The organism is Mycolicibacterium sp. SMGY-1XX, from assembly GCF_059132455.1.
Genome location: NZ_CP101139.1, coordinates 4,647,597 through 4,703,854, shown reverse-complemented (window position 1 = coordinate 4,703,854; position 56,258 = coordinate 4,647,597). Strand labels below are relative to the sequence as shown.

Genomic DNA, 56,258 nt, shown 5'->3' with positions numbered 1-56,258 from the left:
AGTCACCGAGGCGGTTCGGGAAGCCGAACGAGAACAACTGGCCCTGCTGCACGACACCGCCGCCTCCACGCTGTTGATGGTGGGCCAGGGTGCGGCGATGCCGCCGGCTCGACTTGCCGCACAGGCGAACCGGGATCTGGAGCTGCTGCGTGACGGACCCTGGGTGCCACCGCCCCAGCGCCTCGAGCTGGTGTCTGCGCTGCATCAGGCCGCCCAGCATCTGGACACCCCGGTGGTCATCGAGGGCACACCCGAGGTCTGGCTGCGCGGCGACCTCGCCACCGCAGTGGTATCCGCCGCTCGTGAGGCGATGAACAACGTCGACCGGCATGCCCGGGCGACCGCCCTCACCATCACCGTCGACCCCGACCTGGTGACCCTCCGCGACAACGGAATCGGCTTCGATGTGCACCAACCACGCACCGGACACGGCATCGCCGATTCGATTGTCGGACGGATGAAACGCGCCGGCGGCAGCGCCGCCATTTCCTCCACCCCGGGAGCGGGCACCGTCACCCGGCTGTCGTGGTCCACCGAGCAGACCGCCGCTGCGGCCGCAGAGCCCGCCGATCCGGATCGGCTCATCGACCGGGTGCGCTTGCGCTACGGATTGGCGCTGACGGCATACACGATCGCCAACCTCGTCGCATCGGCGCCCTACGTGCTGGAGCACTCGGCACACCAGAGCCTCGAGATCTGCCTGTTTCTGGCCGCGGCCGCCGCTGCGCTGGCCGCGCTGCCCGGGCTGCTCTGGAAGCGGTGGGAGATGTTGTGGCCGGCTACCGTGACACTACTGATCGTCGTGGTGCTGCAATCATTGATCGTCGACGTCAACGGCATTGGCGAGCAGGCACACTGGGTGCAGAACGCCATCGGCTGGTGCGTGCTGCCCACCGCGCTGGCTCTTCCCACTCGCGCCGGTGCGTCCATCCTGGTGTTCTACTGGACGGTCGGCGCCGCGGTGCAACTGGCGCGCAGCCCCGACGCCGAGGCGTTGGTGAACGTGGGGTTGGGGACAGCGAGCATCCTGGCGGTGCAGCTGTTCGCCCTGGTGTTCAACGGCCTGATGCGGGAGGCGGCGCTGGACGCGCACGCTGAAACCCAGGCGCATCAACGTCTTCGGCGCCGTGAACGGGTGGCCCAGGCGCTACGCGCCGAGTATCAACGTCGGTACGCCAAACTGGTCGACAACGTGGTGCCGTTGCTACGGCAACTCAGTGCGACCGGGGAGGTGGACGAGCGGCTGCAGCGACGGGCCCGCGCCGAATCACGCCGATTACGGGCACTTTTCGATCAGGCGGCCGCTTTCGACAACCCGTTGATGCAGAATTTGCGGCCACTGATCGACAACGCCGAAGCACGCAACGTCGACGTGGTGGTGGAGGTTGCCGGCGATCTGCCTGATCTCGATGCCGGTGTCATCGCTGCGCTGACGACACCGCTGGCGGTGGTCCTGGAGCAGGACATGACCTCCGTGCGGCTGGTGGTGACCGCCGAGCCCGACGAGGTGACCGTCAGCGTGGTGTGTCACGGCACCGGTGCCGACGCGCTCTCGGGGTTCACCGATGCGGTGGACGTGGTCAGCGACGGCCCCACGCTGTGGGTCCTGATCCGGCACCGATTCAAAACGGAGGCCGCCGATGCCACCACCTGAACCGCCCGCTGACAGGTGGGGCATTCAGCGGGGAAGACGTTGAGGCGCTATCCCAGCAGCGCCCAGCCGACTCCGAACACCGTCAGCAACGACACCAATGTGAGCGGCACCCCGAACCGGAAGAACGTCGCGGTGCTGTAGCCGCCGGGCTTCATCACCATCAGGTTCGACTGGTGGCTGAACGGATTGAGGAACGTGAACGAGATGCACGTGCCGATCAACGTCAACAACAGCACCGGGTCCAGCCCCGCGGAGGCGGCCACCGTCAGCGCCACCGGCGTCAGGATCGCGGCGGCCGCGGCATTGGTCACGATGTTGGTCAGCAGCGTGGTGCCGAGCGCGATCACCAACACCACCAGCGCGGTGCTGCCACTGGACAGGTGCATGACGGCGGCGGCGATATGGTCGCCGAGACCGCTCTCCACCACGATGGTGCCCAGCCCGATGGAACCGGCGATGATCGCCAGGATGTTCCAGTTGAGGGCACGCACCGCGGAACGCGGCGTCAGCACCTGCGTCACCACCATCAGCACCGCGCCGGTGGCAGCGATCAACTCGATGGGCGCCAGTTCGAGTGCCGCCGCGCCGATGACGGCCAGCAGGATGGCCAGCGCAGTCCAGGTCTTGTTGGTCTGAGGGGCCTTTCCCGCCACCTTCTGCCAGAGCCCCACCAGCGGGTGGTCGGCCAGGACATCGCTGGATCGTGTTGTCACCAGGCACATCTCGCCGGCGTGGGCGGGGGTGTCACGCAGCAGCTCGGTGGTCTGGGCGGCAATCACCTGGATGTCGTCATGCTCTTCGAGTTCCCGGATGGTGGCCTGCTCCTCGGTGGCGATGGACACCGCGAACAGGTCCTGGCGGGACTGGCCGAAGCGCGGACTGCCCCACAGCATCCGCACACCGGCCTCGGTGGCGCGGTAGACGAGGACATCACCGTCTTCGATGGGTTGATCGTGGTCGACGTGCGCGCCCCAACGTTGGATCTCGATGAGCTCGAAATCGGGTGTGGTGTGAACGCCCATCCTGGCCGCGGTGTTGCCGATCAGGTTGGCCCGCCCCGACACCGGAATCTCAGCGCGCCAAGACAATTCCCGCTCGGAATCTGCCGAGCGTCCCCGCAACATGATCGGAGCGGTGACCAACAGCACCAGCCACCCCACGATTGCCACCGGCACCGCGATCGGCACCCAGGAGAACATGGACAACTCCACCCCGGCGGGTGCGGCCAGGCCGGCGATGAGCAGGTTGGAGCTGGTGCCGATGAGCGTTGCCGAACCGGCCAGTGTGGTGGCATGTGCGATGGGCAGCAGCACAGTGCGTGCCGGTACACCGGACTGCTGCTCGAGCTCCTTGGCGGCCGGGATCAGCATGGCCACGATGGGGGTGGTGTTGATCAGGGCCGAAACGAAGCCCACCGGCGGGATCAGCCGGGCCAGCGCCTGCGTCGATGTCGACACCCCGTTGAGCAGCCGGTACATCACCCGGGACACCACGCCGGTATAGAGGACGCCCTTGGCGATCACCAGCATGGCCGCGATGGTGATGACGCCGCCGTTGCTCAGGCCCGCGAAAAGCTCGGCGGGCGTGGCGATGCCCACCAGCCCGGCCGTCACCAGCGCACACAACAACGCCAGCACCGCCGGCACGGTACCCATCGTCATCACCACGAGCGTGATGATCACGATCACCGCCGCAACAATTGCCATGGGGAAGAATTATGTTGCGTCCTCGTGCAGGTAACGACCAACCACGTCGGCCTGTCGGCGCAGTTGTTGCGCCGCAGCCCGTTGAGCCACGGCGTCGTAACCGTCGGCGTCGGCCAGGTAGTCCCGCACATGCCCGGCCAGGATGTCACGCACGTCGGTGGCCGTGAGCACCCGTCGTGGAACCTCGGTGTCGGTGAGGCCTGTGGTATCGACACTTTCGGCGTTGTCGATGGCGGCGATCGCGGTGCGCAGCGCCGCAACGGCATCGGTGTCACGGCTCTTCATGGCAGACATGAGGTCGGTGCGGAGTGCGTCGCGCAGAGTGTGGGCATCGAAACTCACGGCGCTCCCTCTGAAACCAGGGCGCTGATCATTGCGAGGATGCCGGCGGCGTCGTCGGGGTGGCCCACGATGATCACCTTCAGGCTGCGCTGGGATTCGTCGTAGGCGGTGTGCACAGTCAGGTGCCGGCGACCCGCGGGATCGCTGTTGGCCGATGCCACCACAAGGGTGGACACCCGGTCCATCAGTGCCCGGCCGATGTCGCTGATCTGCACGATGGTGGTGACCTCCACCCGGGGCGCGGGTTCAGGCTCGGTGTCCCCGGTGAAGGCGCGCAGGTCCTGTTCAGAGATGCGGTACTGCTTGCCGATTCGGACCGCAGGCAGCCGTCCGTCGCGCACATAGCCGCGGACGGTGCGCACGTGCAGGCCGAGTAACTCGGCTACCTCGTCGGGGGAGTACACGAGAGTGAACATACCCTATCGCTCCCTGAGGCGGCACCGATAGGGAATGATGCGTAATGGCCAATGGGCGGCTGCGGCCACGGCGTACCTGCTACCCGGTAGTCGGGATTGGGGATAGCAATGCAGACCAGTGTCCCCTGATCGGACGAACATTGTCTCCAACAGCGACCGTGAGAAGCCGGGCAGAGGAGCAACGATGACGCACCATCTCGACTCGAAGGATCGCCGGCTGGCCCCGGTGACCTCCCTCAACAGTGACACCGCGCTGAAAGCGCGTTTCGAGCGCGACGCGGTTCCGTTGGTGGACCAACTCTACGGAGGTGCGCTGCGCATGACCCGCAGCCATGCCGACGCCGAGGATCTGTTGCAGGAGACCATGATCAACGCTCTGGTCGGGTTCCACCGCTTCCGTGAAGGCACTCACCTGCTGGCATGGCTGTATCGGATCATGACCAACACCTACATCAGTGGCTACCGCAAGAAGCGAGTGCGGCCGGCGGAGTATGCGACCGACGAGATCACCGACTGGCAGCTGGCTTCGGAGGCCGATCATTCGTCGACCGGCCTGCGTTCCGCTGAAGTCGAAGCGCTGGAGGCCCTGCCCGACAACGAGATTGCCGCAGCTCTGCAGGTGCTGCCGGGGGACTTCCGGATGGCGGTGTACTACGCCGACGTGGAGGGATTCACCTACCGGGAGATCGCCCAGATCATGGGCACACCGGTCGGCACGGTGATGTCGCGGCTGCACCGCGGCCGGCGTCAACTCCGGGAGCTGCTGGCTGAGGTCGCCCGTGACCGTGGTTATCTTCGCGGCCCGCTGGTGGCTTCCGAAGCCCTGGCGTCCTGACATCGGAGGAGGGGCACCATGTCTGCATATCGCCTCGTCGGCCGCTCGGGATTGCGGATCTTCCCGCTGTCGCTCGGCACGATGACATTCGGAACGGGGTGGGGCTGGGGCGCCGACGGCGACGAATCCCGCCGGATCTTCGACGTCTACGTCGAGCGGGGCGGGAACCTGATCGACACGGCCGTCAACTACACCGACGGCGAGTCCGAGCGACTGGTCGGGAAACTGATTGCGCCGCACCGGGACCGGTTGGTTCTGTCGACGAAGTACACCATGTCGCGGCGGGCCGGTGACCCCAACGCGGGAGGCAATCACCGGCTCAACATGATCCGCTCGGTCGAGACCAGCCTGCGTCAGCTCGACACCGACCGTATCGACCTGCTGTATGTACACGCCTGGGACTTCACCACCTCGCCGGAGGAAGTGATGCGCGGCCTCGATGACCTGGTTCGCAGCGGCAAAGTGGTGTACGTGGGTGTCTCGGACACCCCGGCCTGGCGCATCGCCCAGATGCAGACGCTGGCGCTGCTGCGCGGCTGGGAGCCGCTGGTGGCGTTGCAGATCGAGTACAGCCTGGTGCAACGCTCGGTCGAGCACGAGTTGATCCCGATGGGTATCGAACTGGGCCTCGGTGTCATGCCCTGGTCGCCGCTGGGTGGGGGAGTGCTCACCGGTAAGTACGGCCGGGCCGACCTGGACCAGCAGGGCTCGCCTCCGGCCGCCGGCAGCCGCACCGGCGTCATCGCGGCCAGCGGAAACATGACCCAGCGCGCACTCGACATCGCCGACGTGGTGGGTACCGTCGCGCACGAGATCGGCGTCACCCCAGCGCAAGTGGCGCTGGCCTGGGTGCTGCACAAGCCCGGTGTGGTGTCACCGGTCATCGGTGCCCGCACCTTCACCCAGGCCGAACAGAATCTCGACGCACTGCACATCGTCCTCGACGACGAGCAAATCAGCCGCCTGGATGCGGCCAGTGATCCCGGCGCGATCTTCCCCACGGTGTTCCTGCGCAAGCCGATGACACATCAGCTCGTTTTCGGCGGCGTCGAGGTCGACACCAGCCGTCCGCAGGCAAAATCGCCCATCCCGCAGGCTGTCTGAACCCGGGCCGGATACCGTTGCCGTCATGGCGACTGACATCACCGTGCGGGGCAGCTTCTCGGCGTTCCAGCCACCCGAGCGCGGGACGGTGCACGCGACCATCTCCTATGAGGGCCCGCAGATGCAACCGGTCTACGAGCGGGTGGCACGTGACCTCGAGACGGTGCGCGATTCGGTGGCCGGGCTGCTCGACGGGCCCGTCACATGGTGGTCAGCCGGACAGCTACGCACCTCGTCGACCCGGCCGTGGAACAGTGACGGTAAGCAGCTGCCGCTGGTGCACCGCGCCAGCGTCACCGTGGACGTGAAGTTCCGCGACTTTCTCGAATTGTCGCGCTGGGTCGGCCAACACATCGCCGGCGCCGAGGGCTTTCGAGTGTCCAGCGTGGAGTGGGCGCTGACCGAAGTGCGCCGCGACGAGCTGCGCCGGGAGGCGCGTCGCCGCGCCGTGCTGGATGCCGCCGACAGGGCTCAGCAGTATTCCGACGCCCTCGGCCTCGGTGCCGTGCGCCCCGTTGCCATCGCTGATGCCGGCATGCTGGGCGCGCACCTGCGTCCGGACACCGGCGGCGGCGCTCCGTTCGCCCGCGCGGCGGCCCTGCGAGCCGGTGGTGGCGCCGAAGTGGAGTTCGTACCGGAGGACATCGAGGTGTCAGCCGCGGTGGATGCGCGCTTCGTCGTCGGGGCTGTCTGACCGACACGCGTGCCCAGCAGTGGCGGTTTGGTGTTTGCTGCAGTATCTTCCAGGGCGTCAATACATGGACTCATGCAGAGGTTCTTTCTGCCGGAGGAAGGATCATCGTGGTGCGTGCTGGTTTGGTTCCACTGTTTGCGGTGGCGATGTTGATGGCGGGGTGCGGCGCCTCCGACGACGCGGCCGCACCGTCGGGTGAATCGGAGTCGGCCACCGCGACCACCGAAAACGCCGCAGCTGCGGAGGAATTCGCTGACCAGGGCGAGATGATCGCCACCTACGAGGATGCGACGACACCCGAGGCGATCCGCGGCCGCCAGATCTACCAAGACGGCAAGATGCTCGAGGACATGGCCGCCGGTGCCAGCGAGCTGTTGAAGCTGCCCTACGACATCCCGCTGGTGGGCCAGCAGTGCGACGAACCCAATGCCTGGTGGAGCCCGTCGGAGCAGAAGATGACCATGTGCTACGAGTATGTCGACTTCGCCGAGAGCATGTTCCTGGACGCCGGTGACTCCGATACCGACGCGCTCGACTCCGCGGTGAATGCCACCTACGCGACCTTCTTCCACGAGATGGGGCACATGGTCATCGACATCTATGACCTGCCGACCACCGGCCGGGAAGAGGATGTGGCCGATCAGCTCTCGGCCTTCATGCTGTTGATGCCCGGTGACGACGATCAGCTCGATCCCGAATCGGTGGCGATCCTGCGCGACAACGCCCGGTTCTTCGAAGCCTTCTCCGCCTACGGCGAACTGGACGAATCGGCATTCGCCGATGAGCACTCGCTCGACCAGACCCGCATGTACAACCTGCTGTGCTGGGCCTACGGCGCTGACCCCGACATGAACAGCGACCTGGTGGAGAACGATCTGTTGCCCGAAGAACGGGCCGGCCGGTGCGCAGATGAGTTCGATCGCATGAGTTACGCCTGGGCCAGCCTGCTGGGGCCCTACGTCAAGGAGTGACCGTACGGCGCTTGGTGAATTCAACAGGGTGAATCGGCCCCGGCGATCCCGCCGGGGGCGCACGTCAGCGATTCACGAGACGAGTAGTGCCGTACCCGAGCCGTTGTCACGGGAATGCGCGAAAGTGGTCATATGCCAATGCGCTGGCTTCGGGGCACCGTCATCATGCCACTGTGTGCGCCGTGCGCTACCGCGATGATGGTGATCGATGTGCGCGACACGTCACTGGTCGACGGGGTGTCTCCGGTGATCGCGGTCAGCAGTTTCCCGGACACCGTGGTGATGCCCGGCCACCGCCATCACTTCGCGATGGAGGCACCGGAAGTGCCGCCGACGCATTGCCTTTCGCTCGGCTGCCACATCGACCTCAGCGGTGAAGGGGTGCTGACCCGCGGCGATCTGCTGTGCGCCGAGCCGGTACCGGTGGCCCCGGTGGGCGACGTCGACACCCTGGTGGTCCAAGTGGTCACCGTCTGACAGTCACACCGTGGCCGGCACCTTCGCCGCGCTCATCTCCTGCCGCAGGGCGGTGAAGTCGGAGATGGTCTTGGTGGCCACGGTGGCGACGGGCCGCGCATTGCGACCGGTGGCCTCCTTCTTCGACACCATCACCACACTGTCGATGTAGGGCTGAATGGTGGTGGCGTTCTGCACCGTGGCGACGATGACCAACTGGAAACCGAACTTCCGGAACGCCTGCAGTGCCTGCTGGGCGAACTGCGGGTCGGACTTCGAGAACGCCTCGTCGAGCATGAGCTGGGCGAAAACCGGTTTGTTGGCATCGTCTTCTCTGGCGTCTCCCGGCGCCGCGAGGTTGAAGCTCAAGGCGCCCGCCAGGCAGAACGCCATCAGCTTCTCCTGCTCACCGCCGGAGTTGTCACCCGCGTTGCTGTGCGTGCGGATCAATTCTTCGCTGCGCACATCCCATTCGGCGCAGTCGAAGGTGAACCGGTTACGCACATCGAGCGCGTCACGGGTCCACACCCTGTCCTCGGGCGCCGTCGAGGCCAACCGGTTGCGCAGCCGCAGGATATCGGCGTACTGGTCCAGAATCGCCTGCTTGTCACCCAATCCGACCTCGGCGATCCGGCGGGAGATGGCGCGGACGATCTCGGTCAGCTCGGACACCGCCGTCAGGGTGCGTGGGGTGGCGCGCAGCGTCAACCGGGTGCCGCGATTGAATTCGACCGACCCCAAACCGGTGTTGACCCGTGCGATCTGATCGCTGATCCGGCGGGCCTCCTGCTCGGCCACCCGGTGCAGAGTCAGGATCGCATCCGGTGCCTGCTCGGTGACCAGACGCATCATCAGTTCGTACGCCTCGGGCAGCTCCCGCTCGTCGATGTGCCGGCACAACGCCACGTAATCGTGCACCCGCTCATCGAACACATCGCTGTCATTGGGAATCGCGTCGGGGAACGCGGTGTCGAAAGTGTTCAGGATGCGGGCGAGTTCGTCGTAGGAACGCCTGCGGCTCTCGCGCAGCTGCTCCCGTTCACGCCGGATGGTGTTGAACACCGCCTCGCGGTGCGGCTCGGGATTGAGCAGCTCCAGCGGCACCGGCACATCATTGGCGTACCGGTGCAGCAGTTCGGTCAACGGTTCCGACACGAACGCGGGCGCCAGGCGCTCGGACAGCTCCAACAACCGGGTCCGCCTACCGTCGAGATCGTCGCGACGGGTCTGGATGGCACCCCGGCGCGTCATCAACGTCTGGATCTCCGACCAGCATTCCTCTGCGCGGGCCGACAGCGCCTCGATATCGGGATGGTCGGCCAGCAGGATCTCGAACTGCTCACGCAACCGGTCCGCGTGTTTGTCGGCGGTCTCGGTGTCGATGTGGTTCCACTGCGGGAACTGCTCGCAGATGGCCTTGCACGCCGCGGCCCGGTCACGCATGCGCTGACGCTGAGCGGCGATGTCATCAGCAGCACGCCGGGCCTGCTGATACGCGTCCTCCGCGGCAGCGAGGTCGACGGTCAGCGCGTCGATCTTGGCGCGCACGTCGCCCTGGTAGATGTACTCGGCCTGCTTGAGCGGGCGCCGGTCATCCTTGATCGCCAGGCGGTCGGAGTCCTTGTACAGACCGGTGTCGGTGACCGCACGGCGGAAGCGGGAGAACACATCCGGGGTGTCGACGCACACGTGGTCGCCGGCGGCGGCCACCACGTCGGCGGCCTCGGCGGCGCACGGGTGCGTCGGATCGACCACGAACAGCTTGCCGGCCAACGTGTTCGGCTCGGCGTCCACCGGTGCCTTGCCGACCAGGCTGGCGCGCACATGGTGCAGTTGCAATCGGCCCCGCATGTTCGTCTCGTTGACGAAGCGCAGCACGGCGGCATAATGCGAGTCGGGTACCAGCAGACGCAGCCCGACGCCGCGCAACACCTTCTCCACCGCGACGCGCCAGCGGCTGTGCTCGGGGCGCAGATCCATCAGCTCGGCGATGTAGGGAAGCTCGCCGGGATCGATTCCGACTGCGGCGCAGATGTGTTCACGCATGGTGGTCGCCGACTCGGGTAGTGCGGAGCCGACGTGCTCCACCCGCTTGAGCTCCTTGGCGGCGTCATCGCGCGCCATCCGCGCGACCTTCTGCGTGTACTCGGCGTCGGTGGATGCTTCACGGCCGCGGTCGAGTTTGGCCAGCAGTTCCGTGGCCTGCGTGGTGAGCTCTTCGCGCAGATTCCAGAACTCGTCTGCGCTGTCGGGGATGTCGAGATTCTGGGCGGTGACCAGCGCTTCGTAGGCCGCACGGCGGCGTGAGACCTCCTCGGCCTGCGCCTCGGCCGCGGCCACCTGCGACTGCAGCGGCCCGATACTGGCGCTGGATCCGCTGATCTGGGCGTTGAGCGAATCTGCCTCGGCCTTGGCCAGATTGAGTGAGCGCGTGACATCTTCGTACTCGTTGCCGAGCTGGTCGATGGTGTTGTCCAGCGACTCGATCTGCGCGGGGCACTGGGCCAGCCGGACGTGATCGGTGTAGGCGCGCACCATCGGCTGGTCGACGAGGTCGATGATGCCCAGATCGGAGGACTCCGAGGCGTAGCGCTGCTGGATCTTCTCGATATCGCCGAGGATCTTGCGTTTGCGCTGCGCGACGGCCAGCAGTTCACGTGCTTCGACCAGCGGGTCGATCTGCTTGAGTGCCTCGGGCAGCCGGGACAGGCTCTCCGGTTCGTCGAGCATGAACTCACGGACGAACTGTTCGAGCCCGCCAACGCTTTTCAGTGACTTGGCCTTGCCGAGCAGCTGCTGGGCCGCGTCGGAGGCGCGGATGCCGATGGTGGCGTACAGCTGGGCCAGGTACTGCGACTCCACTTTGGTGGAGAACCGCCAGTTGTCGTCCTTGAAGACGCCGGTGTCGAATCTGCCTGAGGCCCAGCGGTTACAGACATCTTCGATGTCGCGGTCGCCGTCGGCGAGCACGAACCGGCTCGACGAATCCGAGCGCGACTCGCCGGTGAGCCACTTGAGCACCAGGCCGGTGACCGTGCGGCCGGTGTTGCTGGAGTACGTGACGGCGATGGCCGACCAGGCGGTGCCGTCGCCGCGCAGGTACATCACCTTGCTGGTGCCGCCGTCGCTGCGCTGACCCCAGGCGCCCCGGACGTACTTGTCGACGGTGCGCCGGCCCGCGCTGGAGCCGGCGGCGGAGTTGTCGCCCGAGGCGTTGAAGTTTCGGCGGTTGAACGGCAGGAAGCCCAGCGAGATCGCGTCCAGCAGTGAGGATTTGCCGCTGCCCGAGGCGCCGGCGATCAGCGCGCCGCCCGCGCTGAACGGGATGGAGTGATACCCGTCGAACACACCCCAGTTGATGACCTGCAGGCGGGACAGATGGAACTGCTCAGGCATCCAGCGCTACTTCCTCTGTTTGGGGGGTGCCGCCACCCAGCAGCAGTTCGAACTGCTGCTGCAACTCGGTGATCACCGAGGCCGTCATGATGGCCGTGATGACGGGGCTGACGGTGTAGCTGTCCTCGTCGTCGCGGCTGCGCCGCAGGATCTCCAGCCCGGTCAGGCGCGCGATGGCGGCGTCGATGCGGGCGGTGAAGGTCACGGTGTCGCGGTCGACGTCGTTGAGCACCCCGGAGAACAGCCCGTGCACTTCATCACGGCTGATCAGCACGCTGCTGTCCCCGGAGGCGCGCATCATCTGGGCCAAGTGCAGCGCCAGGATGGAGTCGTAGGTGCCCAGCGGTTCGCGGCGCAAGAGCTTGGCGCCCTTGGCGGATTCGTAACGGGCCTGCTCGACGAACGCGACTCCGTCGTCTCCACCGGCACCTTGCACCAGGCGCAGCAGCAGATCCAGTTCGGACAACCGCACCGTGAGATCTCTGCGGTACTCCACCACCCAGCTGTAGAGGTCGCGGTCGGCTTCGGCGCTGATGTACCGGCGGGTCAGAAGCTGTTGCAGCGCCCAGCATGCCCGGTCCGGCAGTTCGCTGACGTCACCTTCGAACCGGGGCCGTTTCTGGTGGGGGGTGCGGGTGTTCTGGTCGACGTGGGGGAGGGCGGAAAACCCCTCGTAGTCGGGAGTGGACTGCTCGGTCACTGGGCGGCTCCCTGCAGGCTGGAGATCGGTTCGGTGAACATCAGGCGGGGGACTTCCATCTCGCGGTCGCGGCCGTCGAGGGATTGGAAGCGCACTTTCTCAACAGGGTGAGTCGATGCTGTGGTGTTGGTGTCCGGTTGTTTGAGCGCCCACGACCAGAGCACGATGACGTGTCCGAGGTAAGCCGAATCCAGCATCTCGACCGCATCGGGCAGCGACAGCGGTCCTGACGCGATGGCGGCGTTGATCATCTCCGACATCGCCGGCGCGTCGACCTGGGTGGTCAGTGCGGCGAAGCTGGCCAGGTCGACCTCGCCCTCGGCGGCTTGCGCGGGTTTGGGATTCGACAGGTCGCCGATCCGGAAGCTCAGTGCGCCAACGGAACTGATGGCGTGCCGGGCGAGCGGGAGTTCGATGTCGAGCCGCGAGTCCGTCAACGAGGACTTGAGCAGATTGCGGGCGGCGCCGATCGCCTCGTTGAGCTGACGGGCGACGCCCCGGCTCTGCTCGAGGGTGCCGTAGGCGGTGAACCGTTTGACGCGCTGCGCGCAGCGCTGCTGGATGCGTTCCACCTCGTCGATCTGATGTCCGACGAGTTCGAAGAAGCCGGCCATGACCTTGCGCAGCTGCGGGTCCAGCGCCGGGAGTGCCTCGGCGACCGCGGCGACGTCGGCTTCGAATTCGGCGCGCTGGTCGGGATCGTTGATCATCCGCAGGAACGCCCGGTGTGAGTCGCGGCCCTGCGAGTCCCAGGCTTGCTGGTAGTCGGCGTACATGCGCCGCTGCCGGTCCCGGTATGCGACATTGCTGTCGATCGGTTCATCGAGTGCGGCGGTGGCCTGTTCGATCATCGTGCCGTACTGGCCGATGTCGGTGATCAGCCGCTCCATCTGCAGGGCGATGGCGCGGGCCTCGTCGTAGGAGTCGGTGAGGTCGGGTTCCGGGCGGTCGCTGTCGAGGCCCCGTTCCAGGGCGTCGAGCTCCTGGCGCAGGGCGTCGATCTCGGCCTCGATGCTCTTGCGCACCCGTGCGGGATCGTTGCCCACCCGCAGCGCCACCTGCTTGAGCCGCGCGGCGATGCCGTTGATGGACCCGCCGGTGGCGATGGTGTCCTGCCGGCGCATGCCGCGAAGGAAGTCCAGCGCGCGGCGTGCTTCCTGGGTGAGGTAGCAGAGATTGCGCTCGTGACCGGATCGGGTGTCGGCAATGCGATGCAACCAACCCTGGCTGGCCCAGGATTTGATGAGGCTCAGCCCGGACTGACCGTCCGATTCCTGAAGACTGTTGAGGTCCTGTTCCAAGGCGACGACGAGCTCGGTTTCCGGAACCACGCCGCTGCTGAGGTGGCGGTCCATCAGTGTGGCGTAGATGCCGAGGTTGTTGGTGGCGAGCAGGCGGACGGTGGGCGAGCTCTGGATGTCGCGGTTGAGGTCGAGCAGGTCGACAGCCGACAGCTCAGCGTTGACGTCCACCTGTGTGCACCTCCGGGCGTCCTGAGCGGTCATGGAACCGTCCAAGATAGGCGACTTCGCGGCGGCGATGCTCCGCTGGGGCGGCGTGTTGGGGACAAGTCTCGGTGTGTTGGCGCTGGGCTCGGAACAGGCGTTACTGGCGTCACTCGAGGCCCAGCAGCCCCACTGGTAGCCGGGTACGCGGGGTCGCCGGTGCCCGGCTCTGCGCGACTCTTCAGCGACGTTGGAAACGCCAGGGCGGCGGTGTCCGGGGGCGCCGGTATGGCTTTGCCCTGTAAGCGCCGAAGCGGGAATAACTAGGCGCATGAGCGGCAACCACAGACGCCGTGACCTGTTGTACAGACTAAATACTGCCAACCAACGTTCAATTCCTGCCAACGGAAATCAACCGGCTGAACTGCGGGTTTCAACCATCAGATCGGACAGAACCCCTCCTGAACCGATTGACCCGCGACTCACACGAGCCACGATGCGACCACAACGAATCAACGAGAGAAGCAGGATCATGAAGAAGCTCGGATTTGCCACCATCGCCGCCACCGCCCTGACCGCAGGCGCCCTCGGACTGGCCGCCCCGGCACTGGCTGCCCCCACCGGTGCAGGCAATGCGCAGGACACCATCTCCTCGCTGCAGGACCAGGGTTACAAGGTGGTGGTCAACCGCCAGTCCACCGCTCCGCTGAGTGAAGCCACCGTCGTCTCCGTCGGCGAGGGCCCGGCCTTCACCCACAGTGTGTCCGGCGCCAACAGCGACGACGACAAGCTGTACGGCCCGGTGACCACGCGGACCGTCTACGTCAACGTGAAGTAAGCCGAGATCGGTCGAAGAGGCGCCTCCGCGGAGGCGCCTCTTTTGTCGACCGATGAGCGGTCAGCGCTTGCGGTTGTTGGAGATGATCTCGATGCCGGAGGTCGGGGCATTCTTGTCCCGCTTGTCGGCGCGCTTTTCCTTCAAGGACTTTCCCGACTTCTTGGACATGCTCGAGCGGGGAGATTTGTCTGACATCGCCGACCCCTTGATTGGGGGCCTGGGTGGTCCCGATCTCCCGAGCATACGCGCAGCGCGGGTTGATGCGGTTCCAGTGAGCGGATGACGTTCACCCGCAGCCGATCCTCCTGTGCGGCCCATCGAACGATCCAGTCCCGAAAACCCCGGCGCCAGTCGGGAATTCACTCCAGTCCGTTGGCGAGCACCATCGACTCGCCCGTCATGACCCGCCCGTGCGCGGACACGAGGTACAGCACGGCGTTGGCGACGTCCTCGGGTTCCAGCAGTCCGGGCCGCGGCCTGCCCTTGGCGAACATCTCCTCGACATCCGCGCGGCTCGGGTGGTCCAGATCGGGGCGGATCATCCGGTAGGTCCCCGGGTTGTGGATCATCGGCGTGCTGACACCGGCGGGCAGCACCGCGTTGACCGTGATGCCGTGGTCGGCCACCTCCCAGGCGACCGACTTCACCAGCGCGACCACCCCGGCCTTGGCGGCGGCATAGTGCCCGGAGTTGCGGGCCCCGGTGTTGGCGACGATCGACGACGTGGCCACCAGAGCGCCCGCCTGCCGTTCGATCATGTGAGGCAGCACCGCCCGGAAGGTGTTGAAGACACCGGTGAGGTTGACGTCGATCATCGTCTGCCAGCGCCGCGCGGACATCTCGGCAACGGGTGCGCTGCTGGCGATACCCGCATTCGCGATGGCGATGTCGAGATGGCCGAACTGGTCGACCGCCCGGTTCGCGAGGTCGACCAGCGCGTCGAGGTCACGGACGTCGGCGACGACGGCCAGACAGCGACGGCCCAGCGCTGTGACGGCCTGCTCGGTCTGCGCGAGATCAGCTGGGGTGGGGAGGTCGTAATCCACCTCGGCGACGGGCGCGGCCAGATCGCACAGCACGATATCGGCGCCCTCCCGCGCAAGCGTGAGTGCGTGCGCCCGGCCCTGCCCGCGGGCACCGCCGGTGATCAATGCGACCTTGCCTTCGAGTGCACCCATCTCGTCTCCTTTCCTTATTGATGGGTAGACCCGTCTGTGGTGCGGAACTCATCGTCACCGTTGCTGGTCAACGTCGCGCGCGGTAGCCCGCCGCAGCGGCCGCCGCGCACTTCCTGCCAGTGAGCGGTCAATTGCTGCCAGTGGAATTAAACCGCTGAACTGCTGGTTTACACCATCAGAGCACCACGAACCGCGAGCCACAGACCCTCTCTGGGACCCACGATTCGAACCCCAGCGAATCAAGAGAGAAGAACCATCATGACCAAGTTTGGATTTGCCACCGCCATTGCCACCGCCGCCACCGCCGCGTTCTTGGGGCTGGCCGCGCCCGCGCTGGCCGCCCCCACCGGCGCCGGCAACGCCCAGGACACCATCTCCTCACTGCAGGACCAGGGGTACAAGGTGATCGTCAACCGGCTGTCCAACGCCCCGCTGAGCGAAGCCAGCGTCGTCTCCGTCGGTGAAGGCGCCACCTTCAGCCACACCAACCCCAACAACGGCAACGAAGGCGGGTACGGCCCCAACGCCGACAACCAGTTCGCCCCGCAGAACACCAAGACCGTCTACGTCAACGTCCGCTAGAGCAGTCCACCGAAGAAGGCACCCCGAGTGGGGTGCCTTTTTTGGTGTGCACCGCGCAGGATGTCGCCGACGTCACCTCCGCGCACGCCTGTGAGGTCTTCGAACCACGATGGCCCATGTCGCGAAGGTCGCACGCACTGACCCCGACAGTTACTGCGGGCCAGCATGTTTCGCAACCGGCGATAAGGTGAACCGATGTCCAGCGCAACCCCTGTGACCCCGGAGCGGCGCAGGCGACCCAAAGATCGCAAGGCGCAGATCGCCCGGACCTCGGCCGAAGCGTTCAGCGAGCTGGGGTATCACGGCGTCAGCATGGAGGACATCGCCGGCCGGGTGGGCGTGACGGCGGCGTCGCTGTACCGGCATTACGCGGGCAAGTACGACCTGTTCAGGGCGGCGGTCCTGGGGATGGGCGAACAACTCCTCGAGGTCACCACCTTTCTGGACGACGAATCCGCCGACGCCGAGGCGAACTGGGAGCGCGCCGTCACGACGCTGACCGACTCGGCCGTCAAGAACCGCAACAGCGGCGGTCTGTACCGCTGGGAACACCGCTACCTGGAGCGCGTCGACCAGGACGTGCTCGACGCACAGCTGAGACTGGTCAACCGGCGACTGCAACGGCCGCTGTCGGTGCTGCGCCCCGAACTGACGGGCCGGCACCGGACCATCCTGGCGGCGGCGGTGCTCAGCGCCGTCGGCAGCATCACCGACCACCATGCGAGGCTGGCGACCGACCGGATCCACGCGACGCTGGCGCGGATCGCCCGCGACCTCCGTGACACCCACCTGCCCACACCGCCGCCGCCGGCCGGCGCACCCCGGCGCCGCACCGTCGGGGCCGCCGCAGGGGAGTACGAGCAGATTTTGCATGCCGCCCTGCTGCTGTTCAACGAACGCGGCTACCGGGAGACCGGCGTCGATGACATCGCCGCCGCGGTCGACATGTCGGCGCCGAGTATCTACCGCTTCTTCCCGAGCAAGGGGGCGATTCTGGCGGCGGTGTTCCGCCGGGGCGCGGACCGGGTGTCCGGCGACGTCGCCGACGTCCTGGCCACCGCCGCCGACCCGCGAGAAGCCGTCGCCGGCCTGGTGGACACCTATGTGCGGCGCTCGATCGCCAACCCGGAACTGGCCTACGTCTACTACGCCGAGCGCGCCAGCGTGCCCGCCGAGGACCGGGTGGTGATCCACAACATGCAGCGCGCCACCGTGGAGGCCTGGTCCAGCCAGGTCGCCGCGGCCAGGCCTGAATTCGCCCCCGACGAAGCACGTTTCGCCGTCCAGGCGGGTTTTGCGCTGACGGTCGACGTCGGGCGGGTGCTGCAGCGTGACGACACGGCCTCGGCCCGGGCGATCATCCGGCATCTGATGCTGACCGTCCTACTGGGCGATGCCACGCTGGGCGGCCGCTGACCGGGTGAGCCCAGTTGGTGGTCTATGAATGAGCGATGTCCACTGACCTGTCCGCCACCGGTGTCGTGCTGCTCCATCCCGCCCCGGCGGAGCGGGTGCAATCCTGGCTCGAGCGGGTGCAGGAGGCGGCATCGGCGTTTCCGGGTTTCGAAGCGATCCGGCTGGCCCGCCGCGGCGGCAATCTGGCCAGCGCTGCGGCCATCACCTTCGACACCACCGAACATCTGAACGCGTGGCTGGACTCGGCGGCGCATGAGACGGCATTCAGTGACGCGAATGATCAAGGTGTGCTTGGCAAATCGTCGGTGCTGCTGGTGGGTGACGCATACCGCCTGCCGCCGGGCACCGCGGTGTTCCGCCACGATGTGATCCCCGGCCGGACCGGCGAGTTCATGGCCGCCGAGCAGGAGATCGCCGCGGCCACCGCGAGCCTACCCGGGTTCGACTTCCTGATCCTGTTGCCACCGTTACCGGGCCGCAACCAGTGGATGTCGATCCTGAGCTTTCACACCGATGACCAGCTGTCGACATGGCTGGCCTCCGACGAACGGGCGCAGCGCGTGCCGCATCTGCGGGCACACCTGACGAAGGACTTCACCGTCGACGCGCCGTTCGGTTCGATCCTGCGCGTGCAGGACGGACGCCCGCGGGTCACGCCGAAATGGCGGACGGCGATGTTGATCGTGCTGGTGCTCTATCCCACCGCGATGACTGTGACCCGGTTCATCGCACCGCTCTGGGTGCAACTCGGCGCACACCCGTGGCTGTCGACCTGGCTGACCCAGGTGGTGTGCGTCGCCGCGATGACGTATGCCCTGATGCCGTTCGCCACGCGGGCGTTCGCTCGTTGGCTCGACCCGGTGGCGGGGTCGTCGCTGCGGGTTTCGGTGGCCGGTGCGCTGGTGGTGTTCGCCGTGTACGGCGTGTGGTTGACGCTGTTCGCGACGGTGCCGGGGCTGCAGCTGCCGATCCACCCGTGATGTGGCGCGCGTCACGCGTGAATTTTGCTCTCGCGGAATTAAATTGGTTAACGGCGGGTTAACTCCATTGACCGGGATGGCGCCAGCGCCGGCCGATCGACGATGTGAGTAAACAGAGAGAAGCACGATACAAATGAACAAGTTCGGAATCGCCACCCTTGCCGCCACCGCCGCGACCGCCGGATTCCTCGGCCTTGCCGCCCCGGCCCTGGCCGCGCCTAGCGCCACCACCAACGCGCAGGCCACCATCTCCTCGCTCGAAGCGCAGGGTTACCACGTCGTGGTCAACCGTCTGTCCGAGCGTTCACTGGAGGAGGCCAACGTGGTCTCCGTGGGGAAGGGCGCGACCTTCACCCACACCGTGAGCGGCGCCAACAATGACGACGACAAACAGTTCGGCCCCGTCAGCACGACGACCGTCTACGTCGACGTCCGCTGATCTGAAGCCCGAGTCAAGGGGGCGTCCCAGCCGGGGCGCCCCCTTTTTCGCGTTTCTAGAGCTGCACACCCCGGGTCAAGGCGCCGTCGACCAACAGATTGGTGCCGGTGATGAAACTGGCCGCCGGGCTGGACAGGAACACCACGCCGTTGGCGACTTCCTGCGGGGTGGCCATCCGGCCGGTCGGGTTGAGTCCCAGTGCGGTGGCGAACAATTCGGGGTTGTTCTCCTCGATCGAGGGCCACACCCCGCCCGGGAAGTAGGTGTTGCCGGGGCTGACCGTGTTCGCACGCACCCCTTTGCCGGCCAGTTGGTAGGCCAACCCCTGCGTGTAGTGGATGATGGCGGCTTTGAAGGTGCCGTAGGGCCCGGCCGCGAAATCGATCTCGCGGCCCGACACGCTGGAGATGGTGACGATGGACCCGGCGCCGGACTCCAGCAGGTACGGCAGCGCCGCATCGACCAGGCCGACGGTGCCCATCAGGTCGACCTCGAAGCTGGCGCGCCAGTTCTCCGGGTTCTCCGGGATCGCCAGCGCGCTGACGTTGGCCACCACACCATCGATACCGCCGAGTGCCTCCGCGCTCGCAGTGACCCATGCCGAAAGTGCCTCGGTGTCACCGACATCCACCGCGGTGCCCAGCGCCGACGGTACTTCCAGACTCTCGTCCACCGTGCGTGCGCAGTAAGCCACCGCCGCGCCTTCTGCCAGAAGTCCCTCGACGATCGCGCGGCCGATGCCGCGGGTGCCGCCGGTGACCAGGAAACGCTTACCCGCCAATCCGAGATCCATGATGCCCTTCTTCAGTAGTTGATGCTGCCCAGTGCTGCTGCGGCCGAACGAAGTTCAGCATGGATGCCGCCGTACGCCGGGGCGGGCGGCAGCAGTCGCTTGTCGATTTTGGTGACGGCGCTGTAGTTGGTGTCGACCACATTGGCGATCGGCACCTGCGAGATCTGCGTCAGGAGTTGGTAGGCGTCGAGCCGATCCAAGCCGTAGAGCTCGCCCAGCCACGTGATCATTTCCACCTGGCCGGCCCGCCACGCCTCTTCCAGGGGTCGTCCCGAACCGATGCACATCAGATGGGTGTCGGTCTCCAACCGCGGCCAGGCCGGGCCGGCGCCCTTGATCAGTTCGACGATGGCAGTGACGTGCATGGCGCCTTCGACCGCGGTGCCGCATGACTCGCCCTCGCCCTGTCGGTAGTGCCCGTCGCCGAGGGAGAACAGCGCGCCGGGCACGTTGACTCCGAGGTAGCAGGTGGCGCCCGCCGCCATCTCCGGGGTGTCCATGTTGCCGCCGAAGGAGTCGGGGACCAGCGAGCTGCGCACTTCACGGCGCCCCGGTGCCACGCCGACAGTGCCGAGCATGGGGTTGGCCGGCAGGGTGATGTTGAAATCGCTGGCCTGTGCTGCGAACGCGAGAGAGTCTGTGGCCGAATCGTATTCGTAGATCCAGGTGCGTTCCGGCAGCGCCGGCTGCAGTGTGGGACTGGCCGGGACGCTGGTCAGCCCGCCGAAGAACGGGATCAACGTCGAAGCGCCCCAGGTGCGGGCCGGCGTCAGATCCACCAGGTGCACCGCCAGGGTGTCGCCGGGTTCGGCGCCCTCGATGTAGAACGGGCCGGTCTGGGGGTTGAGGTCCTCGGTGTCCAACGCCACGCTGGCGACGTCATCCCGGCTGGTGATCCGTCCGCCGTAGGCGTCCTCGGTCCACAACGTCAGCACGGTCCCCGGTTTGATGCGCAACACCGGTTGCGCACCGCCGAAGGTATAGGCCAACTGGTCAACGGTGGGGATGAAGGTGACGTGCTCCATGGCTCCATCCTGGTGGGTGGGGCCTTTTGTCGCAGGGTTAGTCGCAGTGTTGTCGGCGATCCGGGTGTGTGGCTACCCGATCCTCCTTATGCTGAGCGAGTGCACAACATGGACCTGGTGCAGCCCGCCGCTTTCCTGCGAACCACGCTTCCGCTGGGCCTCGACGCGCTCGGGCAGTACGACTCCGGTCGCTACCACTCCATCTGGATGCCGGACCACATGGTCAGCTTCTGGCCGGATTCGATCTGGACCCCGGAGTTCACCGATCTGGCCACCGTGTCCCCGTCACCGCACCGCCATCTCGACGGGCTGGCTGTCGCGGCGGCCGCGGCTGTCCTGACCACCCGCACCCCACTGGCGTCGTGTGTGGTGGACACCGTGCGCCGCCACCCCGCGACGCTCGCCCAGACCGCGCTGACGTTGGGCCACCTCTCGCGCGGCCGGTTCATTCTCGGTCTCGGTTCGGGTGAGCTCGAGAACACCGTGCCCTACGGCTTCGACTTCGCCCGGCCCGTCAGCAGATTCGAGGAATCCCTCCGCGTCATCAAGGCGCTGTGGCACGGCGAAGGTCCGGTGGACTTCCGCGGCGAGTTCTACCGGCTGGACCACGCCCGGCTGGACACCGAACCCTTCGGTGGCGTGGTACCGCCGATCTGGATCGGCGCCGCCGGGCCCCGGATGCTCGACATCGCCGGGCGGCACGCCGATGGGTGGTGGCCCATGGGCGCCTACACTCCGGAGGACTACGCCGCCAAACTGGCTGTCGTGCGCGCATCCGCGCAGCGAGCCGGCCGGGACCCGTCCGCCATCGTGCCCGCGTTGACCCAGATCTGCCTGATCGGCGACGACGCGGAAGTGGCCGCCATGCTGGAAGCACCTCTGGTCAAGTCCATCATCCTGATGCTCACCGCGGAAGACCTGCGCCGATTCGGATATCGCCACCCGATGGGGGAGCGCTGGCGCGGCATCCAGGATTTCGACCCCGTGGCACTCTCGCGCGAGCGAATCCTCGACTTCTGCGCCGAGGTGGACACGCAAGCCATCCGTGATGTCTTTCCGTGCGGCTCACCCACCGACGTTGCGCGCCGGGTCACCGAATTCGCCGACGCCGGTATGCGCGTGTTCAAGCTGATGGATTACGGCGGCATGGCCGGGCTGCAATACGGCGCCCGCTCGGCAGCCAAAGTCGTTGAGACCGAAGACGAGGTGAGACGCCTACTCACATCACGATCGACCCGGTGGCCCGAAACCCTGATCGCGGCGGACCTACTGGCCGAGGCGCAGCGTGCGACCGGGCTCAGCGACTGGGGCGACGACACGCTACCGGCCCGGTTCGGGCTGGCCGTCGACCATCTCAACGGACTGGCGATGGGCCCTGACGGTAGAAGACGGGCGGCCGGCGTGTGCCACTGGCTGTTGACCTCACGGCTGGAGTTCCTCGAAGACCGGCGGCGCCATCCGGTGGGCGAGGAGATCATCGAGGCGCCGATGTTCGTGACGGGTGAACCTCGTTCGGGCACAACGCTGATGCATGCGCTGATGTCGGTGGACCCCGACGCCCGAGCATTGCGGTTCTGGGAGGTGATGTATCCGTCACCGCCGCCGGGCCTGGCGCCCGACGACGATCCCCGTCGCGACCGCGCCGACGCGGACTGGCGGGAGATCAACACCACGCTGCCCCGGTGGCTTCATTCGCATCCGTACAACGACATGCTCGGAGACGGGTTGCCGGAGGACGAGCGGACCTGGGCCTTCGACTTCCGCGTCATGACGCCGACGGCATGGTGGCGGGTGCCCATGCAGAGCCTCACCATGGGACTACCGACGGATCCGGCGGCGCAGTACCGCCTGCACAAGGCCATGTTGCAGCAGTTCCAGCACGCGCGGCCGCCGAAGTACTGGGTGCTGAAGGGTTTCCACGGGTTCCGGCTCGCGGCGTTCTTCGCCACCTACCCCGACGCCACCCTGGTGTGGTTGCACCGGGATCCGGTGCAGGTGGCCGCCTCACGCACCATGATGATGGCCGACATCGCCGCGGGCATGGTGGGGGACATCGACCTGAAGGCCGAGGCCAAGCTGCACCTGGAGATGACGCGGGCCAGTATCGCCAACACGATGTCGAATCCGCTGACCGATGACCCCCGCATCCACCATGTGCGGTACGGGGACTTCATCGCTGACCCCATCGCCACGGTCCGCGGTTTCTACGCGTTCTCCGGTCGGGAGCTCACTACGTCCGCCGAGCAGGCCATGCGCCGGTACCTCGCCGAGAACAAGGGCGACCGGCACGGCAAATTCCACTACTCGACCGCGGTACTGACCGATATCGGTGAGGACCTCGACGCGCTGCATGAGGAATTCCGGCCGTTCAGGGAACGGTTCGGCGTCGAGATCGAACAACGGTGACATGCATCCCCGGCTGAGCCTGCACCAGGTCGCGTTCGCCGGTGACACCCCGGACGCGTTCGTCGAGCACTGTCACACCCTGGATGTACCCATGACGCTGGTGACGTCCCTTCTCGGCGGCCCCCTCATGACGGGCGCCCGGGTGCACACCCTCAACCACCCGTTCGCCAGGGATCTCGGGAGCGCCGGCGACAATGCGACGCAAGGGCTCTGCGCGGCAATCGAACTCGCCGCCGGTATGGGCGCCACTGCCGTCTACCTGATCACCGGCGGCCGTGGCGCCCTCAGTTGGGAAGAGGCCGCGGCCCGCTTCACCGAGCTGGTGGCACCGTGCCGCACCGCCGCACAGGAACGCGGAATCACACTGCTGGTGGAGAACGCGTCGGCGTTCAACGCCGATATCCACTTCACCCATACCCTCGCCGACACCATCACCCTGGCCGAGATGGCCGGTATCGGCGTCTGCATCGACCTGCACGCCTGCTGGGTGGAAGCGGGACTGCCGGCATTGTTCACCCGTGCCGCACCGATGACCGGGCTGGTGCAGGTCAGCGATTACGTGCTCGGTGATCGCTGTGCCCCGTGCCGGGCCGTCCCCGGAGACGGCGGGATCCCGCTCGAACGGCTCCTCGGTGACGTGCTCGCCGCTGGGTACGACGGTGTGTTCGACCTGGAACTGGTGGGTCCACGAATCGAGGCTGAGGGCGCCGCCCACGCCACCACGCGCGGCTTGGCCGCGGTCAGCAGGGTGCTCGAAAGGCTCGGCGTCTGATGGCATTCGGTGACGGCACTGCCGACCAGCCGCTACGCGATGCATGGTCGGCCTTCTGCCGGCAGCTCGAGCAAGCCGGCGACGCGGTGTTCAAAGACGCCAACCCGGCCGGTCCGCTGCCGCGCGCCGACGCCATGCGATTCCTGGTGCAGAACCTCGGACAGGCCTTCGATCTGGCCCTGGAGACCAAGGACCCGGCGTACCCGCAGATCCACCCGTTCGTCACGCCCACCCGCAAGCTCGGCGGCGACGTCGCCGACTTCACCTACCGGCAAGCCTGGATCGACGGCCGTCACACCTACCGGATCAGCGGTGTCCGGGGCACCGCGCGTTGGCTCAACATCACCGTGCAGGGCGCCCGGCCGGAGACCATCCCGGGCACCGACTGGCCGTCGCTGCACGAACCCTTCGGTGACATCCCGGAATGCAACATCTTCGGACATCAACTGGTGACCGATGCCGACGGCCGCTTCGAGCTGTACATCGGCGGCGCGCGGCGCAGCGAGAACTGGCTCCCCACCACGGCGTCGTCGCGGAAGGTGTTCATCCGCGAAGCTTTTGATGCGTGGGGCGAGACCCCGACCCGGCTGAGCATCGAGCGGGTCGGGATGGACCGCCCGCCCGCGCCGCCCTCCCCGCAGCGGATGATCGATGCGATGGCGTGGGCCGGTGATTTCCTCACCGGCGCGATGCGGGACTGGCCGGAGCACTCCTGGCGCTACTCGAACGGCGTCGTCGACCCGGAGTGCCTGAACCGGTTCCCGACCGGGCGCACCGAAGCGAACGCACACCGCGGGCGGATGGCCGCCCATCTGGTGTGGCACGTGGAACCTGACGAGGCGCTGGTGGTGGAGATGGACAACCACGACGGGTTCTGGATTTTCGGCATGGGTGGAGTGTTCGGGGGCAGCCTCGACTACCTGCACCGGGCGGTCAGCTACACCCCGGCGCGGACGTACGCGGACAGCGACGGCGTGGTTCGTCTGGTGATGGCGCACGACGACCCGGGCGTGCACAACTGGCTTGACACGCAAGGCTTCTCAGACGGCAATCTGACCTACCGCAACCTGATGAGCAGTCATGCCGCGACGTTCCGCACCCGGCTGGTGGCACGGTGCGACCTCGACGACGTGCTGCCGCCGGACACCGTGCGGGTGTCTGCGGCCGACCGGGCGGCCCAACTGCAATGCCGCTACCGCAGCATCAAACTGCGGTACGGCATCTAGCGGATGGCCAGGCCCGTCAGCGCCCGCGAGATCACCACGCGCTGGATCTCGCTGGTGCCCTCGAAGATGGTGAAGATCTTGGCGTCGCGGTGCATGCGTTCCACCGGATAGTCGCGGGTGTAGCCGTTGCCGCCGAGGATCTGGATGGCCTCATCGGTGACGTACACCGCGGTCTCGCTGGCCACCAACTTGGCCATCGACCCCTCGGCCGCGTCGAACGCCACGTTGTTGCGCGCCATCCAGCCGGCCCGCCACACCAGCAGTCGGGCGGCGTCGATACGGCTCTTCATATCGGCCAGCTTGAACGCGACGGCCTGGAACTCGCCGATCTTGCGACCGAATTGCTCACGCTGGCAGGCGTATTCGAGCGCGTACTCGTAGGCGGCGCGGGCGACGCCGATGGCCATGGCGCCCACCGTGGGCCGGGTGCGTTCGAAGGTCTTCATCGCGGCCTGCCCGCCGGCGGAGGCACCGGACTTCACCCGGGCGATGCGCTGCTCGAACTTCTCCCGCCCGCCCAGGATCAGGTCCTCGGACAGGCGCACGTTGTCGAGCACCACCTCGGCGGTGTGCGAGGCGCGGATGCCGTGTTTCTTGAACTTCTGTCCCTGGCTCAGGCCGGGGGTGTCGGGCGGGATGATGAACGTCGCCTGGCCGCGCGACCCGAGCTCCGGGTACACCGAGGCCACCACGATGTGGACGTTGGCGATCCCACCGTTGGTGGCCCACGTCTTGGTGCCGTTGAGCACCCACTCATTGCTGGCCTGCTCGAAGCGCGCGCGGGTGCGGATGGCGCCCACATCGGAGCCGGCGTCGGGTTCCGACGAGCAGAACGCGCCGAGCTTGGGCTCTTCGGGGGTGCCGAACATCGGCTGCAACCACTGCCCGAGCTGCTCCGGGGTGCCGTTGCCGGCCAGCGCCGCAGCCGCCAGCCCGGTGCCCAGGATCGACAGCGCGATCCCGGCGTCACCCCAGAACAACTCCTCGAACACCGTCAGCATGCCCAGGCCGGACTCCTCGACGGCCTGCTGGGCGAACAGGTCGGGGGAGTACAACCCGATCTTGGCGGCCTCCTGGATGACGGGCCACGGCGTCTCCTCACGTTCATCCCATTCCGCGGCGGCCGGGCGCACGACTTCGGCGGCGAATTCGTGCACCCAGTCACGCACCGCGATCACGTCATCACTGAGTTCAAGTGAGAAGGACATGGGGCGAGACTACTGCGCCGTTCACGCCACCCTTCCGGCGCGCACCATGTCCTCGCGGGGCACCACCTTGACGCGCTCACGCCCGCTCGATTCACCCAGCGACATCTCGTGGGCATCCAGGCGTTCCCACTCCTGCCAGGTGGTGTAGTCGACGCCGTTGCTCTCGAGGTGATCCAGGATCGCATCCGGCTGGGAGATCTCCGGTGGGCGGAGGCCGGGCAGGTCGGCCAGCAGGCTCGAGATCGTTTCGGCCGCATCGGATTTGGTGTGCCCGATCAAGCCGATGGGACCCCGCTTGATCCAGCCCGTCACGTACGTGGCGTTCATCTCCACGCCGTCCATCTCGAGCACCCGGCCGGCGGAGTTGGGCACCACACCCTCGAAATGGTCAAACGGCAGATCGGCCAGGTGCGACGACAGGTAGCCGACCGCGCGGTACACCGCGTCCACCGGCCAGTCGACGTACTCGCCGGTGCCGCGGACGGTGCCGTCGCCGATGAGTTCGGTGCGCTCGGTACGCAGGCCCTCGACCCGGTCGGTGCCCAGGATCGCCACCGGCGCCTGGCACAGGTGCAGATGGATGCGGTGCGGGGCGCCCGTCGGCTCCTTCTCCATGTACTTGAGCATGGTGTCGACCACCAGGCGGGTCGACTTGCTGGTGTTGATGGCCTGCTGACTGGCCTCGTCGATCTCGAAGCCCTCGGGGTGCACGATGACGTCGACGCTGGGGGAGTGCGACAGCTCGCGGAACTCCATGGGCGTGAACTTGATCTGCGCGGGGCCGCGCCGGGCGAAGACGTGGATGTCGGTGGCCTGGTTGAGCTTCAGGCCCTGATATACGTTGTCGGGGATCTCGGTGGTGAGCTGCTCGTCGGCCGGTTTCGCCAGCACGCGGGCGATGTCGAGGGCGACGTTGCCGGCTCCCAGCACCGCAACCTGCTTGGCGTCCAGGGGCCAGTCCCGTGGCACGTCGGGATGCCCGTCATACCAGGAGACGAAGTCCGCGGCGCCGTAGCTGCCCGGCAGGTCGATGCCGGGGATGTCGAGGGCCCGGTCGGCGCGGGCGCCGGTGGAGAAGATCACCGCGTCGTAGTGCCGGCGCAGGTCGGAGAGCTTGAGGTCGCTGCCGTAGTGGACGTTGCCGATGAAGCGGATCTCGTCGCGAGACAGCACCCGGCGCAGGGCTTTGATGATCTCCTTGATGCGGGGATGGTCGGGTGCGACCCCGTAGCGCACCAGTCCGTAGGGAGCCGGCAGCCGGTCGAAGATGTCGACTCTGGCCGCCTCGTACTCCTTGGTGAGGATGTCGGCTGCATAGATGCCGGCCGGGCCCGCGCCGATGACCGCCACACGGATCTTCCGCATACGCCTTCCCTTCTATTAGGTAAGCCAAGCCTAAGTAGGTAGGGGAAGGTTTCAAGACCTACGAACGAGATCCGCCTCACACCGATTCTGCTGCGGAACTCTGTCTCAACGCGAAAAAGCGCCCCGTAGGGCGCTTTCCGTGGGTCTGCGTCAGCGGACGTTGACGTAAACGGTCTTGGTGTTCTGCGGAGCGTAGGTGTTGTCGGCGTTGGGGCCGTAGCCGCCCTCGTTGCTGTTGTTGGGGTTGCTGTGGCTGAACGTGGGGCCCTGGCCGACGGAGACGACGTTGGCCTCTGCCAGCGGCGCTGTGGAGAGCCGGTTGACGATGACCTTGTAGCCCTGGTCCTGCAGGCTCGAAATGGTGTCCTGGGCGTTGCCGGCACCGGTGGGGGCGGCCATCGCAGGGGCCACAGCTCCGAAAAGGCTCAGCACGCCGGCGGTGGCGGCGGTGGCGATGGCGGTGGCGAATCCGAACTTGGTCATTTCTCTGCTTCTCTCTGGATCGGTTGTGGTGTTCGGATCGGGGCGGGAGGGGTTTCTCGTTCCGGTCTGACTGCTACAACCTGCAGGTCAAGGCAAAGATTTCCGTTGGCAGAGATTGAACGACAGCTGGCAGGAACCGATCGGTATTAAGAATCTCGACGATTGCATCGATGGTGTTCGGGGGCGCCCGCGGGCAAGCTGGCGCCGCTATGACCACACCAGATGCCGAGCACCTCTCGACGGACGTTCTGGTGATCGGCGGCGGTCCGGCCGGGACGTGGGCGGCGATCAGAGCCGCCGAAGCCGGCGTTGACGTCGTCCTCGCCGACAAGGGCTACACCGGTTCCAGTGGAGCCACCGCCTCCGCGGGCACCGGACTGTGGTACGTCGAACCCGATCAGCGGGAGTCCGCGATAGCCAGCCGCGAGAAGGTGGGCGCCGGGTTGACCGAGCGCGGCTGGATGGAGCGTGTTCTCGACGAAACCTATTCGCGGATGGACGAACTCGCCCGCGTGCAGCGTTACCCCTTTCCGGTCGACGACAAGGGTCGTGTGATCGTCGACGACCTCCAGGGCCCGGAATACATGCGCAGGCAACGGTTGCGGGTGCAGCGCCTGGGCGTGCGCATCCTCGATCACACCCCCGCGTTGCGACTGCTGCTGGACGACGCGGGAGTGGTCTCCGGCGCGCTGGCGGTGCAACGCGCATCCGGGCGCACCGTGCGTATCGAGGCGGCGGCGGTGGTGCTCGCCACCGGTGGATGCGCGTTCCAGTCCAAGACCCTGGGCTGTGACGTCGATACCGGCGACGGGGCGCTGATGGCGGTCGAAGCCGGCGCGGTGCTGTCTGGGATGGAGTTCTCCAACGCCTACGCGATTGCGCCGAAAGGCACTGCGGTCACCAAGAACGCCTTCTACAACTGGGCGACGTTCTACCGCGCCGACGGTTCGGTGTTCGACGTGCCGCGCTCCAAGGACCGCACGCTGATGGCGACGGTGATGCTCCAGGAGCCCGTGCTGGCCTGCATCGACAAGGCGTCTCCGGCCGTGCAGGCGCAGATGCGGTTGGCGCAACCGAACTTCTTCCTCTCGTTCGACCGGTTGGGCATCAACCCGTTCACCGAGCACTTCGAGATCACGCTGGTGACCGAAGGCACCATCCGCGGCACCGGGGGAGTGCGGATTGCTGGAAAAGACTGCGCCACAGATGTTCCCGGTCTGTATGCCGCCGGTGACACCGCGACCAGGGAACTGATCGCCGGCGCCTGGACCGGCGGCGGTGCGCACAATGCGTCCTGGGCGGCGTGCTCGGGCGGCTGGGCCGGGGAAGGTGCGGCCGCGTTCGCGGCGTCGCGGGGACGGCCGTCGGCCCGGCTGCGTGCGGTGGGTGAGCCGGGTGCTGTCGGCTACCGGGACGTGGTGGCCGAGGTCCGCCGTCAGGTGCTGCCGTACGAGATCAATTACCTGCGACATGCGTCGCGTCTCGAGCCCGCGCTGCGCGTGCTGCACGAGGTCTGGGCTCGGCGCGGTGAACCGGCCACCGGTGAAGAGCAGTTCCGGGCGCGGGAAGCCGCCGCCATGCTGGCCCATGCCCGCTGGATGTATCACGCTGCGCTGCAGCGCACCGAGAGCCGCGGCATGCACCGGCGCTTCGACTACACCGAACTGGACCCGGGCCAGCAGCACCGGCTGATCACCGGCGGGTTGGACGAACTGTGGAGTCGTCCTGAGCCCGAGTGGCTTTCGGAAGGCCGGGCGGCGTGATCGAGATCGTCTCCGCTGATCGGTGCATCGCCTGCGACAAGTGCATCGATGTGTGCCCCACCCGCGTGTTCGACCGCGGCGCTGACGGCGTGCCCGTGATCGCCCGCCATGACAGCTGCCAGACCTGCTTCCAATGTGAGGCGTACTGCCCGACCGACGCGCTGTTCGTGGCGCCGATCCTGGAGCCGGCCCCCGAAGGCTCGCCGTTCCGCGATCTCGATCACGTCATCGAAACCGGGCTGTTGGGCTCGTACCGCGCCGCGTTGGGCTGGGGTAAGGGCCGCACCCTGGGCGCTCGGGTGGCCATCCAGCCCGAGATGCCGTGACCGATCTCGAGCTACCAACCTGCTACTTGGATGTTTCAGCTTTCTCGCCAACAACCTCGGGAACTGCACCCGAGCTGGGATGACCGAAGTTCGGATGCAGTCGTGTCGGGCGAATCTGCCGCATCTCCAGAGATATTGCCCAGCCGCGGAGCATTAGCGCCAATCCAACGGCACCAATGAAGATGAAGACATCATCGACGAGATAGCGCACTTCGGCAAACATCAGTAACCGCCGAGATCGACGTTTTGCCCGATTCTGCTCGCACTTTCGGGCCCGTGTGTCGGTTTGGGCGGGTGCGATCAGGGTTCGGGGTGGTCGCGGTCGTAGTGCGCGAACGTCGGGACGCGGCGGGCCAACAGCCAGATGACGAGCAGCATCGCCAGACCGCCGGCGACCAGCGGGCTCCAGACCACGAGCATGCTGGCCACCGCGCCGGTCACCACATCGCCGACGCGGGGACCGCCGGTGACGATGATGGAGAAGATGCTCTGCACCCGGCCGCGCAGTTCGTCGGGCACCGCCGCCTGCAGGATCGCCCCGCGGAAGATCGCCGACACGCCGTCGGCGGCCCCCGCGACGGCCAGCACCGCTGCTAGCGCCACGATCGCCACGATATGCGTGCCGTCGACGGGCCACAGCAGTGCCAGCAGCAGCACCACACCGGCGGCGGCGATGGACGCTGCGTAGATGTAGGAGACCACCAGGATCGCGAATCCTTGGCGCCGCACCGATCCCGTCCACCCGGAGAACAGCGCGCTGAGCATCGCCCCGGCGGCGAACGCGGCCGAGAGCACTCCGACGGTGGTGACACCGCCGCCAAGGGTGACGGCACCGAGAGCCGGATACAGCACACGTGGCTGGGCCAGTGCCATGGCCACCAGGTCCACGGTCAGCGCGAAACGAATGTTGTTGGCTCGCCGCAGATATGCCAAGCCGTCGCGCACGGCCCGTAACGCACCGATGCCTCGCGCCTCGGCCAGCGGCCGCAGCGCCGGCAACGTCCACACCCCCAGGAAGGCCGCGGTGTGCAGCACGGTGTCCACCAGGTAGGCGGCCTGAAAGCCGCCGATGCCGACTGCGGCGGCACCGAGCAGCGGGCCCACCGTGGCCATCAGGCCCATGTTGATGCCGTTGAGCGCACCGGCCGCCGGCAGCAGCTCACGCGGCAGCAGCCGGGGAATGATGGCGCGACGGGTGATCCCGCCGACGGTGTTGGCCACCGAATTGACCGTGGCGGCGGCGTACAGCAGCCACAGCGAGGTGCCGTCGAGCCAGGCGTGCACGGTCAGCACGATGATGGCCACCCACGAGATGACCGAGGCGATCATCGCCACCCACCGGCGATCGAAGCGGTCAGCCAGCGTGCCGCCGTACAGACCCATGATCACGATGGGGCCCAGGGCGATACCTGCGATGAGCGACACCGCGAACGTCGACGACGTGAGGGCGTACACCTGCAGCGCGACGGTGACCACCGTCATCTCCTGGCCGATGCTGCCCAGTGTGGTGCCGAACCACAGGCGCCCGAAGGCGCGGCTGCGCCGGAACGGGGTCAGATCCAGCAAGAAGGTGCGTGCCGGGGCACTCACTGCTCTAGCACGCGGGCGGGATCAGCTGTCCACTCCGAGGCCGAGCCCACATACAGGCGCGCGCGGATGTCGAGCAGGGTGAGGACGAACACTTCAAGGGCCGCCGAGACGCCGGTGCCGCAATAGGCGGCGGGTTCACTGTCCACGCCGACACCCAGACGGCTGAACTGTTGTCTCAGTTCGTCCTCGGGAAGGAAAAAGCCTGCGCTGTCGAAGGACCCGGCCGCCGGAGCGCTCCGCGCTCCCGGGATGTGCCCGGCCGACGGATCCTGTGGGTTGGAGAACTTGGCGGCAGGGCGCGCGTCGAGCAGGACGCCGCGGTCCGCGAACGCCGGCACCTCGTCGACCAACACCACCGGCAGCCCACCTGGCTCGATCACAAAATCGGACTCCGGGCGCAGTGCGGGGTCGCCGGTCTGCAACTCACCGCCGTGGTGTGTCCAGCCGTCGAGGCCCCCGTCGAGCAGTCGCACCGACTGCACGCCCGCCCAGCGCAACAGCCACCACGCGCGTGCCGGGGCGGGAGACCTGGTGGCCCCGTAGACGACCACCGGGGTGGTCTTCTCGATTCCCCAGCGACGCACCGTTTTCTGGAACTCCTCGGCACCGGGAAGGGGCCGCTTGCCGTTGCTGCCGGTGCTCGCCCCGGCCAGGTCGGCGTCCAAGTCGACGAAGACGGCGCCGGGGATGTGGCCGTCCGCGTAGGCCTGCGGGTCGGCGGCATCGCCGGACTGGCGGGCATCGAGTACCACCACGTCGGCGCCCTGGGTCAACTCCTGCCGCAACGTTGCTGGGCTGACCAGGTTGGACCGCCGGGCTGCCTCGCCCATATGTTCTCCTCAAACCTCGCAGGTGTCACAGAATGTGCCACGAACAATGTGTCGTAACACAATCGGCCAAACCTGCCACGACAAAAAATTCGGGTGATGCGAAGTCGTCCGTGACCGCTCGCGTGACGATGAAACATCATGTCACCGCCCGAAATTAGCAGCTCTCGAGCGCATCGCTGACTAATAAACTCACGTGTGAATAAATCTAGACACGTGTCGTCGGCGCCAATAATGTTCTTCGTAACACCAGTTATGTATCAAACATGGCTTGTAACAAAAGGATTGTTGAATGCCGTTGATCACGCGCGGGGTTGTCTCCGTCGAAGAGATCGTCGAGGATTTGCAGAATCCGCACCTAACGGTCATCGAGGTGTATGCCACCCGGCCCGAGCGGGCGCTGATACCCGGTGCGCAGGCGGTGTTCTGGAAGGACCTGGCCTGGCATCCGCTGGAGCGGGAGCTGGCGACCGGCGAACTGTTGTCGCAGCGTCTGTTCGAACTCGGTGCGGGCGAGGGGTCCCGGATCGTGCTCGCCGGGGAGCCCACCCAGTTCGCGGCCTATGTGCTGTGGACCCTGCGGGTGCGCGGATACACCGATATCGCCTACCTCGACGGGGGAATCGAAGCGTGGAAAGCGGCGGGTGCGCCCACGAGCGAGCAGCGCAGTGTCGAGCGGCAGCCGGCCACCACGCCGCTGGCCGTGCCGGTGCCCACCCCCGAGCAGGAGCAGTTGCGGATCGGTCGCGACGACGTGCGCGCCCTGCTCGACGACGATGAGGTGGTTCTGCTGGACTACCGCACCCCGCAGGAGTACGCCGGCGAAAGGGTCAGCGGCCCAACCGCTCCGATCGACCACGGGGCGGAGCGGCATGGCCGCATCCCGGGTGCGAAACCGCTGTTCTTCCGGGAACTGCTCGACGAGCACGGCCGGCTCAAACCGAAAGACGAACTGGAACGACTGGTCTCGGGCACCGTTGACGGCGACCCCCGCCTGATCATCAACTACTGCCGCCTGTCACACCGCTCCACCCTGGGGTGGATCGCGCTCAGCGAGGTGCTCGGCTACGACAACGTCCGCGTCTACGACGGCTCCTGGACCGAGTGGGGCAGCATCGTCGGCTTCCCCATCGAGAAATAACAGCGAGATAGGTCTTTTCATGACTCGTAAGTCGATCACCCTCAACCTCAACCTGATTCCCGGTGGGGTGTTCCCCGGGGCCTGGCGGGCCGGCACCGGAGACGCCCACCAGTACAGCAGTCTCGAGCACTACATCGAGGTCGCCAAGATCGCCGAGCGCGGCAAGTTCGACGCCGTGTTCCTGGCCGACACCCCGGTGTGGCGCTACCGCGGTGAATACCGGCCCTTCCGTGGGCTGGACCCCACCCTGGCGTTCGCCGCGATCGCCCAGCACACCAGCCACATCGGGCTGGTGGCCACCGGTTCGAGCTCGTACAACTCGGCCTACAACCTGGCCCGGCGCATCTCCACGCTGGACCACATCTCCGGCGGCCGCGCGGCCTGGAACATCGTCGCCACCAACGGTGACGACGTCGCCCGCAACTTCGGTCGCGAGCACGGCCTCGATCACGACGAGAGATACAAGCGGGCCCACGAATTCGTGGCCGCCGTGCGCGCACTGTGGGACGGCTGGGCCGACGACGCCTGGGTGGCCGACCGGGAGACCGGCACCTACGTGGAGGAAAGCCGCATCCGGGCAGTGGATTTCACCGGTGAGTACGTCAACACCGCGGGTCCGTTGCCGCTGCCGCGCTCACCGCAGGGACATCCGGTGCTGGTGCAGGCCGGGTCCTCACCCGACGGGATCGGGCTGGCCTCACGTTTTGCCGATGCCGTCTACACCGTGCAGTCCACCATCGAGAGCGCGATCGCGTTCCGCAACACGGTGCGAGAGCAGGCCAAGGGCTGGGGACGTGACCCCGAGACCATCCGGGTGCTGCCGGGTCTGATCACGCTGGTGGCCCCCACCGAAGCCGAGGCGCGGGAACGCGAGATCGAGCTGCGCGAGCTGCACACCGAAAAGTTCGCCATCAACGCGCTGGCGCTGCAGATCGGCGTGCCGGTGGACGCGTTGGAGCTGGACAAGGAACTTCCATGGGACCTGGTTCCCGCCGACGGCGAACTGGGCGCGCAGGGTGGGCATTTCGCCGCGCTGATCAACACCGCGCGGCGCGAGAAGTACACCGTCAAGCAGATCCTGGCTCGCCAGGGCGGCGGCCTGACCCATGTGACGGCCATCGGATCGCCCGAGCAGGTGGCCGACCAGATCGAAACCTGGGTCAACGCCGGCGCCTCCGACGGCTTCAACATCATGAGCGCGCAACTGCCCGACGTCGCCACGGCGTTCGTCGACCATGTGGTGCCACTGCTGCAGCGCAAGGGCATCTTCCGCACCGAGTACCCGGGCACCACACTGCGCGACACCCTCGGGTTGGAGCGCCCGGGTGACGGGTTCGAAGACTATGTGGCGCCGTCGGCACCTCGGCATAAAGTAGGGGAGGCCGCGTTCGGCTGATCGCCGTACGCATTTCACCATGACGATCCTCGAGTCCTCGAAGAGCGACCTGCCCGCCAGCGGCGCTGACGTCGTAGGGCCCCCGAAACCCGGGCGCCCCTCGGCGAACCGGCATGACGGCCGATGGGCCGGCGTCGCCTTCCAGGCACGCTACATCGGCGAGAAGATCGTCGCCGCGGTGGTGGTGTTGTGGCTGGCCGCCTCGGCGGCCTTCCTGGCGGTGCACTTCTCCCCGGGGGACCCGGTGACCCTGCTGATGGGCGAATTCGACACCCCGGAACTGCGCGCCGCCATCGAAGCGCAGTGGGGGCTGGACAAGTCGCTGCCGGTCCAGTACTTCGACTTCCTCACCCGGCTGGTGCAGGGCGACTTCGGAATGTCCTACGTGCAACGCCAACCGGTGGCCGACATCCTGTTCAGCCACCGGCTGGTGGCCAGCGCGCAGCTGACCACCGCCGCCACCCTGATCGCCGTCACCGTCGCGCTGGTGGTGTCCGTGATGACCGCGGGCCGGCGCGGAATCGCCACCCGGATCACCTATCTCGGGGAGCTCACCTTCGCGTCCATCCCCACGTTCTGGCTGGGCATCGTGTTCATCACCGTGCTGTCCTTCCAGCTGGGGTTGCTGCCCGTGGTCGGTGGCAGCACGCTGGAGAACCTCATCCTGCCCAGCCTCACTCTCGGACTGCCACTGGCCGCGGTGCTGTCCCAGGTGCTGCGCGAAGGCATCGAGAAATCACTCGAACAGCCCTACGCCGTCACCGCTTTGGCGCGCGGTATCTCGCCCTGGCAGCTGAAACTGCGGCACGGGCTGCGGCACGCCCTCATCCCGGCGGCCACCCTGGCGGGCTGGTCGGTGGGAGGCATGCTCACCGGCACCGTGATCGTCGAGCAGGTGTTCGGCCGGCCCGGTATCGGACAGGCCACCGTCGTCGCGGTGACCCGACAGGACGTTCCCACGGTGCTGGGCATCACCCTGCTGGCCGTCGCGCTGTACGTGGCCGTCAACACCATCGTCGACATCCTCTACCTGTGGATCGACCCCAGATTGCGGGTGCGCTGACATGGCAACAACTCTCGCCTTCCCGGGCCGTTCCCTGTCCTCGGGGCTGACCAGCTTCCGCAACACCGGGGTGCTGGTGGCCGCGGCGATCCTGGTGCTGCTGGTGGTGGCCGTGGTGTTCCCCGGCCTCTACACCAGCCGCGACCCGTTGGCCAGCGACATGGCCAACGCACTGGCCGCCCCCAGTTTCGAGCACATCTTCGGCACCGACCACCTGGGCCGCGATGTGTGGTCTCGGGTGGTGCACGGCGCGCGGTACTCCATCCTGATCGGGGTGGCCTCCACCGCGCTCGGTGTGGTGCTCGGTGTGCTGTTCGGGCTGATCGCCGGCGTGGCACACCGCCGCGTGGACGAAGCCATCTCACGGATCTTCGACGCCGTGGGCGCGTTCCCCGATCTGCTGTTCGCGCTGATGCTGATCACCCTCACCGGGCCGGGCACCGGAAATGTCATCGCGGCCATCGCCATTGCGTCGGCGCCACGCTACGGCCGCGTGGTGCGGGCCGAAACCCTGCGGGTCCGCGAATCCGACTACGTGGCGCAGTCGCGGCTGGCCATCGCGTCCGCGGTCACCCGCACCGTGCGCCACGTGCTGCCCAATGCGCTGGGCACCGTCCCAGTGCTCGCGACGCTGGGGGTGGGGACGGCGATCATCGGCGCAGCCGGGCTGAGCTTCCTGGGCTTCGGTCCCACCCCGCCGCTACCGGAATGGGGAGCGATGCTCTCCGATGCCCGCCAAGATCTGCGGATCGCCTGGTGGGTGGGCTTCTTCCCGGGCCTGTTCATCACCGTCACCGTGATCAGCGTGTCCATCGTGGGCCGCAACCTGCAGCGTCGCTTCGAGAGGAGGGCCACGGCATGACCCTCGCCTCCGACGTCGCAGCGCCCCCGGAAGGCCACACCGGCGACGTCCTGGTGGACATCAAGGGCCTCACCGTGTCCTTCGACAGTGTGCGCGCCGACGACGGCGCCGCATTACCGGTGGTCAGCGATGTCGACCTCACCATCCGCCGCGGCCGCATCCTGGCCATCGTCGGCGAGTCCGGCTCCGGCAAATCCGTCACCGCGCGCACCCTCGTCGGCCTGGCCGGTGCCGGAAGCCAGGTCACGGCAACCACATTCGACGTCCTGGGCACCGACACCCGCGGCTACGGCGAGAAGGACTGGCGCAAGGTCCGCGGCGCACAGATCGGCTTCGTCCTCCAGGACGCGCTGACTTCACTGGACCCGCTGCGCACCGTGCAGGCCGAAGTCGCCGAGGCGCTGCGGCTACCCCGTAAGCAGCGGGTCGCTGCGGTCGAAGAACTGCTGGACTCGGTGGGCATCCCGGAGCCGTCGTATCGCCGGCGCAACTATCCGCATCAACTCTCCGGCGGATTGCGCCAGCGCGCGCTGATCGCCTCGGCGCTGGCGGGGCGGCCCGACGTGCTGGTGGCCGACGAGCCCACCACGGCGCTGGACGTCACCGTGCAGGCGCGGATCCTGGCACTGCTGCGCACCCTGGCCGACGACGGCCGCGGTGTGCTGCTGATCAGTCACGACCTGGCGGTGGTGTCGAGGGTGGCCGACGACGTGGTGGTGATGCACAACGGCCGGGTGGTCGAACACGGCTCGGTGGCCGAGGTGATCCACCAGCCCACCCATGACTACACCCGCAAGCTGGTGGCGGCGGTGCCGGGTAAAGACACCCGGGGGCGCCGGCTCAGCGATCTGGAAGCCCCTGCGCTGCCGGACTTTTCGCCCGGTTCCGAGGTGGTGGCCGATGTCAGCCAGGTGGGCAAGTTCTATCGGCAGGGCCGACGCCAGCAGTTCACCGCCGCCGCGGATGTGACATTCTCGATCCACCGCGGCGAAATCGTGGGCCTGGTCGGGGAGTCCGGTTCGGGCAAGTCGACGGTGGCACGCATCGTGACCGGACTGCTGCCACCCGACGCGGGCCATGTCGAGATCGACGGCCGCCGCTGGACCGGTAAGCGCGGTCACCAACCCCCGCGACTCGGTGCCGTTCAATTGGTGGCGCAGGATTCCGTCGGCTCCTTCGATCCGCGCTATACAGTGCGTGAGATCATCGCCGAGACAGTGGCTCTGGGGCACCGCGGCAAGACCGAACGTGACAGCCGCATCCGGGAACTGCTGGACCTGGTGCACCTGCCCGCCGCCGTCGTCGACCGGCATCCGCGCTCGCTGTCGGGTGGCCAGCGCCAACGGGTGTCGATCGCCCGGGCGCTGGGTTCGGATCCGGAACTGCTGGTGTGCGACGAAGCGGTGTCCGCGCTCGATGTGTCCATTCAGGCGCAGATCCTGGATCTGCTGCTGGAGATCCGCGCCGACCGAAACACCGCTCTGCTGTTCATCTCCCACGACATCGGGGTGGTGCACCACGTCGCCGACCGGGTGCTGGTGATGCACCGCGGCCGGGTGGTCGAAGAGGGCACCGCCGACGAGGTGTTCGACAACCCCCGCGACGAGTACACCCAGACGCTTCTACAAGCAGTACCCACGCTCTAGCCCAACCGAGCGATTTCGGCGCGCTGGCAACCGCTCAGCGGTTACCAGCGCGCCGAAATCCCAAGAAAGGATCGAAGAAGTGACAAGAAGACGATCGCTGGCCGTGCGGCTGGCAGCGCTGGCCGGCGCGGCGATGCTGGCTTTGACCGCCTGCGGCAGCGACTCCGGCGGCGGCGAAAGCAGCGGCGAACCCGTGCGCGGCGGCGTCCTGACCGTGGCGCAGGCCGATTACCCCGAAGAGGGGATGAACCCGCAGGTGCGCGGCTGCTGCTCGGAAGTGCAGGTGATGCGCAACGTCTACGACAGCCTGGTCGCCATCGACTACGACGAGTCGATCCACCCGTGGCTGGCCGAGAGCTGGGAGCGCTCCGAGGACGGCTTGACCTACACCTTCAAGCTCGAGCAGGGCGTGAAGTTCAGCGACGGTGAGCCGTTCAACGCCGCGGCGGTCAAGGCGAACTTCGACAAGATCATCAACGACGAGGAGTACGCGCCGTCGGTGAAATCCAGCACGTTCCAGACGCTGGCCGCCACCGAAGTCGTCGACGAATACACCGTGCGCACAGTGCTTTCCGAGCCCACCGCGAACTGGCTGAACACCCTGGCGTCGCTGCAGGGCGGCCAGATCTCGCCGAAGTCGCTGGAGAACCCCGACGCGGCCGCCGGTGGCGTCGGCATCGCCGGCACCGGCCCGTTCATCCTCGACGAGGTGGTGGAAGGGTCCGAGCTGCGGTTCAAGCGCAACGAGGACTACAACTGGCCCTCGGCACTGGCCAAACACGAGGGTCCGGCCTACCTCGACGAGCTGGTGGTCAAGATCGTGCCCGAGCCCAATGTGCGGGCCGGCCTGCTGACCTCGGGTGAGGTCGACGGCATCGCTCAGGTGGCGCCGGCCGATATCGCGACCTTCGACGGTGTGGAGGGATTCCAGTTCGAGTGGAAGCCGTCGAACGTCTCGCCCTACTCGCTGTACTTCAACGTCACCGGTGACAACACCAAGGATGTCCGCGTCCGACGCGCACTGCGCGAGGCCGTTGACCTCAACCCGATCATCGACACGGTGCTGCAGGGCAGCTCCGATCGTGCCTGGAGCATCGTCGGCCCGCAGAGCCCGTTCTACGATCCGCAGTTCGAAAACGCCTACGGCGGCAACGTCGAAGAAGCCAACAAGCTGCTCGACGAGGCCGGCTGGACCGGTCCCCGGGACAGCGAGGGATACCGCACCAACGCGGAGGGTCAGCGCCTGACCATCCGGCTGATCGCCACCGAGCCCAAGCCGCCGCTGTCGACGGTGCTCGAGGCCTACCAGGCCGAGGCGCGCACCAACGCCGGTATCGACGTCGACCTGCAGTTCCGCGACGAAGGCACCGTCGACGTGGTGCGCGAGACCAACACCTACGAGGCCTTCCCTCGCGCGGTCGGTGGTGTCGACATCGGCGTGGTGCTGGAGAAGATCTACGAGACCGGCGGCGCCATCAACGGCCCGAAGCTGGAGGACCCGCAGGTCGACGGCTGGCTGGCGGATGGCCGGACCGCGCTCGATGACGACGCACGCAAGGCCGCGTACAACAACGTCGCGCAGTACGCGCTGATCGATCAGGTGACGACGCTGCCGCTGTACACCGAGCGTTACAACGCGGCGGCATCCAGTGCGGTGCACGAGATCGAGCGGTGGCTGGACCCGCCGCGCGGGATGACGAACTTCTGGGCCTACGACACCTGGAAGTCCTAGTGCCGGATTTCGGGATCTTCTTCCGCCTCAACGACACCGAGGCCGACCCGGTACGCCAGTACCATGACGGGCTCGACCTCATAGTCCATGCCGAGGAGCTCGGACTCTCGACAGCGTGGATCACCTCGCACCACTTCCGTTCCGACAAGGGCACCATCGCCTCGCCGCTGGTGTTCCTGGCGGCGGCGAGCCAGCGCACGAGCCGGATCCGGCTCGGCGCGGGCGTCGTCGTCATCACCCTGGAGAACCCGATCCGGGTGGCCGAGGACGCGGTGATCGCCGATGCGCTCTCGGGTGGGCGGTTGCAGCTGGGACTCGGTTCGGGACTCGAGGATTGGGCGTTCGGACCGTTCGGGGTGGACTGGGACAACCGGCTGCAGGTGTACTCCGACAAGGTGGCCACCCTCCGGCGGGTGCTCGACGGCGACGACCTCGGCGGCGGCCGCCGGCTCTACCCGCCGGCGGGAGAGCTGCGGCAGCGGTTGTGGCGGGTGGCCAGTGACCCGACCCACGCCGCCGAGATCGGGGCCATCGGCGACAACCTGTTGTTGAGGTCGTCGAAAGCGCTGGACTACGAGGGCAATCTGCGCCGGCACAGCGAAGCGATCGACGGATTCCGCGAGCACGCCGACCCGCAGCAACGCATCGCTGCCTCGCGCACCGTGATCACCGCCGAGACCACCGCGCAGGCACGTGCCCTGGCGGGGGAGCGGGCCATCGAACTGCACCGCAAGAACGGTAACGGCGATGCCTGGTACGGCGACCCGGACCTGGTGCGCACCGCGCTGCGCAACGACCCGGAGCTGGACCTGGTGGACGAAGTGCTGTTGCAGGTCGCGCCGGCGAAACTGACCTTGGCGCAATGGAAAGCCAGCCTGTCGTTGACCGTCTCCGAGGTCTTGGAGCCGTTGCGGGAGGTCGCGCATGCCGCGTCAGCCTGACGAGGGTCTGATCCTCAACCTGAACCTGCTGCCCGGTGGGACCGCCAAAGGCTCGTGGCGACTCGACAGCCATGACCCGTCCTGGTTCGTCACGCATCACCACTACGTGGAACTCGCGCAGATCGCCGAGCGCGGCAAACTGCAGGCGGTGTTCCTGGCCGACACCCCGGCCTTCGACGGCGCCTACTGGCACCACCCGTGGCGGGCGCTGACCCCGTTCATCGCGTTGACCGCGGTCGCCGGGGCGACGAGCCGGATCGGCCTGATCGGCACCGCCTCGACGTCCTACAACGACCCGTACAACCTGGCCCGCCAGGTGTCGTCGCTGGACCTGGTGAGCGACGGCCGGGCGGCGTGGAACTACGTCGTGACCGCGGGAGACAAAGCAGCGCGCAACTTCTCGGCGCCGAATGCCCTGGCGAAAGCGGACCGGTACGCCCGGGCCAATGAGTTCGTCGACGCGGTGGTGGCGCTGTGGGAAGCGTGGGAGCCGGATCCGATTGCCGGTGACCGGGCCACCGGCGACTACCTGCGTCCTGGGGCGCTGCGCCCCGCGGCGTTCGCCGGGGAACGGATCCAGGTGGCCGGCGAGCCGCTGGTGCCGCCGTCGCCGCAGGGCCGCCCGCTGCTGGTACAGGCGGGTGCCTCCGAACACGGCATCGCGCTGGCCGCTCGCACCGCCGATGCGGTCTACACCCACCAGACCGAACTGGGTGACGGCGTGACGTACCGGAATCTGTTGCGCAACAGGGCGGCCGAGGCAGGTCGTGATCCGGACACCATGAAGGTGCTACCGGGTTTCTTCGTCGTCATCGGTGACACCGAAGAGAACGCCCGGGCCCGGCAGCGCGAACTGGATGAGGCCACCCCGGACGCCACCCGGGTGTCGTTCTTCGCCCGCCAGCTCGGGATCCCGGCGGACGCGTTGCACATGGACCGCCAGCTTCCGTTCGATCTGCTGGCCAAGGCCGAGATCAGCCGCACCGCGGCCAGCGAGCTCGACGGACTGCTGGACCGGGCCGCGCGCGACAACCTCACGTTGCGTGAGGTCTTCCGGTTGCGCCGCAACGGAACTCAGCACGTCTCGGTGATCGGTACCCCCGAGCAGGTGGCCGACACCATCAGCGACTGGTACCTCGCCGAAGCCGCCGACGGGTTCAACCTGCACATGGCCAGCTCGCCGAGTGTGCTGATCGATTTCGTCGACCACGTGGTGCCGCTGCTGCAGGCCCGCGGTGTGTTCCACACCGACTATCAGGGCACCACCTTGCGTCAGCACTACGGACTGGCGCCGCACCGCCTAGGGTCCGGGGCGCTCGCGTGAGCACCGACCGGACGCTGCGTTTCGTCGTCTCCGGCGAGCACGCGTTCGGGCCCATCGCACGCTGGCGCGACGCCGACGTCGACCCGTCCGACATCGGTGACCTCGAGCAGCACGTCGCCTACGCCCGCTGGGCCGAAGCCGCCGGTTTCGGTGCGCTGTTCTACGCCGATTTCCTCGGCTTCGACCCGGTGCGGCACCAGACGCCGCGTCTGCCGTTCGACCCGCTGTCACTGACCGCGGCCCTGGCGGCGCGCACCCGTGACATCGGGTTCATCGCCACCGCCTCGACGAGTTTCCACGAGCCCTACAACCTGGCCCGCACCCTCGCATCGCTGCAGCGGCTGTCCGGTGACCGGGTGGCGTGGAACGTCGTGACATCGTTCACCGGTGAGGCCAACTTCGGCGCGGAGACGCTGCCGGATCCCGCGACACGCTACGCCCGGGCGCAGGAGTTCCTGGACGTCACCCGCGCGTTGTGGTCGAGCTTCCCCGCGGAGGCGATCGTCGACGACAAAGCCGCCGGGGTGTACGTCGACACCGCCCAGGTGACGCCGGTTGACCACTCCGGGCGGTTCTTCTCCGTGCGGGGCCCGCTGGATGTGCCGGGGTTGGCCTCGCGGCCGGTGCTGGTGCAAGCAGGTGCCTCCGACGAGGGAGTGGCTTTCGCCGCGCGCAACGCCGACGTGGTGTTCGTCGCCGCGCCGGATTTCGAGCATGCGCTCGCCTTCGGCACCCGCCTGCGGAAGGCGGCCGCCGACGCGGGGCGCGGGCCGGGAGAGGTATTGGTGTTCCCCGGGTTTCGCGCGTTTCTGGGTGCCGACGTCGCGGCGGCGCGCCAGGCCCGCCGTGCGCGGGTGACCCCGGATGTGCTGGACAAGGCGCGCCGCGCCGTGGTGCGCGAGTCACCTGGATTCCGATTCACCGAGCTGCCGTTGGACGAGCCCATCCCGGTGACGCATCTACCGTCTGCCGAGGAACTGCAGGCGTCGCACCGGCGCCGCAGCCGCGCGCAGATCTACCTGCGCTGGGCCTCGGAGCCGGGTGTCACCCTGCGGGACGTGTTGGAACGGGTGGCGCTGGAGCACGGTCACTTCGCCATGACAGCCGCCCCCGCCGCGGTGGCCGACGAACTGGAGCGGTGGTTCGTCGCCGGGGCGGCCGACGGATTCATGATCAACTACGGGTCGGGGATCGCCGAATTCGCCGACACTGTGCTGCCGCTGCTGCAGGCGCGGGGGTTGTGGGAGCCGCCGGCGACGCGGGACCTGCGTAGCCGATTGGGCCTGCCGCAATGACGGGGGTCAGATGGGCCGGCGCCCCGGCATCGATGCCGGGTGTGCAGGTGGATGCCGAGTGGCTGGCGCAGCGCCTGCCGGGGAGTACCGCCAAGGCACTCGGCCGCGGCCTGACTGCGTTGATCGATGCCGGTGAGCTGACGCCCGGGGCGCAGCTGCCCACCATCCGCGACTTCGCCCGCGCCGCCGGGGTGAGTCCGGGCACCGTGATGTCTGCCTGGAGCGGGGTCCGTGACACCGGCAGGCTGCATACCCGCCGCCGCGGTGGGACCGTGGTGGCGGATCTGCGCACTCCGGCCCGTGCGCTCGACTGGTCCGAGATCGAGATGTCCACGGTGACACCGGATCCCGCGCTGCAGCCAGACCTGGCCGCGGCGCTGGTGGAGGCGCTGGCCACCCCGGATCTTCACGCCGCCGAACGGGCCTACATCTCCCCGCGGCTGTTACGCAGCGTGGCGGCCAGCTGGCCGTTCGAACCGCAGGCGTGGAACTGCGTGGGCGGCGGCACCGAAGCGGTGGTGCTCGCGACGGCCGCGGCCGCCGCGGGGGGCCGGGTGGCCGTGGAGGAGCCCGTCAGCCCCGGCTACCTGGACATCCTGCGTGGACTCGGTATCGAACCCGTCGGCGTGCGCGCCGACGAGGAAGGCCCCACCGTCGCCTCCGTCACCGCCGCACTGGCCTCGGGCGTCACCGCCCTGGTGCTGCAACCCAGCGGCGCCTACGCCGTCCACGGCGCGCTCACCGAGGCCCGGGCGGCGGATCTGGCCGCGCTGATCGCCGACCGCGCGCCGCGGACCTGGATCGTCGAGGACGACAGTGCCGGCCCGCTGACCGAACACGAGCCCGCGACCCTGGGTGGTCATCTGCCGGCCCAGGTGTTGCGAGTCCGTAGTTACTGCAAGGCATTCGGCATCGATCTGCGGACCGCGGTGCTGGGCGGCAGCGCCGAGCTGGTGGAGCGCACCATCCGGTTGCGCAGCTTCGGGATGGCCTCCAACAGCCGGATCCTGCAGAACGCGCTGGCGGCGCTGATCGACGACGAGGAGACCGCGGCGGCGATGTACCGCACCCGGATCACCTACCGCAGGCGACGCCAATCCGCGCTGGAGGCCTTCGCGCGGGCCGGGCTGAACGCGACGGCCAGCGCCGAAGGATTCGTGGTGTGGGTGCAGGTGCCGGACGAGACGTCCGCGTTGGTGAACCTGGCCCGCCAGGGTCTGGTGGTGGCGGCCGGGTCCACGTCGTTCGTGACCCCGCCCGGCGGGTTGTTGCGGGTGTCGGTGTTGCAGTTACCCGAGGACCAGGTCGATGAGCTGGCTGTTGCGGTGCGGGCAGCGGTGCACTCCGCGGAGCGGGAGTACTTCGACTGACGGGGCGCCGAGATCGACGAAATTCCGAAAGTCACTCGGACTTTTGGGCCCGTGTGTCGGTTTGGGTGTTCTTGTGGGAGCGCCAGCTGCGGTAGCCGCGGTGCGCGGCGAAGGCGCCGATCACCGCGGTCACGCACCACACCGCGATCGCGCTGTAGGCCAGGGGCGCCGACAGATCACCGATCGACGCGCCGAGTGCGGTGTAGACGAAGGCGCGGGGCGCCGACCCGATGAACGCCCCGACCGCCATCTGCCACAACGGAACTCCGAACGCGCCGAACACGTAGGACGCCAGCGCATCCGAGATGCCGGGGACGAACCGCTGCCCGACCACCGCCCACAGGCCGCGGCGTTGGATCTGGGCATCGAGCCGGTCGGCACGTTCGGCGCCCAGCAGACCGCGCGCGCTTTCCCTCCCTGCGCGCCGCCCGAGCAGGCTGGTGATGGTGGCGGTGCCCACGGTGGCACCCAGCGTCGCGAAGGTTCCGACCACGGGGCCGAACAGCAGGCCGCTGGCGGCCGCCAGCAGCGGGCCGGGCACGAAGATGGCACCCAGGGCCGCCGAGACCACCACGTAGACCAGCGGCGCGGCCGGGCCGGCCGATCCGATGAATGCGCGTACCGCATCGATGTCGATGACCCGGGCCACCGCGATCAGGTAGAACATGCCCAGCAGGAAGGCAGCGAACACCGCAAGGCGCAGGAGGTGGCGTCTGCGGTCGGTCGGCTGGTCGGCCGGCGGTGCGCCGTCGGTGTCGGTCATGCTGACCGCAATCCTGCCCGATTAGAGTCGGGGAGTGCTCACCGAGTGGCTGCTCGACTCCGACCCGGCGCTGCGCTGGCAGGTCGAGCGCGACCTGCTGCACGAACCGCCCGAGGTCTGGGAGGCCACCCGGGCGCGCGTCGCCACGGAAGGGTTCGGCGCCCGGCTGCTGGCGTTGCAGGACCCCGACGGGCAATGGGCCGGCGGCGCCTTCTTCCCCGCGGGATTCGACGAGTCTGAGGCAGGCCAGCCCTGGACGGCCACCACGTGGTCACTGAATGCGCTGCGGGAGTGGGGGCTCGACGCCGCGGTGCTGGGCGATACCGCCGAGCGTCTGGCCGCCACCTGCCGGTGGGAGTACGACGATCTGCCGTACTGGGGCGGTGAGGTGGACTGCTGTATCAACGCCTGGACACTGGCCAACGGCGCCTGGCTCGGCGCCGACGTCGCCGGCATCGCGGACTGGTTCGTCGAGCACCAACTGCCTGACGGCGGCTGGAACTGCGAGTGGGTGGACGGCTCGACGCGCTCGTCGTTTCATTCCACGCTGAATTCGCTCAAGGGCCTGCTGGCGTACGGGGCGGTTCCGCAGGTGCGTCACGCCGGCGAGGAGTACCTGTTGACCCGCAGGCTGTTCCGCCGGCTGTCGACGGGGGAGCAGGTGGGGCCGTGGGTGGACCGGTTCACCTATCCGTTCCGCTGGTGCTACAGCGTGCTCAACGCCGCCGACTACTTCCGTGCGGCTGACCGCCCGGATCCGCGGCTCGCAGACGCGATCACCATGATCCGCGACGCCCGGCAGCCGGATGGGACCTGGCTACAAGCCAGGCCCCATGCCGGCCGGGTGTGGTTCGAGGTCGACGCACCCGAGGGTGAACCCTCGAAATGGCTGACCTTCCACGCGATGCGGGTGGTGCAGTGGTGGGACGCTAGCGAGCGAAATTCGCGTTGATACGCTGCTGCAGATAGTCTTTCGCGCTGATCTGGGGATACTTGCCGCTGGGGCCGGCGATGGTGACCTCGCTGTTGGCCTGGGCGAAGAACGCGATGCTGTACCGCGCTCCACGATGATCGGTTGGCCCGGGGCTCTTGACGCGATGGAAATTCGACGGCAGCAGGTCATCGCTCCACCGCATCAACATGTCACCGATATTGCAGGTGATCGCGTCTTCGGAGGGGTGTACCGACGTCCATTGCTGGGCATCGCGCTCCTTGCCGGGACACACCTGCAAGCCCCCCTGCCCGTCCCGCTGGAAAAGCAAGGTCAGGCAGTCGAAGTCGGTGTGTGCACCGGCCCGCCACACCCCGGTGAGGTCTGCATCGGCGGGCAGCGCAAAGTAGTGCAACAGCCGCAGCGTGCTCTGGTAGGTGGGCGAGGCCGGGTCGTGGGCCCGGGTGAAGAAGTCACGGTCGAAGCCCAGTTTGTCGGCGAACAGCGACAACAGCTCCATGGCCAGCGCCCAGCATCTGTGTTCGAAATCGAGGATGGTGGAACGGAATCCGGCCAGTTCCTCCTCTGCCGGCCACAACCCGTCCATATTCGACAGGGTGACCTGGTACGACTCCTTCTGGTCCGGCACCCCGACCGAGGGCCGGATCTGGGTGAGCTGTTCCCAGCCGGAGTTGAACCGTTTGGGCCGGCGCGCCTTGACCTCCTCGGGGAGGGCGAAGAACTTCTCGGCCATGGTGAACGCCGCCCGCACCTCGGCGAGATCGATACCGTGATCGACAACCTGGAAGAAGCCGATATCGGTTGCCGCGCTCCATATTTCGTCAGCGATCTGGGCGCGCCGGCTCTCGAGACCGGCCAACGAGATTCGCCGTACCTCGCGGTCGCTCTCGGTGCCGAGCGCGCCCATGGCACGCTCGCGCTGCAGTTCGGTCATCTCTGTCATGCTCATGTGTCCTTACTCAGTTGGTGGCGATCGACGGATCGCTGAACCGGTTGATGAACAGGGTCTCTCCGGTCATGTCCGCCGGGACGACGTTGCCGGTGGCCGCCAGCACGGCCCGCAGGTCTTCGACATTGCGGTTGGTGCGCGCGGGGTCGTAAACGCCGAACGAACCGTTGTCCTCGGCGGCCAGCAGACCCTTCTCGACCAGCAGGTCCGCGCTGAACGCGGCTTCGCCTTCGGAGTACGGCGAGTAGGTGTCGTCCTGGGAGATGACGTCGACGATCACCTTGTTGACGGGCTCTGGCGAGGCGGCGTAGTCGACCCCGGCCTGCTGGATGATCGGCACCAATTTCTCCAGGCAGGGTGCGAGTTCTTCGAGCTTGTCGGCCCGGACCGACATGTTGGAGGCGTAGATGTCGTAGCCCACGTCCTTGATCAGGCCCCAGCCCACCGGCTTGTTCCAGGACGGGGTGTCGTGCTCGTAGGTGTAGGGCTCGGAGTTCGCGAAGCCCTGCTGGACGATGGTCGGGTCGCCGACGAAGCGGGCGGGTGCGCCGTCGTAGCTGGTGTCGATCTGCGACTGCGCGAGCATGCCCTTGCCGACCATCCACTGCGGGTAGATCTGGTCCTTGGACACCACCACCGTGGCGTCGGTCTTGCCGATGTCGGCGACGGTCTGCCAGTCGGGGTGGCTGGCCGGATCCCACATCAGGATGGCCGGGCTGTATTTGAGCAGCGGGGTCACACCGATGACGGGCTGGTCGGCGGCCGCGGCGATCAACTGGTCGCCGTGCACGATGCCCATGACCAGGGAGTCGTCGACGTAGAGCTGCGACGGGACGGACTGGAACCCGATCGCGGGTCCGCCGGCTTTGAGGGTCAGGTCGACGCCGGTGTCCAGGCCGCCGGCCACCAGCGGCCCGGTCACCGACTTCTCGTCGGTGTTCACCTCATAGCCGGGGCCGAGCATCCCGAACACCGCACCCATGTCCGACTGCGGCTGCCACTGCAGCTGGATGCCCACGTTGGCGGGGCAGACTCCAGCCAGTGACTGGGCGTCGGCGGCCGCCTCGATGGTGGTCTCCTCGGGGGCCTGCTCACTGCTGTAGGCACAGGCGGACAGGGTGGCAGCGGCGCAGCTGACGGCCGCTACCTTCCGCAGAATCGATGGGGACATGACTGCTCCTCGGTAATGTGGGGTGGAAACGATCCCGGCCACGGGCCAACGGAATCCGCGATTACATGCAACCACGGTGACTGTTGCAACGGTGTAAATGATGTCCTATATCGCTCGGATGGTCGCAGTTTCCTGGGGTTGACCCCGATTTACTTACTCAGGGTTCACGATGGGAAACATCGCTGTAATACATGTAATCGAGGCTGGGTCACAGCCAAGTGCTCAACTACTGCATGTAACCCAAGTCGTCAGGAGCGCCAGTGGATACGGCCCCGTCCACGAGTTCGTCGTTACTCGCCGACGCCCGAGCTCAGATCGAGTTCACGGACGTGACAAAACGATTCGACACCGGCACCACGGCCGTCGAGCACGCCGACCTGACCCTGCACGCCGGTGAATTCGTTGCCGTCGTCGGTCCCTCCGGGTGCGGGAAATCGACCTTGCTCCGGATGGCGGCGGGGCTGGAGTCACCCAGCTCGGGGCAGGTCCGTGTGGACACCTCGTCGGTCGGCTTCATCTTCCAGGAGCCCACCCTGCTGCCCTGGCGGTCGGTGCGGGCCAACGTCGAACTGTGCGCCGAACTCAGCCGGGGCAACCGGGCGGAAACGAAACGTCGTGCCGCGGAGGCGATTTCCGCGGTGGGCCTGGAGCAGTTCGCCGATCACCTACCCAAGACACTCTCGGGCGGCATGAAGATGCGGGTGTCGCTGGCGCGCGCGCTCACGTTGTCGCCGGAAATCCTGCTGCTCGACGAGCCGTTCGGGGCGCTCGATGAGATGACCCGGCTCGACATGCAGGTCGAACTGCAGCGTCTCTACGCCGAGCGGGGATTCACGGCGATGTTCGTCACCCATTCGGTCTCCGAGGCTGTCTATCTGGCCAGCCGGGTGGTGGTCATGACGGCGCGTCCCGGCCGGATCGCCGGCGTCATCGACGTCGACTTCCCTTATCCCCGTTCAGAAGAGCTGCGTTTCCAGGCGCGGTTCACCGACTATGTGGCTGATGTGACGGCGTTACTGCACGGGAGGACGGCATGACGGTTCTGGAGCGGCCCGTTCGATTGTTCGCCCGCAATTCCCCGCAGGCTGCCGAAGCGGGAGAACCCAAGCGCCGCATACGGTTCAGGTCAGCGGTCGGATACCCGGTGCTGTCTTTGGCGGCCGGCCTGGCGGTCTGGTCGGCCGTCAGTTACCTGGTGCTCGAACCCCATCGGCGATTCATGCTGCCCCCGCCCGTCGACGTACTGCGTAACTCGCTGATGGACTGGGCGCACCTGCAGCCGATGCTGGCCGCGCTCTCGGTCACCGCGCAGGTGACCCTGGTCGGGTTCCTGGTCGCCGTGGTCGCCGGCGTAGCCACCGGTGTGCTGATGTGCCAGGCGCGTTGGCTCGAGAAGATCATCTACCCGTACGCGGTGGTGATCCAGGTGATTCCCATCCTCGCGATCGTTCCGCTCATCGGTTTGTGGCTGGGCTACGGTATGGCCGCGCGCACGCTGGTGTGCGTCTTGATCGCGGTGTTCCCGATCATCACCAACACACACTTCGGCATCCGGTCGGTGGACCGCGGTATGCACGAGCTGTTCACCATCTCCGGGGCCTCGCGGTGGGACCGGTTGATCAAACTCGAACTGCGCGCGGCCCTTCCGGCGATCCTGACCGGTGTGCGCACCGCAGCAGGTCTGGTGGTGGTGGGCGCGATCATCGGCGACATGTTCTTCGCCAAGGGCCAGCCCGGGATCGGGACACTGCTCGACGTCTACCGAGGCAGGCTGCAGTCCGAAGACCTGATCGCCGCGATCGTGCTGGCCTCGTTGTTCGGGGTGCTGGTTTTTGCGGCCATGGGCTGGGTGACGCGGCTGGCAGTCGGTCGCTGGCATGAGTCGGGACAACAACTGTGAACGGAGACAACCACGTGACCGAAGACACCGCTTTCCACGTCCCCGTGCTCGACGTGAGCCGTTACGTCGCCGGTGGCGACGCGGCCTCGGATCCCGACTGCGCGCAGGTGGCCGCCGCGCTGGACAAGGCCTGCCGGGAGGTCGGTTTCATCCAGATCGTCGGCCACGGGATCGACACCGGCGCGCTGGCCGGGTTGGCCGACGCTCTCGACGAGTTCTTCGGCCTGCCGCTGTCCGTCAAGAACGGCTACCGCCGCGACCCGTCGGCCAACCGCGGCTATTCGCCACCCAAGAGCGAGTCGCTGAGCATGAGCCTGGGTGTCACGACCAACCTGATGAACGACTACTACGAGGCGTTCACCGTGGGCACCGAGGCCGCCGAGTTCGCTGGGCGGTTCCCTGCCCTGCATCTGCCCGAAAACAGCTATGCCCACAACAATTGGCCCGAGGCTGCACCGGGCTTCCGGCCGCGGATCGAAACGTACTTCGCCGAGGCGCAGCGCCTGGCCCGCATCCTGATGGTGGCGTTCACCGATGCACTGAACCTCCCGGCGGGCTACTTCGACTCGATGATCGACCATTCGATCGAGGTGCTGAAGATGAACAACTTCGCCCTGCCCGAAGGGGACACCGCGGTCGCGGGGGAGCTGCAGGGCATGGGCGCGCACACCGATTTCGGCATCCTGACCATCCTGTGGGCCGATCAGGTGCCGGGTCTGCAGGTGCTCGACCGCGCCGGGGTGTGGCACGATGTGCAGCCCGCCGACGGAGCACTGCTGATCAATCTCGGTGACGCGATGGCCCGCTGGACCAACGACCGTTGGATGTCCACCGTGCACCGGGTCGACCCGCCCGTGTGCGACGGACGCATCCAGCGCCGCCGGTCGGCGGCGTTCTTCTTCGACGGCAATTACGACGCGGTGCTCGAGGCGCTGCCGGGCACTCTCGCCGACGGGGAGACGGGGTATGAACCGATTACGGTGGCCGAGAACATCGCGATGAAGGTGGCGGGGCTGCGTGCCGGGGTGGCACCGCAGGCGGTGCTGCGGGAAGCGGCACGGGTATCGGCAGCGGCGAAGTAAGGAGAACGCTCGAACATGACGGCCTCGGATGGTGCTCTGCTCACCGAGTCGGTGCACCGCTCGCTGCAGGAGATGATCTTCACCGGCGAGCTGCTGCCCGGCAGCCCCCTGTCCGTACCCGCACTGGCCGCCCGGCTCAACGTCAGCCGAACCCCGGTCCGCGAAGCGGTGCAGCAACTCATCTACGAGGGGCTGGCCACGCATACCCGCAATGCCGGTGCGCGGGTGACCCTTCTGGATGACGACGCGGTGAAGGCGGTCTTCGAGGTCCGGGAAGTGCTCGACGGGCTGGCGGCGCACACCGCCACGCTGATCGCCACCCGCGCCACCGTCGAGCAGCTGCGCAAGATGGTGCAGGTGCAGCGTGAACTGCTGGACGAGGCACCGGACCGGCATCGTGACGCGAAGCTGGATCTGGACTTCCACACCCTGATTCGTGACACCGCCCGCAACCGGCCGCTGTCGGATGCGCTGGCCCGCCTCGACGGACAGGCGCATCTGTACCGGTCGGACATGTGGGCATGCGAACTGAATCGGCGCCTGGCCGTCGGCGAGCACGAACGCATCGTGGCTGCCATCGAAGCCGGCGACGCGAACGGAGCCCGCTCGGCGGCCTGCGCCCACGTGGCGGGGCTGTACGTGCGGACGCGGCGAAGCTGAGTCATGACACCGATTGAGGCGCAACCTGTTTCGCTGCTGCGCGGCGCCACGCTGTCCGACGGCTCGGTGGTGGACGTCCGCATCGAGCGCGACGGCGCCGATGCCGTCGTCACGTCCGTCGCACCCGCGGATCCGGCAGAACGCGGCGGGCTGGATCTTCGTGGGTATCTCCTGTTCACCGCAGCGGCCGAACCGCACGCGCACCTGGACAAGGCGTTGTCCTGGGATGCCCTGAAACCCCAGCTGGGCGACTTGTCAGACGCCATCGCCACGTGGAAGGAGGGCTCGCTGCGTTTCGACGAGGACTCGTTCCGGCGGCGGGCACGCCAGGCCGCGTTGGCGCTGCTGCGCAACGGCACCACCGCCGTACGCACCCACGTCGACATCCTGATGGGCGAGGACCCACTGCGCGGTATCCGGGCCGTCGATGCCGTGCGCCGAGAACTGGCTGGGCTGATGAGCATCGAGATCGTCGCCCTGATCAAGGCCTACTCGGGAGCCGAATTGCTGCACGCCGCACTGGACGCCGGGGCCGATCTGGTGGGCGGGTCACCACACAACGCCCCAGACCCCACCGGCGAACTGGACCGGCTGCTCGGGGTGGCCGAAGACCGCGGCGTGGGTACCGACCTGCACACCGACGAGTTCCTCTTCGGTGACCACCACACGATCGCCGACTACGCCAAGCGCGCCGGCGCCTGGCCCGCCGGCCGCGTCCGGACCGCCAGCCACTGCACGCGGCTGGGCACCATGGCGCCAGACGAACTCGACCGGCTGCTGCCCCAGATCGCCGACGCAGGAATCGGGGTCATCGCCAATCCGATCACCAACCTCTACCTCCAAGGGCGAGACAGCCACTCGGCCACACCGCGCGGCATCACCGCCATCGCGGCACTGCGCCGCGCGGGTATCCCGGTGGCGGCCGGCGCCGACAATGTGCGCGACCCGTTCAACCCCTTGGGCCGCAGCGACGCACTGGAAACGGCCATGCTGAGCGTGATCGCCGGGCACGTACACCCCGATGTCGCCCTGCACATGGTCACCGACGGCGCCCGCACGGTCCTGGGGTTGCCGGAGGCGGGACCGCGGGTGGGGGCGCGGGCCGAGTTGCTGGCGGTGCGGGGCAGCAGTGTGCCCGACGTGATCGCCAACGCGCCGGCCGACCGGGTGGTGGTCCACCGCGGGGCCGTGGTGGCGCGCAGCCGGACTCAATGGTGGCTGGCCACGGAAAGCTAGTCGCTCAGCGCGGTCCGAACGACTACTTCCTGCCACCCGCCGGTCAATCCCTGCCAGCGGAAATGAAGCCCTGACGTGGGCGGTTGTAGCGATCAGAACAGCACGAACCGCGACCCACAGACCCTCTCTGCGAGCCACGATTCGCAAATCAGTACTCACAGAGAGAGCCACGATCATGAAGAAGTTCGGATTCGCCACCGTCACCGCCACCGCGCTGACCGCCGGTGTCCTCGGCTTGGCCGCCCCCGCGTTCGCCGCCCCCACGGGGGCCGGCAATGCGCAGGACACCATCGCGAGCCTCGAGGACCAGGGTTACAAGGTGGTCGTCAACCGGCTGTCGCAGAGCCCACTGGCCGAAGCCAACGTCGTCTCCGTCGGCCGGGGCCCCACCTTCACCACGACGGACACCAACGCCGGCAACGAAGGCGGTTACGGCGCTCAATCCGACCGCAACTCCGGCCCCGTGAACACCACCACCGTCTACGTCAACGTCCGCTGAACGGACCCCGGCAGCACTCAGGCACACACCCGATCGGGATGTGTGCCTGAGTGCTTTTGAATTGTGGCGACTACACCGCGAGGATGCGATCGAAGAAGTCGCGGTAGTGCTTCAAGGCGATACGAAGGTCCTCGGTGGAGGCCTCCTCACCGCGAGACCACTGATCTTCCAGCCGGGACCGGGTCTGGCTGAAGCTGGCGGTGAGTTGCTCCACCGCCGAGGACACCAGGCTGTCGGCTTTCTGCACGCAGGCGCGCGGGTCGTCGACGAACTCCGCCTGCACGTCGTTCCAGCGGGACCGCAACTCGGAGAGGTCGTTTTCGCCGAACAGCGAGTCACTCATCGGGGTATCGGAGACCGATGACTGTGCGGCCGCAGGTGTGGATGTGCCCTGCTGAGCCGACGGATCAACCTGCCGACCCGCGTTGGGGTCGTACTGGCGATCCGCGGTCGGGTCGCCGTGGCGCTCGGTGGCGGGATCAACCTGGCGCTCACCGGCGGGGTCGACCTGACCGGCGTTGAATTCCTGTGCTGCGTAACCCTGTTGGTCAGCGGTTCCGGTATTCGGGTCGATCGGATCGGTGTACTGACGTGGTGCGGTCATGCTCGTGCCTCCTTAGGCGTGCCGTGTTCGGATCCCAACAACTTCTCGAACAGCGCGCGGTAGTGGACAAAGGCCTCGCGCTGCGTTTCGGTGCCGATCTGGCCTCGTTGCTGCGACAGGAAGATGCCGTGCGCGGCGCGGTAATCCTCGACCACACCGGGGTGGTCGACCGAGATGTCCGCCGCGCGTTGCTCGAAATCATCGATCGGATAACCGCGTTCGCGCATCACCTGATTGACCAGTAGGTCGGCGTCTTTGAGCGCACTCGCCGGGTTGTCCACGAAACTGGTCTGCACCAAGCGCCATTGCTCGACGTACATCGCCTGTGCCTGGGGCGACAGGGCCACGATGTCGAGTTTCTTGCGCTTGCGTTCGCGGGCGACGAGCTCGGCTTCGGCCGAGCGCGGATCACCCGTCTGTTGGACGGCCCGGTCATACTCGGGGCCGTAATGCTGCTTCAATCTGTCGCTTTGCTTGCTGTTGCGCGATTTGCGGGCGGCGAAGACGGCGGCGACCGCCACGATGACGATCAGTGCCGCGATAAGAATCCAACCCCAACTAGGCATGACTTGACCTCCTCGTCCGCACTGAGGGTTACCCCTGCGGCCCCTACGAAAACGTCAATTTCCGGTGCGGCGAGCTGTCGAGGGCACGCGCAGCGGGGTAAATCGTTGCTAGAGCCGAATATTCGTCTCGGTGCAGGAATCGGGTGTCGCCGTGCTGCTGCCCGGCGGTG

Annotated in this window: 55 protein-coding genes and 1 pseudogene (1 of these 56 only partly in view); 35 read left to right on the top strand and 21 right to left on the bottom strand. The window is 67.3% G+C overall.

The annotated features are described in order from the left end of the window. Window positions 1-1,654, top strand: partial view of a sensor histidine kinase gene (locus NL241_RS22630; protein ID WP_494395094.1) — the 3' portion only. It extends 611 nt beyond the left edge of the window; the window shows 1,654 of its 2,265 coding nt (coding positions 612-2,265); its start codon lies beyond the left edge, outside the window; its stop codon occupies window positions 1,652-1,654. Between the two features lie 47 nt (window positions 1,655-1,701). Here the strand turns inward: NL241_RS22630 and NL241_RS22625 are convergent, their stop codons facing one another. The 3 genes from NL241_RS22625 to NL241_RS22615 are packed head-to-tail and all read right to left on the bottom strand — an operon-like array spanning window position 1,702 to window position 4,118. Next, the gene (locus NL241_RS22625) at window positions 1,702-3,360 is read right to left on the bottom strand and encodes an SLC13 family permease (protein WP_494395093.1); all 1,659 of its coding nucleotides are present in this window, start codon (window positions 3,358-3,360) and stop codon (window positions 1,702-1,704) included. 9 nt (window positions 3,361-3,369) lie between these two features. Then, on the bottom strand, window positions 3,370-3,702 hold the full coding sequence (locus tag NL241_RS22620; RefSeq protein WP_487687609.1) for a GatB/YqeY domain-containing protein: 333 nt from the start codon (window positions 3,700-3,702) through the stop codon (window positions 3,370-3,372). Next, window positions 3,699-4,118: a helix-turn-helix domain-containing protein gene (locus tag NL241_RS22615; RefSeq protein ID WP_487687611.1), complete on the bottom strand. Its 420-nt coding sequence runs from the start codon at window positions 4,116-4,118 to the stop codon at window positions 3,699-3,701. The genes NL241_RS22620 and NL241_RS22615 overlap by 4 nt, the downstream gene beginning before the upstream one ends. Window positions 4,119-4,302: 184 nt before the next feature. Here NL241_RS22615 and NL241_RS22610 point away from each other — a divergent pair, with 184 nt between their 5' ends. From NL241_RS22610 to NL241_RS22590, 5 genes are all read left to right on the top strand, one after another. Continuing rightward, the gene (locus NL241_RS22610; protein ID WP_494395092.1) at window positions 4,303-4,953 is read left to right on the top strand and encodes a sigma-70 family RNA polymerase sigma factor; all 651 of its coding nucleotides are present in this window, start codon (window positions 4,303-4,305) and stop codon (window positions 4,951-4,953) included. A gap of 18 nt (window positions 4,954-4,971) precedes the next feature. Next, window positions 4,972-6,057, top strand: a complete 1,086-nt coding sequence (locus tag NL241_RS22605; protein WP_487687617.1) for an aldo/keto reductase — start codon at window positions 4,972-4,974, stop codon at window positions 6,055-6,057. Between the two features lie 25 nt (window positions 6,058-6,082). Further along, entirely contained in the window at window positions 6,083-6,751 is a 669-nt protein-coding gene (locus NL241_RS22600; RefSeq protein ID WP_487687619.1) for an SIMPL domain-containing protein, read from the top strand. 146 nt (window positions 6,752-6,897) lie between these two features. After that, window positions 6,898-7,722 (top strand): DUF4344 domain-containing metallopeptidase, encoded by an 825-nt coding sequence (locus tag NL241_RS22595; protein WP_494398367.1) that lies wholly within the window; start codon window positions 6,898-6,900, stop codon window positions 7,720-7,722. 132 nt (window positions 7,723-7,854) lie between these two features. Further along, complete coding sequence (locus NL241_RS22590) at window positions 7,855-8,199, top strand: hypothetical protein (RefSeq protein ID WP_487687621.1); 345 nt, start codon at window positions 7,855-7,857, stop codon at window positions 8,197-8,199. A gap of 3 nt (window positions 8,200-8,202) precedes the next feature. Here NL241_RS22590 and NL241_RS22585 read toward each other — a convergent pair whose 3' ends face one another. The 3 genes from NL241_RS22585 to NL241_RS22575 are packed head-to-tail and all read right to left on the bottom strand — an operon-like array spanning window position 8,203 to window position 13,779. Continuing rightward, window positions 8,203-11,574 carry an ATP-binding protein gene (locus NL241_RS22585; RefSeq protein WP_494395091.1) on the bottom strand — a complete coding sequence of 1,124 codons (3,372 nt, stop codon included), beginning with the start codon at window positions 11,572-11,574 and terminating at the stop codon, window positions 8,203-8,205. Then, window positions 11,567-12,274, bottom strand: a complete 708-nt coding sequence (locus tag NL241_RS22580) for a DUF4194 domain-containing protein (protein ID WP_487687626.1) — start codon at window positions 12,272-12,274, stop codon at window positions 11,567-11,569. Before NL241_RS22580 ends, NL241_RS22585 begins: the two co-directional genes overlap by 8 nt. Beyond that, the gene (locus tag NL241_RS22575; protein ID WP_494395090.1) at window positions 12,271-13,779 is read right to left on the bottom strand and encodes a DUF3375 domain-containing protein; all 1,509 of its coding nucleotides are present in this window, start codon (window positions 13,777-13,779) and stop codon (window positions 12,271-12,273) included. Before NL241_RS22575 ends, NL241_RS22580 begins: the two co-directional genes overlap by 4 nt. Here NL241_RS22575 and NL241_RS22570 point away from each other — a divergent pair. Further along, window positions 13,778-13,918 carry a hypothetical protein gene (locus tag NL241_RS22570; RefSeq protein WP_487687631.1) on the top strand — a complete coding sequence of 47 codons (141 nt, stop codon included), beginning with the start codon at window positions 13,778-13,780 and terminating at the stop codon, window positions 13,916-13,918. The genes NL241_RS22575 and NL241_RS22570 overlap by 2 nt on opposite strands. 333 nt (window positions 13,919-14,251) lie before the next feature. Continuing rightward, the gene (locus tag NL241_RS22565; protein WP_487687634.1) at window positions 14,252-14,557 is read left to right on the top strand and encodes a hypothetical protein; all 306 of its coding nucleotides are present in this window, start codon (window positions 14,252-14,254) and stop codon (window positions 14,555-14,557) included. Between the two features lie 60 nt (window positions 14,558-14,617). Here the strand turns inward: NL241_RS22565 and NL241_RS22560 are convergent, their stop codons facing one another. Continuing rightward, window positions 14,618-14,752, bottom strand: coding sequence for a hypothetical protein (locus tag NL241_RS22560; protein WP_487687637.1), 135 nt, complete (start codon window positions 14,750-14,752; stop codon window positions 14,618-14,620). Window positions 14,753-14,916: 164 nt separating this feature from the next. Next, window positions 14,917-15,735 (bottom strand): mycofactocin-coupled SDR family oxidoreductase, encoded by an 819-nt coding sequence (locus NL241_RS22555; protein WP_487687639.1) that lies wholly within the window; start codon window positions 15,733-15,735, stop codon window positions 14,917-14,919. 258 nt (window positions 15,736-15,993) lie between these two features. Here NL241_RS22555 and NL241_RS22550 point away from each other — a divergent pair, with 258 nt between their 5' ends. The 4 genes from NL241_RS22550 (at window position 15,994) to NL241_RS22535 (ending at window position 19,152) form a co-directional block, all read left to right on the top strand. Then, window positions 15,994-16,317, top strand: a complete 324-nt coding sequence (locus tag NL241_RS22550) for a hypothetical protein (RefSeq protein ID WP_487687642.1) — start codon at window positions 15,994-15,996, stop codon at window positions 16,315-16,317. A gap of 195 nt (window positions 16,318-16,512) precedes the next feature. After that, entirely contained in the window at window positions 16,513-17,733 is a 1,221-nt protein-coding gene (locus NL241_RS22545) for a TetR/AcrR family transcriptional regulator (RefSeq protein ID WP_494395089.1), read from the top strand. Window positions 17,734-17,768: 35 nt separating this feature from the next. Then, complete coding sequence (locus tag NL241_RS22540; protein ID WP_487687647.1) at window positions 17,769-18,713, top strand: putative antibiotic biosynthesis monooxygenase; 945 nt, start codon at window positions 17,769-17,771, stop codon at window positions 18,711-18,713. A 133-nt stretch (window positions 18,714-18,846) separates the two neighbouring features. After that, on the top strand, window positions 18,847-19,152 hold the full coding sequence (locus NL241_RS22535) for a hypothetical protein (protein ID WP_494395088.1): 306 nt from the start codon (window positions 18,847-18,849) through the stop codon (window positions 19,150-19,152). A 55-nt stretch (window positions 19,153-19,207) separates the two neighbouring features. Here the strand turns inward: NL241_RS22535 and NL241_RS22530 are convergent, their stop codons facing one another. Continuing rightward, complete coding sequence (locus tag NL241_RS22530; RefSeq protein WP_494395087.1) at window positions 19,208-19,945, bottom strand: SDR family NAD(P)-dependent oxidoreductase; 738 nt, start codon at window positions 19,943-19,945, stop codon at window positions 19,208-19,210. Between the two features lie 11 nt (window positions 19,946-19,956). Then, window positions 19,957-20,970 (bottom strand): acetamidase/formamidase family protein, encoded by a 1,014-nt coding sequence (locus tag NL241_RS22525; protein WP_487687654.1) that lies wholly within the window; start codon window positions 20,968-20,970, stop codon window positions 19,957-19,959. A 108-nt stretch (window positions 20,971-21,078) separates the two neighbouring features. Here NL241_RS22525 and NL241_RS22520 point away from each other — a divergent pair. From NL241_RS22520 to NL241_RS22505, 4 genes and pseudogenes are all read left to right on the top strand, one after another. Then, window positions 21,079-22,188, top strand: a pseudogene (locus tag NL241_RS22520) (LLM class flavin-dependent oxidoreductase); the annotation flags it as partial. 33 nt (window positions 22,189-22,221) lie between these two features. Continuing rightward, the gene (locus NL241_RS22515) at window positions 22,222-23,376 is read left to right on the top strand and encodes a sulfotransferase family protein (protein ID WP_494398366.1); all 1,155 of its coding nucleotides are present in this window, start codon (window positions 22,222-22,224) and stop codon (window positions 23,374-23,376) included. 1 nt (window position 23,377) lies between these two features. Next, entirely contained in the window at window positions 23,378-24,148 is a 771-nt protein-coding gene (locus tag NL241_RS22510) for a sugar phosphate isomerase/epimerase family protein (protein WP_494395086.1), read from the top strand. Continuing rightward, window positions 24,148-25,374: a DUF1214 domain-containing protein gene (locus NL241_RS22505; RefSeq protein ID WP_494395085.1), complete on the top strand. Its 1,227-nt coding sequence runs from the start codon at window positions 24,148-24,150 to the stop codon at window positions 25,372-25,374. Before NL241_RS22510 ends, NL241_RS22505 begins: the two co-directional genes overlap by 1 nt. On the opposite strand, the gene NL241_RS22500 is transcribed toward NL241_RS22505, so the two are convergent. From NL241_RS22500 to NL241_RS22490, 3 genes are all read right to left on the bottom strand, one after another. Continuing rightward, complete coding sequence (locus tag NL241_RS22500; protein ID WP_487687662.1) at window positions 25,371-26,582, bottom strand: acyl-CoA dehydrogenase family protein; 1,212 nt, start codon at window positions 26,580-26,582, stop codon at window positions 25,371-25,373. The genes NL241_RS22505 and NL241_RS22500 overlap by 4 nt on opposite strands. A gap of 21 nt (window positions 26,583-26,603) precedes the next feature. Next, window positions 26,604-27,947: an FAD-dependent oxidoreductase gene (locus NL241_RS22495; protein ID WP_487687664.1), complete on the bottom strand. Its 1,344-nt coding sequence runs from the start codon at window positions 27,945-27,947 to the stop codon at window positions 26,604-26,606. A gap of 150 nt (window positions 27,948-28,097) precedes the next feature. Then, window positions 28,098-28,430: a hypothetical protein gene (locus NL241_RS22490; protein ID WP_487687666.1), complete on the bottom strand. Its 333-nt coding sequence runs from the start codon at window positions 28,428-28,430 to the stop codon at window positions 28,098-28,100. Between the two features lie 209 nt (window positions 28,431-28,639). Between NL241_RS22490 and NL241_RS22485 the strand changes: the two genes are divergently transcribed. Both NL241_RS22485 and NL241_RS22480 read left to right on the top strand, forming a co-directional pair. Further along, window positions 28,640-30,193 (top strand): FAD-dependent oxidoreductase, encoded by a 1,554-nt coding sequence (locus NL241_RS22485; RefSeq protein ID WP_494395084.1) that lies wholly within the window; start codon window positions 28,640-28,642, stop codon window positions 30,191-30,193. Further along, window positions 30,190-30,519 carry a 4Fe-4S binding protein gene (locus NL241_RS22480; RefSeq protein ID WP_494395083.1) on the top strand — a complete coding sequence of 110 codons (330 nt, stop codon included), beginning with the start codon at window positions 30,190-30,192 and terminating at the stop codon, window positions 30,517-30,519. The genes NL241_RS22485 and NL241_RS22480 overlap by 4 nt, the downstream gene beginning before the upstream one ends. A 22-nt stretch (window positions 30,520-30,541) precedes the next feature. On the opposite strand, the gene NL241_RS22475 is transcribed toward NL241_RS22480, so the two are convergent. The 3 genes from NL241_RS22475 to NL241_RS22465 all read right to left on the bottom strand — a co-directional run bounded on the left by NL241_RS22475 (window position 30,542) and on the right by NL241_RS22465 (window position 32,939). Further along, window positions 30,542-30,742: a hypothetical protein gene (locus NL241_RS22475; RefSeq protein WP_494395082.1), complete on the bottom strand. Its 201-nt coding sequence runs from the start codon at window positions 30,740-30,742 to the stop codon at window positions 30,542-30,544. 77 nt (window positions 30,743-30,819) lie between these two features. Next, window positions 30,820-32,109, bottom strand: a complete 1,290-nt coding sequence (locus tag NL241_RS22470) for an MFS transporter (protein ID WP_487687673.1) — start codon at window positions 32,107-32,109, stop codon at window positions 30,820-30,822. After that, on the bottom strand, window positions 32,106-32,939 hold the full coding sequence (locus NL241_RS22465) for a sulfurtransferase (protein ID WP_487687675.1): 834 nt from the start codon (window positions 32,937-32,939) through the stop codon (window positions 32,106-32,108). Before NL241_RS22465 ends, NL241_RS22470 begins: the two co-directional genes overlap by 4 nt. 289 nt (window positions 32,940-33,228) lie before the next feature. On the opposite strand from NL241_RS22465, the gene NL241_RS22460 reads away from it, so the two are divergent. From NL241_RS22460 to NL241_RS22415, 10 genes are all read left to right on the top strand, one after another. Continuing rightward, window positions 33,229-34,077, top strand: coding sequence for a sulfurtransferase (locus NL241_RS22460; protein ID WP_494395081.1), 849 nt, complete (start codon window positions 33,229-33,231; stop codon window positions 34,075-34,077). A 19-nt stretch (window positions 34,078-34,096) separates the two neighbouring features. Next, a complete protein-coding gene (locus tag NL241_RS22455; RefSeq protein ID WP_487687679.1) occupies window positions 34,097-35,473 on the top strand; it encodes an NtaA/DmoA family FMN-dependent monooxygenase in 1,377 nt (458 codons plus the stop codon). Window positions 35,474-35,492: 19 nt separating this feature from the next. After that, complete coding sequence (locus NL241_RS22450; RefSeq protein WP_494395080.1) at window positions 35,493-36,536, top strand: ABC transporter permease; 1,044 nt, start codon at window positions 35,493-35,495, stop codon at window positions 36,534-36,536. A 1-nt stretch (window position 36,537) separates the two neighbouring features. Further along, window positions 36,538-37,398 (top strand): ABC transporter permease, encoded by an 861-nt coding sequence (locus NL241_RS22445; protein WP_487687684.1) that lies wholly within the window; start codon window positions 36,538-36,540, stop codon window positions 37,396-37,398. Beyond that, on the top strand, window positions 37,395-39,044 hold the full coding sequence (locus tag NL241_RS22440) for a dipeptide ABC transporter ATP-binding protein (protein ID WP_494395079.1): 1,650 nt from the start codon (window positions 37,395-37,397) through the stop codon (window positions 39,042-39,044). Before NL241_RS22445 ends, NL241_RS22440 begins: the two co-directional genes overlap by 4 nt. Window positions 39,045-39,123: 79 nt before the next feature. After that, window positions 39,124-40,776, top strand: coding sequence for an ABC transporter substrate-binding protein (locus NL241_RS22435; protein WP_494395078.1), 1,653 nt, complete (start codon window positions 39,124-39,126; stop codon window positions 40,774-40,776). Beyond that, on the top strand, window positions 40,776-41,717 hold the full coding sequence (locus tag NL241_RS22430) for an LLM class flavin-dependent oxidoreductase (protein ID WP_494395077.1): 942 nt from the start codon (window positions 40,776-40,778) through the stop codon (window positions 41,715-41,717). Before NL241_RS22435 ends, NL241_RS22430 begins: the two co-directional genes overlap by 1 nt. Beyond that, the gene (locus NL241_RS22425) at window positions 41,701-43,041 is read left to right on the top strand and encodes an NtaA/DmoA family FMN-dependent monooxygenase (protein ID WP_494395076.1); all 1,341 of its coding nucleotides are present in this window, start codon (window positions 41,701-41,703) and stop codon (window positions 43,039-43,041) included. Before NL241_RS22430 ends, NL241_RS22425 begins: the two co-directional genes overlap by 17 nt. Beyond that, window positions 43,038-44,336 (top strand): NtaA/DmoA family FMN-dependent monooxygenase, encoded by a 1,299-nt coding sequence (locus NL241_RS22420; protein ID WP_494395075.1) that lies wholly within the window; start codon window positions 43,038-43,040, stop codon window positions 44,334-44,336. Before NL241_RS22425 ends, NL241_RS22420 begins: the two co-directional genes overlap by 4 nt. Further along, window positions 44,333-45,706 carry an aminotransferase class I/II-fold pyridoxal phosphate-dependent enzyme gene (locus NL241_RS22415; RefSeq protein WP_494395074.1) on the top strand — a complete coding sequence of 458 codons (1,374 nt, stop codon included), beginning with the start codon at window positions 44,333-44,335 and terminating at the stop codon, window positions 45,704-45,706. Before NL241_RS22420 ends, NL241_RS22415 begins: the two co-directional genes overlap by 4 nt. A gap of 31 nt (window positions 45,707-45,737) precedes the next feature. Here NL241_RS22415 and NL241_RS22410 read toward each other — a convergent pair whose 3' ends face one another. Next, entirely contained in the window at window positions 45,738-46,469 is a 732-nt protein-coding gene (locus tag NL241_RS22410) for a TVP38/TMEM64 family protein (RefSeq protein ID WP_494395073.1), read from the bottom strand. 34 nt (window positions 46,470-46,503) lie between these two features. Here NL241_RS22410 and NL241_RS22405 point away from each other — a divergent pair, with 34 nt between their 5' ends. Further along, window positions 46,504-47,421 carry a prenyltransferase/squalene oxidase repeat-containing protein gene (locus NL241_RS22405; protein ID WP_494395072.1) on the top strand — a complete coding sequence of 306 codons (918 nt, stop codon included), beginning with the start codon at window positions 46,504-46,506 and terminating at the stop codon, window positions 47,419-47,421. On the opposite strand, the gene NL241_RS22400 is transcribed toward NL241_RS22405, so the two are convergent. Together NL241_RS22400 and NL241_RS22395 are read right to left on the bottom strand one after the other, a co-directional pair. After that, window positions 47,399-48,364, bottom strand: coding sequence for an isopenicillin N synthase family dioxygenase (locus NL241_RS22400; protein WP_494395071.1), 966 nt, complete (start codon window positions 48,362-48,364; stop codon window positions 47,399-47,401). The genes NL241_RS22405 and NL241_RS22400 overlap by 23 nt on opposite strands. Window positions 48,365-48,380: 16 nt before the next feature. Beyond that, window positions 48,381-49,541, bottom strand: coding sequence for a nitrate ABC transporter substrate-binding protein (locus NL241_RS22395; protein WP_494395070.1), 1,161 nt, complete (start codon window positions 49,539-49,541; stop codon window positions 48,381-48,383). Window positions 49,542-49,801: 260 nt separating this feature from the next. Here NL241_RS22395 and NL241_RS22390 point away from each other — a divergent pair, with 260 nt between their 5' ends. From NL241_RS22390 to NL241_RS22365, 6 genes are all read left to right on the top strand, one after another. Beyond that, on the top strand, window positions 49,802-50,578 hold the full coding sequence (locus NL241_RS22390) for an ABC transporter ATP-binding protein (protein ID WP_494395069.1): 777 nt from the start codon (window positions 49,802-49,804) through the stop codon (window positions 50,576-50,578). Further along, complete coding sequence (locus NL241_RS22385; protein ID WP_494395068.1) at window positions 50,575-51,441, top strand: ABC transporter permease; 867 nt, start codon at window positions 50,575-50,577, stop codon at window positions 51,439-51,441. The genes NL241_RS22390 and NL241_RS22385 overlap by 4 nt, the downstream gene beginning before the upstream one ends. Window positions 51,442-51,455: 14 nt before the next feature. Beyond that, entirely contained in the window at window positions 51,456-52,523 is a 1,068-nt protein-coding gene (locus tag NL241_RS22380; RefSeq protein WP_494395067.1) for an isopenicillin N synthase family dioxygenase, read from the top strand. A gap of 15 nt (window positions 52,524-52,538) precedes the next feature. After that, window positions 52,539-53,183 (top strand): GntR family transcriptional regulator, encoded by a 645-nt coding sequence (locus tag NL241_RS22375; protein ID WP_487687741.1) that lies wholly within the window; start codon window positions 52,539-52,541, stop codon window positions 53,181-53,183. Between the two features lie 3 nt (window positions 53,184-53,186). Continuing rightward, entirely contained in the window at window positions 53,187-54,419 is a 1,233-nt protein-coding gene (locus tag NL241_RS22370) for an amidohydrolase family protein (RefSeq protein WP_494395066.1), read from the top strand. A gap of 175 nt (window positions 54,420-54,594) precedes the next feature. Next, window positions 54,595-54,918: a hypothetical protein gene (locus NL241_RS22365; RefSeq protein ID WP_494395065.1), complete on the top strand. Its 324-nt coding sequence runs from the start codon at window positions 54,595-54,597 to the stop codon at window positions 54,916-54,918. A gap of 70 nt (window positions 54,919-54,988) precedes the next feature. On the opposite strand, the gene NL241_RS22360 is transcribed toward NL241_RS22365, so the two are convergent. Further along, window positions 54,989-55,522 carry a hypothetical protein gene (locus tag NL241_RS22360; RefSeq protein ID WP_494395064.1) on the bottom strand — a complete coding sequence of 178 codons (534 nt, stop codon included), beginning with the start codon at window positions 55,520-55,522 and terminating at the stop codon, window positions 54,989-54,991. After that, on the bottom strand, window positions 55,519-56,088 hold the full coding sequence (locus NL241_RS22355; RefSeq protein WP_494395063.1) for a hypothetical protein: 570 nt from the start codon (window positions 56,086-56,088) through the stop codon (window positions 55,519-55,521). The genes NL241_RS22360 and NL241_RS22355 overlap by 4 nt, the downstream gene beginning before the upstream one ends. Between the last annotated feature and the right edge of the window lie 170 nt (window positions 56,089-56,258).

Coding starts and splice junctions, on each gene's coding strand:
- NL241_RS22625 (WP_494395093.1), bottom strand. CDS start 3,360: ATGGCAATTGTTGCGGCGGTGATCGTGATCATCACGCTCGTGGTGATG.
- NL241_RS22615 (WP_487687611.1), bottom strand. CDS start 4,118: ATGTTCACTCTCGTGTACTCCCCCGACGAGGTAGCCGAGTTACTCGGC.
- NL241_RS22610 (WP_494395092.1), top strand. CDS start 4,303: ATGACGCACCATCTCGACTCGAAGGATCGCCGGCTGGCCCCGGTGACC.
- NL241_RS22605 (WP_487687617.1), top strand. CDS start 4,972: ATGTCTGCATATCGCCTCGTCGGCCGCTCGGGATTGCGGATCTTCCCG.
- NL241_RS22600 (WP_487687619.1), top strand. CDS start 6,083: ATGGCGACTGACATCACCGTGCGGGGCAGCTTCTCGGCGTTCCAGCCA.
- NL241_RS22595 (WP_494398367.1), top strand. CDS start 6,898: ATGTTGATGGCGGGGTGCGGCGCCTCCGACGACGCGGCCGCACCGTCG.
- NL241_RS22590 (WP_487687621.1), top strand. CDS start 7,855: ATGCCAATGCGCTGGCTTCGGGGCACCGTCATCATGCCACTGTGTGCG.
- NL241_RS22585 (WP_494395091.1), bottom strand. CDS start 11,574: ATGCCTGAGCAGTTCCATCTGTCCCGCCTGCAGGTCATCAACTGGGGT.
- NL241_RS22570 (WP_487687631.1), top strand. CDS start 13,778: ATGGAACCGTCCAAGATAGGCGACTTCGCGGCGGCGATGCTCCGCTGG.
- NL241_RS22575 (WP_494395090.1), bottom strand. CDS start 13,779: ATGACCGCTCAGGACGCCCGGAGGTGCACACAGGTGGACGTCAACGCT.
- NL241_RS22565 (WP_487687634.1), top strand. CDS start 14,252: ATGAAGAAGCTCGGATTTGCCACCATCGCCGCCACCGCCCTGACCGCA.
- NL241_RS22560 (WP_487687637.1), bottom strand. CDS start 14,752: ATGTCAGACAAATCTCCCCGCTCGAGCATGTCCAAGAAGTCGGGAAAG.
- NL241_RS22555 (WP_487687639.1), bottom strand. CDS start 15,735: ATGGGTGCACTCGAAGGCAAGGTCGCATTGATCACCGGCGGTGCCCGC.
- NL241_RS22550 (WP_487687642.1), top strand. CDS start 15,994: ATGACCAAGTTTGGATTTGCCACCGCCATTGCCACCGCCGCCACCGCC.
- NL241_RS22545 (WP_494395089.1), top strand. CDS start 16,513: ATGTCCAGCGCAACCCCTGTGACCCCGGAGCGGCGCAGGCGACCCAAA.
- NL241_RS22540 (WP_487687647.1), top strand. CDS start 17,769: ATGTCCACTGACCTGTCCGCCACCGGTGTCGTGCTGCTCCATCCCGCC.
- NL241_RS22535 (WP_494395088.1), top strand. CDS start 18,847: ATGAACAAGTTCGGAATCGCCACCCTTGCCGCCACCGCCGCGACCGCC.
- NL241_RS22530 (WP_494395087.1), bottom strand. CDS start 19,945: ATGGATCTCGGATTGGCGGGTAAGCGTTTCCTGGTCACCGGCGGCACC.
- NL241_RS22525 (WP_487687654.1), bottom strand. CDS start 20,970: ATGGAGCACGTCACCTTCATCCCCACCGTTGACCAGTTGGCCTATACC.
- NL241_RS22510 (WP_494395086.1), top strand. CDS start 23,378: ATGCATCCCCGGCTGAGCCTGCACCAGGTCGCGTTCGCCGGTGACACC.
- NL241_RS22505 (WP_494395085.1), top strand. CDS start 24,148: ATGGCATTCGGTGACGGCACTGCCGACCAGCCGCTACGCGATGCATGG.
- NL241_RS22500 (WP_487687662.1), bottom strand. CDS start 26,582: ATGTCCTTCTCACTTGAACTCAGTGATGACGTGATCGCGGTGCGTGAC.
- NL241_RS22495 (WP_487687664.1), bottom strand. CDS start 27,947: ATGCGGAAGATCCGTGTGGCGGTCATCGGCGCGGGCCCGGCCGGCATC.
- NL241_RS22490 (WP_487687666.1), bottom strand. CDS start 28,430: ATGACCAAGTTCGGATTCGCCACCGCCATCGCCACCGCCGCCACCGCC.
- NL241_RS22485 (WP_494395084.1), top strand. CDS start 28,640: ATGACCACACCAGATGCCGAGCACCTCTCGACGGACGTTCTGGTGATC.
- NL241_RS22475 (WP_494395082.1), bottom strand. CDS start 30,742: ATGTTTGCCGAAGTGCGCTATCTCGTCGATGATGTCTTCATCTTCATT.
- NL241_RS22465 (WP_487687675.1), bottom strand. CDS start 32,939: ATGGGCGAGGCAGCCCGGCGGTCCAACCTGGTCAGCCCAGCAACGTTG.
- NL241_RS22460 (WP_494395081.1), top strand. CDS start 33,229: ATGCCGTTGATCACGCGCGGGGTTGTCTCCGTCGAAGAGATCGTCGAG.
- NL241_RS22455 (WP_487687679.1), top strand. CDS start 34,097: ATGACTCGTAAGTCGATCACCCTCAACCTCAACCTGATTCCCGGTGGG.
- NL241_RS22450 (WP_494395080.1), top strand. CDS start 35,493: ATGACGATCCTCGAGTCCTCGAAGAGCGACCTGCCCGCCAGCGGCGCT.
- NL241_RS22445 (WP_487687684.1), top strand. CDS start 36,538: ATGGCAACAACTCTCGCCTTCCCGGGCCGTTCCCTGTCCTCGGGGCTG.
- NL241_RS22440 (WP_494395079.1), top strand. CDS start 37,395: ATGACCCTCGCCTCCGACGTCGCAGCGCCCCCGGAAGGCCACACCGGC.
- NL241_RS22425 (WP_494395076.1), top strand. CDS start 41,701: ATGCCGCGTCAGCCTGACGAGGGTCTGATCCTCAACCTGAACCTGCTG.
- NL241_RS22415 (WP_494395074.1), top strand. CDS start 44,333: ATGACGGGGGTCAGATGGGCCGGCGCCCCGGCATCGATGCCGGGTGTG.
- NL241_RS22410 (WP_494395073.1), bottom strand. CDS start 46,469: ATGACCGACACCGACGGCGCACCGCCGGCCGACCAGCCGACCGACCGC.
- NL241_RS22400 (WP_494395071.1), bottom strand. CDS start 48,364: ATGACAGAGATGACCGAACTGCAGCGCGAGCGTGCCATGGGCGCGCTC.
- NL241_RS22395 (WP_494395070.1), bottom strand. CDS start 49,541: ATGTCCCCATCGATTCTGCGGAAGGTAGCGGCCGTCAGCTGCGCCGCT.
- NL241_RS22385 (WP_494395068.1), top strand. CDS start 50,575: ATGACGGTTCTGGAGCGGCCCGTTCGATTGTTCGCCCGCAATTCCCCG.
- NL241_RS22375 (WP_487687741.1), top strand. CDS start 52,539: ATGACGGCCTCGGATGGTGCTCTGCTCACCGAGTCGGTGCACCGCTCG.
- NL241_RS22370 (WP_494395066.1), top strand. CDS start 53,187: ATGACACCGATTGAGGCGCAACCTGTTTCGCTGCTGCGCGGCGCCACG.
- NL241_RS22365 (WP_494395065.1), top strand. CDS start 54,595: ATGAAGAAGTTCGGATTCGCCACCGTCACCGCCACCGCGCTGACCGCC.
- NL241_RS22360 (WP_494395064.1), bottom strand. CDS start 55,522: ATGACCGCACCACGTCAGTACACCGATCCGATCGACCCGAATACCGGA.
- NL241_RS22355 (WP_494395063.1), bottom strand. CDS start 56,088: ATGCCTAGTTGGGGTTGGATTCTTATCGCGGCACTGATCGTCATCGTG.